At 58.1% G+C, this 55,921-nt stretch carries 57 protein-coding genes and 1 tRNA gene (2 of these 58 running past the window's edge); 35 read left to right on the top strand and 23 right to left on the bottom strand.

What is annotated here, in order from left to right; genetic code table 11:
- From G6N80_RS09200 to olsB, 5 genes are all read left to right on the top strand, one after another.
- Window positions 1-17 carry the 3' end of a class I SAM-dependent methyltransferase gene (locus G6N80_RS09200; RefSeq protein WP_165133216.1) on the top strand. It extends 1,120 nt beyond the left edge of the window, so only the last 17 of its 1,137 coding nucleotides appear in the window; its start codon lies beyond the left edge, outside the window; it ends in the stop codon at window positions 15-17.
- Window positions 14-871: a TrmH family RNA methyltransferase gene (locus tag G6N80_RS09195; RefSeq protein ID WP_062555186.1), complete on the top strand. Its 858-nt coding sequence runs from the start codon at window positions 14-16 to the stop codon at window positions 869-871. The genes G6N80_RS09200 and G6N80_RS09195 overlap by 4 nt, the downstream gene beginning before the upstream one ends.
- Complete coding sequence (gene lspA, locus G6N80_RS09190; RefSeq protein ID WP_062555187.1) at window positions 868-1,368, top strand: signal peptidase II; 501 nt, start codon at window positions 868-870, stop codon at window positions 1,366-1,368. The genes G6N80_RS09195 and lspA overlap by 4 nt, the downstream gene beginning before the upstream one ends.
- A 60-nt stretch (window positions 1,369-1,428) precedes the next feature.
- Window positions 1,429-3,426 carry a hybrid sensor histidine kinase/response regulator gene (locus G6N80_RS09185; RefSeq protein ID WP_165133213.1) on the top strand — a complete coding sequence of 666 codons (1,998 nt, stop codon included), beginning with the start codon at window positions 1,429-1,431 and terminating at the stop codon, window positions 3,424-3,426.
- Between the two features lie 132 nt (window positions 3,427-3,558).
- On the top strand, window positions 3,559-4,431 hold the full coding sequence (gene olsB, locus G6N80_RS09180; RefSeq protein ID WP_062555189.1) for a l-ornithine N(alpha)-acyltransferase: 873 nt from the start codon (window positions 3,559-3,561) through the stop codon (window positions 4,429-4,431).
- A 57-nt stretch (window positions 4,432-4,488) separates the two neighbouring features.
- On the opposite strand, the gene G6N80_RS09175 is transcribed toward olsB, so the two are convergent.
- Window positions 4,489-6,789, bottom strand: coding sequence for an NADP-dependent malic enzyme (locus tag G6N80_RS09175; protein WP_165133210.1), 2,301 nt, complete (start codon window positions 6,787-6,789; stop codon window positions 4,489-4,491).
- A gap of 112 nt (window positions 6,790-6,901) precedes the next feature.
- Between G6N80_RS09175 and mutS the strand changes: the two genes are divergently transcribed.
- The 4 genes from mutS (at window position 6,902) to murJ (ending at window position 15,321) form a co-directional block, all read left to right on the top strand.
- Window positions 6,902-9,628: a DNA mismatch repair protein MutS gene (gene mutS, locus G6N80_RS09170; protein WP_165133207.1), complete on the top strand. Its 2,727-nt coding sequence runs from the start codon at window positions 6,902-6,904 to the stop codon at window positions 9,626-9,628.
- A gap of 74 nt (window positions 9,629-9,702) precedes the next feature.
- Entirely contained in the window at window positions 9,703-10,719 is a 1,017-nt protein-coding gene (locus G6N80_RS09165; RefSeq protein ID WP_165133204.1) for a helix-turn-helix domain-containing protein, read from the top strand.
- A 169-nt stretch (window positions 10,720-10,888) separates the two neighbouring features.
- Window positions 10,889-13,729, top strand: coding sequence for a [protein-PII] uridylyltransferase (locus tag G6N80_RS09160; protein WP_165133201.1), 2,841 nt, complete (start codon window positions 10,889-10,891; stop codon window positions 13,727-13,729).
- Window positions 13,726-15,321: a murein biosynthesis integral membrane protein MurJ gene (gene murJ / locus G6N80_RS09155; protein ID WP_062555194.1), complete on the top strand. Its 1,596-nt coding sequence runs from the start codon at window positions 13,726-13,728 to the stop codon at window positions 15,319-15,321. Before G6N80_RS09160 ends, murJ begins: the two co-directional genes overlap by 4 nt.
- On the opposite strand, the gene G6N80_RS09150 is transcribed toward murJ, so the two are convergent.
- The gene (locus tag G6N80_RS09150; RefSeq protein ID WP_165133198.1) at window positions 15,312-15,746 is read right to left on the bottom strand and encodes a YcbK family protein; all 435 of its coding nucleotides are present in this window, start codon (window positions 15,744-15,746) and stop codon (window positions 15,312-15,314) included. The two genes, murJ and G6N80_RS09150, sit on opposite strands and share 10 nt — an antisense overlap.
- Window positions 15,747-16,118: 372 nt before the next feature.
- On the opposite strand from G6N80_RS09150, the gene trpS reads away from it, so the two are divergent.
- The 15 genes from trpS (at window position 16,119) to trmB (ending at window position 29,559) form a co-directional block, all read left to right on the top strand.
- Entirely contained in the window at window positions 16,119-17,183 is a 1,065-nt protein-coding gene (gene trpS / locus G6N80_RS09145) for a tryptophan--tRNA ligase (RefSeq protein ID WP_062555474.1), read from the top strand.
- A gap of 118 nt (window positions 17,184-17,301) precedes the next feature.
- Complete coding sequence (locus G6N80_RS09140; protein WP_062555196.1) at window positions 17,302-17,793, top strand: universal stress protein; 492 nt, start codon at window positions 17,302-17,304, stop codon at window positions 17,791-17,793.
- A 112-nt stretch (window positions 17,794-17,905) separates the two neighbouring features.
- Window positions 17,906-18,472, top strand: coding sequence for a NifU family protein (locus tag G6N80_RS09135; RefSeq protein WP_062555197.1), 567 nt, complete (start codon window positions 17,906-17,908; stop codon window positions 18,470-18,472).
- A 6-nt stretch (window positions 18,473-18,478) separates the two neighbouring features.
- Window positions 18,479-19,138 (top strand): tRNA (adenosine(37)-N6)-threonylcarbamoyltransferase complex dimerization subunit type 1 TsaB, encoded by a 660-nt coding sequence (gene tsaB / locus G6N80_RS09130; RefSeq protein WP_165133195.1) that lies wholly within the window; start codon window positions 18,479-18,481, stop codon window positions 19,136-19,138.
- 9 nt (window positions 19,139-19,147) lie between these two features.
- The gene (locus G6N80_RS09125; protein ID WP_062555199.1) at window positions 19,148-19,642 is read left to right on the top strand and encodes a GNAT family N-acetyltransferase; all 495 of its coding nucleotides are present in this window, start codon (window positions 19,148-19,150) and stop codon (window positions 19,640-19,642) included.
- A gap of 39 nt (window positions 19,643-19,681) precedes the next feature.
- On the top strand, window positions 19,682-20,110 hold the full coding sequence (locus G6N80_RS09120) for a Fur family transcriptional regulator (protein WP_062555200.1): 429 nt from the start codon (window positions 19,682-19,684) through the stop codon (window positions 20,108-20,110).
- Window positions 20,107-20,901, top strand: coding sequence for a lyso-ornithine lipid O-acyltransferase (gene olsA / locus G6N80_RS09115; protein WP_165133192.1), 795 nt, complete (start codon window positions 20,107-20,109; stop codon window positions 20,899-20,901). Before G6N80_RS09120 ends, olsA begins: the two co-directional genes overlap by 4 nt.
- Window positions 20,902-20,945: 44 nt before the next feature.
- Entirely contained in the window at window positions 20,946-22,349 is a 1,404-nt protein-coding gene (miaB, locus tag G6N80_RS09110) for a tRNA (N6-isopentenyl adenosine(37)-C2)-methylthiotransferase MiaB (RefSeq protein WP_062555202.1), read from the top strand.
- Window positions 22,350-22,384: 35 nt separating this feature from the next.
- A complete protein-coding gene (locus G6N80_RS09105; protein WP_062555203.1) occupies window positions 22,385-23,443 on the top strand; it encodes a PhoH family protein in 1,059 nt (352 codons plus the stop codon).
- 14 nt (window positions 23,444-23,457) lie between these two features.
- Window positions 23,458-23,967, top strand: a complete 510-nt coding sequence (ybeY, locus tag G6N80_RS09100) for an rRNA maturation RNase YbeY (RefSeq protein ID WP_165133189.1) — start codon at window positions 23,458-23,460, stop codon at window positions 23,965-23,967.
- 10 nt (window positions 23,968-23,977) lie between these two features.
- A complete protein-coding gene (locus G6N80_RS09095) occupies window positions 23,978-25,141 on the top strand; it encodes a hemolysin family protein (RefSeq protein WP_062555205.1) in 1,164 nt (387 codons plus the stop codon).
- A gap of 100 nt (window positions 25,142-25,241) precedes the next feature.
- Window positions 25,242-26,843, top strand: a complete 1,602-nt coding sequence (gene lnt, locus G6N80_RS09090; RefSeq protein ID WP_165133169.1) for an apolipoprotein N-acyltransferase — start codon at window positions 25,242-25,244, stop codon at window positions 26,841-26,843.
- A gap of 147 nt (window positions 26,844-26,990) precedes the next feature.
- The gene (locus tag G6N80_RS09085; protein ID WP_062555207.1) at window positions 26,991-27,410 is read left to right on the top strand and encodes a helix-turn-helix domain-containing protein; all 420 of its coding nucleotides are present in this window, start codon (window positions 26,991-26,993) and stop codon (window positions 27,408-27,410) included.
- 191 nt (window positions 27,411-27,601) lie between these two features.
- Window positions 27,602-28,840: a methionine adenosyltransferase gene (metK, locus tag G6N80_RS09080; protein ID WP_062555208.1), complete on the top strand. Its 1,239-nt coding sequence runs from the start codon at window positions 27,602-27,604 to the stop codon at window positions 28,838-28,840.
- 11 nt (window positions 28,841-28,851) lie between these two features.
- Window positions 28,852-29,559: a tRNA (guanosine(46)-N7)-methyltransferase TrmB gene (trmB, locus tag G6N80_RS09075; protein WP_165133166.1), complete on the top strand. Its 708-nt coding sequence runs from the start codon at window positions 28,852-28,854 to the stop codon at window positions 29,557-29,559.
- A gap of 193 nt (window positions 29,560-29,752) precedes the next feature.
- Here trmB and G6N80_RS09070 read toward each other — a convergent pair whose 3' ends face one another.
- From G6N80_RS09070 to G6N80_RS09055, 4 genes are all read right to left on the bottom strand, one after another.
- A complete protein-coding gene (locus G6N80_RS09070; protein ID WP_062555210.1) occupies window positions 29,753-30,010 on the bottom strand; it encodes a BQ00720 family protein in 258 nt (85 codons plus the stop codon).
- A gap of 43 nt (window positions 30,011-30,053) precedes the next feature.
- The gene (locus tag G6N80_RS09065; RefSeq protein WP_062555211.1) at window positions 30,054-30,482 is read right to left on the bottom strand and encodes an Hsp20 family protein; all 429 of its coding nucleotides are present in this window, start codon (window positions 30,480-30,482) and stop codon (window positions 30,054-30,056) included.
- A gap of 156 nt (window positions 30,483-30,638) precedes the next feature.
- Window positions 30,639-31,538, bottom strand: coding sequence for a ribokinase (locus G6N80_RS09060; RefSeq protein ID WP_165133163.1), 900 nt, complete (start codon window positions 31,536-31,538; stop codon window positions 30,639-30,641).
- 49 nt (window positions 31,539-31,587) lie between these two features.
- Window positions 31,588-32,775, bottom strand: coding sequence for a DNA recombination protein RmuC (locus G6N80_RS09055; RefSeq protein WP_165133160.1), 1,188 nt, complete (start codon window positions 32,773-32,775; stop codon window positions 31,588-31,590).
- Window positions 32,776-32,898: 123 nt separating this feature from the next.
- Here G6N80_RS09055 and def point away from each other — a divergent pair, with 123 nt between their 5' ends.
- From def to truA, 3 genes are read left to right on the top strand one after another with little or no spacing between them, the layout of a single operon-like run.
- The gene (def, locus tag G6N80_RS09050) at window positions 32,899-33,411 is read left to right on the top strand and encodes a peptide deformylase (protein ID WP_062555214.1); all 513 of its coding nucleotides are present in this window, start codon (window positions 32,899-32,901) and stop codon (window positions 33,409-33,411) included.
- A 50-nt stretch (window positions 33,412-33,461) separates the two neighbouring features.
- Window positions 33,462-34,397, top strand: a complete 936-nt coding sequence (gene fmt, locus G6N80_RS09045; protein WP_165133157.1) for a methionyl-tRNA formyltransferase — start codon at window positions 33,462-33,464, stop codon at window positions 34,395-34,397.
- A complete protein-coding gene (gene truA / locus G6N80_RS09040; protein ID WP_165133154.1) occupies window positions 34,397-35,155 on the top strand; it encodes a tRNA pseudouridine(38-40) synthase TruA in 759 nt (252 codons plus the stop codon). Before fmt ends, truA begins: the two co-directional genes overlap by 1 nt.
- Here truA and G6N80_RS09035 read toward each other — a convergent pair.
- From G6N80_RS09035 to dapD, 4 genes are read right to left on the bottom strand one after another with little or no spacing between them, the layout of a single operon-like run.
- Window positions 35,143-35,739 (bottom strand): hypothetical protein, encoded by a 597-nt coding sequence (locus G6N80_RS09035; protein ID WP_062555217.1) that lies wholly within the window; start codon window positions 35,737-35,739, stop codon window positions 35,143-35,145. The genes truA and G6N80_RS09035 overlap by 13 nt on opposite strands.
- 28 nt (window positions 35,740-35,767) lie before the next feature.
- On the bottom strand, window positions 35,768-36,385 hold the full coding sequence (locus tag G6N80_RS09030) for a hypothetical protein (RefSeq protein ID WP_062555218.1): 618 nt from the start codon (window positions 36,383-36,385) through the stop codon (window positions 35,768-35,770).
- Entirely contained in the window at window positions 36,372-37,565 is a 1,194-nt protein-coding gene (dapE, locus tag G6N80_RS09025) for a succinyl-diaminopimelate desuccinylase (RefSeq protein ID WP_165133151.1), read from the bottom strand. The genes G6N80_RS09030 and dapE overlap by 14 nt, the downstream gene beginning before the upstream one ends.
- Window positions 37,566-37,592: 27 nt before the next feature.
- A complete protein-coding gene (gene dapD, locus G6N80_RS09020) occupies window positions 37,593-38,462 on the bottom strand; it encodes a 2,3,4,5-tetrahydropyridine-2,6-dicarboxylate N-succinyltransferase (RefSeq protein WP_062555219.1) in 870 nt (289 codons plus the stop codon).
- A 150-nt stretch (window positions 38,463-38,612) separates the two neighbouring features.
- Here dapD and G6N80_RS09015 point away from each other — a divergent pair, with 150 nt between their 5' ends.
- Window positions 38,613-39,491, top strand: coding sequence for an LOG family protein (locus G6N80_RS09015; RefSeq protein ID WP_062555220.1), 879 nt, complete (start codon window positions 38,613-38,615; stop codon window positions 39,489-39,491).
- Window positions 39,492-39,573: 82 nt separating this feature from the next.
- Here G6N80_RS09015 and G6N80_RS09010 read toward each other — a convergent pair whose 3' ends face one another.
- Window positions 39,574-40,284, bottom strand: a complete 711-nt coding sequence (locus G6N80_RS09010) for a hypothetical protein (protein WP_062555221.1) — start codon at window positions 40,282-40,284, stop codon at window positions 39,574-39,576.
- A gap of 123 nt (window positions 40,285-40,407) precedes the next feature.
- Window positions 40,408-41,118 carry a pyrimidine 5'-nucleotidase gene (locus G6N80_RS09005; protein ID WP_165133148.1) on the bottom strand — a complete coding sequence of 237 codons (711 nt, stop codon included), beginning with the start codon at window positions 41,116-41,118 and terminating at the stop codon, window positions 40,408-40,410.
- A 99-nt stretch (window positions 41,119-41,217) separates the two neighbouring features.
- On the opposite strand from G6N80_RS09005, the gene G6N80_RS09000 reads away from it, so the two are divergent.
- A complete protein-coding gene (locus tag G6N80_RS09000) occupies window positions 41,218-42,120 on the top strand; it encodes a DMT family transporter (protein WP_165136990.1) in 903 nt (300 codons plus the stop codon).
- A 6-nt stretch (window positions 42,121-42,126) separates the two neighbouring features.
- On the opposite strand, the gene argB is transcribed toward G6N80_RS09000, so the two are convergent.
- Complete coding sequence (gene argB, locus G6N80_RS08995; protein WP_062555223.1) at window positions 42,127-43,014, bottom strand: acetylglutamate kinase; 888 nt, start codon at window positions 43,012-43,014, stop codon at window positions 42,127-42,129.
- A 125-nt stretch (window positions 43,015-43,139) separates the two neighbouring features.
- Here argB and G6N80_RS08990 point away from each other — a divergent pair, with 125 nt between their 5' ends.
- The 3 genes from G6N80_RS08990 (at window position 43,140) to G6N80_RS08980 (ending at window position 45,103) form a co-directional block, all read left to right on the top strand.
- Window positions 43,140-43,682, top strand: a complete 543-nt coding sequence (locus tag G6N80_RS08990; RefSeq protein ID WP_062555224.1) for a sigma-70 family RNA polymerase sigma factor — start codon at window positions 43,140-43,142, stop codon at window positions 43,680-43,682.
- Window positions 43,679-44,410, top strand: coding sequence for an anti-sigma factor (locus G6N80_RS08985; RefSeq protein ID WP_165133145.1), 732 nt, complete (start codon window positions 43,679-43,681; stop codon window positions 44,408-44,410). The genes G6N80_RS08990 and G6N80_RS08985 overlap by 4 nt, the downstream gene beginning before the upstream one ends.
- 132 nt (window positions 44,411-44,542) lie before the next feature.
- A complete protein-coding gene (locus G6N80_RS08980; RefSeq protein WP_062555226.1) occupies window positions 44,543-45,103 on the top strand; it encodes a fasciclin domain-containing protein in 561 nt (186 codons plus the stop codon).
- 36 nt (window positions 45,104-45,139) lie between these two features.
- Here the strand turns inward: G6N80_RS08980 and yihA are convergent, their stop codons facing one another.
- From yihA to rpmH, 5 genes are all read right to left on the bottom strand, one after another.
- Window positions 45,140-45,796, bottom strand: coding sequence for a ribosome biogenesis GTP-binding protein YihA/YsxC (gene yihA, locus G6N80_RS08975; RefSeq protein WP_062555227.1), 657 nt, complete (start codon window positions 45,794-45,796; stop codon window positions 45,140-45,142).
- A gap of 51 nt (window positions 45,797-45,847) precedes the next feature.
- Complete coding sequence (locus tag G6N80_RS08970; protein ID WP_244484757.1) at window positions 45,848-46,768, bottom strand: DMT family transporter; 921 nt, start codon at window positions 46,766-46,768, stop codon at window positions 45,848-45,850.
- Between the two features lie 62 nt (window positions 46,769-46,830).
- Window positions 46,831-48,633 (bottom strand): membrane protein insertase YidC, encoded by a 1,803-nt coding sequence (gene yidC, locus G6N80_RS08965; protein ID WP_062555228.1) that lies wholly within the window; start codon window positions 48,631-48,633, stop codon window positions 46,831-46,833.
- Complete coding sequence (gene rnpA, locus G6N80_RS08960; RefSeq protein ID WP_376748540.1) at window positions 48,633-49,007, bottom strand: ribonuclease P protein component; 375 nt, start codon at window positions 49,005-49,007, stop codon at window positions 48,633-48,635. Before rnpA ends, yidC begins: the two co-directional genes overlap by 1 nt.
- 46 nt (window positions 49,008-49,053) lie before the next feature.
- The gene (gene rpmH, locus G6N80_RS08955; protein WP_062555230.1) at window positions 49,054-49,188 is read right to left on the bottom strand and encodes a 50S ribosomal protein L34; all 135 of its coding nucleotides are present in this window, start codon (window positions 49,186-49,188) and stop codon (window positions 49,054-49,056) included.
- Window positions 49,189-49,538: 350 nt separating this feature from the next.
- Between rpmH and G6N80_RS08950 the strand changes: the two genes are divergently transcribed.
- The 3 genes from G6N80_RS08950 to G6N80_RS08940 all read left to right on the top strand — a co-directional run bounded on the left by G6N80_RS08950 (window position 49,539) and on the right by G6N80_RS08940 (window position 53,444).
- Window positions 49,539-51,599 carry a methyl-accepting chemotaxis protein gene (locus G6N80_RS08950; protein ID WP_062555231.1) on the top strand — a complete coding sequence of 687 codons (2,061 nt, stop codon included), beginning with the start codon at window positions 49,539-49,541 and terminating at the stop codon, window positions 51,597-51,599.
- A 133-nt stretch (window positions 51,600-51,732) separates the two neighbouring features.
- On the top strand, window positions 51,733-53,235 hold the full coding sequence (locus tag G6N80_RS08945; protein WP_062555478.1) for a sensor histidine kinase: 1,503 nt from the start codon (window positions 51,733-51,735) through the stop codon (window positions 53,233-53,235).
- A 132-nt stretch (window positions 53,236-53,367) separates the two neighbouring features.
- Window positions 53,368-53,444: transfer RNA gene (locus G6N80_RS08940), tRNA-Arg, on the top strand.
- A gap of 36 nt (window positions 53,445-53,480) precedes the next feature.
- Here G6N80_RS08940 and G6N80_RS08935 read toward each other — a convergent pair.
- The 5 genes from G6N80_RS08935 to rutD form a co-directional block, all read right to left on the bottom strand.
- Window positions 53,481-53,897: a curlin gene (locus G6N80_RS08935; protein WP_062555232.1), complete on the bottom strand. Its 417-nt coding sequence runs from the start codon at window positions 53,895-53,897 to the stop codon at window positions 53,481-53,483.
- Between the two features lie 204 nt (window positions 53,898-54,101).
- Window positions 54,102-54,494, bottom strand: coding sequence for a curli-like amyloid fiber formation chaperone CsgH (gene csgH / locus G6N80_RS08930; RefSeq protein WP_165133142.1), 393 nt, complete (start codon window positions 54,492-54,494; stop codon window positions 54,102-54,104).
- 51 nt (window positions 54,495-54,545) lie between these two features.
- A complete protein-coding gene (locus G6N80_RS08925) occupies window positions 54,546-54,977 on the bottom strand; it encodes a curlin (RefSeq protein ID WP_062555234.1) in 432 nt (143 codons plus the stop codon).
- A gap of 111 nt (window positions 54,978-55,088) precedes the next feature.
- Window positions 55,089-55,598, bottom strand: a complete 510-nt coding sequence (locus tag G6N80_RS08920; RefSeq protein ID WP_062555235.1) for a flavin reductase — start codon at window positions 55,596-55,598, stop codon at window positions 55,089-55,091.
- 93 nt (window positions 55,599-55,691) lie between these two features.
- A protein-coding gene (gene rutD, locus G6N80_RS08915; protein ID WP_062555236.1) for a pyrimidine utilization protein D crosses the window boundary here: on the bottom strand, window positions 55,692-55,921 show its final stretch. 544 nt of this gene lie beyond the right edge of the window; the window shows 230 of its 774 coding nt (coding positions 545-774); its start codon lies off the right edge, out of view; its stop codon occupies window positions 55,692-55,694.

Raw genomic sequence — 55,921 nt, 5'->3', positions numbered from 1 at the left:
GGTGGGTGCGTCAATGAGTGATGAATATCGTAAGCCCGGCGCGCGGCGTGTCGGTCAGGTCAAGGAAGTCACCAGCCTGACCAACCCGATTGTCAAGGATATCAAGGGACTGACCTCCAAAAAGGAGCGCGAAGAAAGCGGGACTTTCCTTGCTGAAGGCCTCAAGCTGATCATTGATGCGGTCGAGCTGGGATGGGAAATCCGCACCCTGGTTTATGCGAAGGCTGCGAAGGGAAAACCGCTGGTCGAACAGGTCGCAGCCAGAACAGTTGCGCGCGGCGGTCTGGTTCTGGAGGTCAGCGAGAAAGTTCTGTCCAGCATTACGCGACGCGACAATCCGCAAATGGTCGTTGGCGTCTTCGAGCAGCAGTGGAAAAACCTTGGTCATCTTTCGCTTGAAAAAGGGCAGACCTTTGTTGCGCTTGATCGTGTCCGCGATCCTGGCAATCTGGGGACCATCATTCGCACCGCCGATGCGGCCGGTGCATCTGGCGTAATCCTCGTCGGTGACTGCACGGATCCCTTCTCGCTGGAAACGGTCCGTGCCACGATGGGGTCTGTCTTTGCAATGCCGGTCTATCGCGCAAGTGCGGACGAGTTCGTGGGCTGGGCGAAACAGTCAGGTGGTCAGATCGTGGCCACTCACCTGGCAGGCTCTGTCGACTACCGCACCATCGATTATGCGAAAAAGCCGACAATTCTGTTGATGGGGAACGAGCAGAGCGGTCTTCCGGAACAGTTGGCTAAGGCAGCAGACCGGCTGGCGCGGATACCGCAGGCTGGACGAGCCGACAGTCTCAATCTTGCCGTTGCGACAGCGGTCATGCTGTACGAAGCGCGCCGAAACTTTCTGAGCCTGGAGGCACGATGACCGTAGCGGACCTGAAGCCAACCCTTTTCTCGCGTCCGGCACCGATCTTTGCCTTCATCGTTCTTGCAGTCCTGACAGACCAGATCATAAAGGTGGCCGTTGAAGCCTATCTGCCCTTGCAGCAGGCCGTGCACGTCATTCCTTATCTGGCTCTCTATCGCACCTACAATCTGGGTGTGGCGTTCTCGATGCTGGATCATCTCGATGGGTGGTTCATCGTCACCATGCGGCTTTGCATCGTCGCTTTCGTGATCTGGCTTTGGCGGCGAACACCAAGTGATCGATTTTTCGCCCATACCGGCTTTGCCTTGATCATTGCCGGCGCAATCGGGAACATTCTGGATCGTTTCATTTACGGCCATGTCATCGACTATATTCTGTTCTATACCGAAACATGGTCATTTGCGGTCTTCAATCTCGCAGACAGCTTCATTACAGTAGGGGCCGGTTGCGTGATCCTGGACGAGCTTTTGCATAGTCGCAAAAAGGCGAATTGAGCGGTTCGAGCCTCGTAATCGTAAATCTATCGGAAGTAATCGCGTGATAAGGTGCCGCCAATGCGCAACCTCGCCGACCTTCATGAGAGACTGCGATCGACCTTCAGTCGGGCAAAGCCGGCCGGGGAGGATGGCCTGTTTCTGCAGGTTGGGCAACCGAGCGATCATGATTTCGTAGACGCCGGTCCGCGCGCCTTCTTGGAAAGCCAGGAGCTTCTGTCCTCGCTGGCTGTCGTCCGAAGTATCGACGGTGTGGTGCTTGCAACGAACAGGACGTTCCTGAAGGTCCTCGGCACCGAAGCGCCGGAAGATCGTACGCTTGAAGATCTGGGTCTGCCACTGTCCAATCAGCCTCTGACCTCCCCGCGCGACATCGAGATATCCATACAGCACGAAGTGCGTGTTTTAAGCTGGCAGGATGTGCTTGTCCGCGATTCCGTCAGCGGGGAATATCTTGTGTTCGGAACTGCGCGGGATGTGACGGAAGACCGCCGCCTTGAACACGCCCGCGAAGAGGCGCGTCTTCATGCCGAAGAAGCGAGCCGTGCAAAAAATCGGCAACTGGCGACTGTTGTTCACGAATTGCGCACGCCCCTGAATGGCATTCTCGGTATGAGCCATCTGCTCCAGCAGACGGGGCTCACTCCGGAACAGAGAAACTATATCGCTGGCATTTCCCAGGCCGGTTCTGCCCTTGCGCAACTGGTGGACGATCTTCTCGACTTTTCCACGATAGAGGCCGGTCGGTTTCGTTTGAACAGCCGAGCTGAAAATATCCGGCAGCTTCTGGAAAGCGTTGTCGAGATGCTTGCCCCACGCGCGCATCAGAAAGGTATTGAGCTGGGCGCAACCGTCGCCTTCGATGTGCCGAATCTCATGGATTTTGATCCGGCGCGTCTGCGGCAGGTCCTGTTCAATGTCATCGGTAACGCGGTCAAGTTCACGAAGTTCGGCGGCGTTCTCGTCCGTGTCCGCCTGAATGGCCGTGCAATGGTCATCACTGTAGCAGACACTGGCCCCGGCATGTCTGCCGAAGCACGCGAGAGAATTTTTGAGGAATTCGAGCAGGTGGGAACCGCAGCCGAGCGAAGCGGCGGCACCGGTCTCGGCCTGTCCATCTCATCGCGAATTCTGCGCGAATTCGGCGGCCGGTTGTCGGTTGAGAGCGAAGAGGGCGTCGGCACCACGTTCACGATCGAGCTACCCGCCATTTCGGCGGACATGAATTCTGGTGGCAATGATCGTATGTTGCTGCTTCGGTCATCGCACGTGCTACTTCTGGCGCCGGACGGCCCAGCAGCTCAGGCAATCATTTCGACCATAGAGACGCTTGGTGGTCGGTGCCGACATGCGGCATCTGCTGAAGAGGCAGAATGGGCAATCGCCAATCTCACGCGCAAGAACCTCGCCTTTACCGATATGATCGTCGATCATCGCGTGCCGGGTGTTGATCTGCTCGGCCCCGTTGCCCAGAAAATCCGGCGTATCCTTCTCGTTAGTCCGGAGGAACGCAGTAGCCAGCGCTGGGATGCTTACGATGCCTGGCTTATCCGTCCGTTGCGCGAGCAGTCGCTGGTCGATGTCCTTCGCGGCCGCCTTGGCGGCATGGCCGGACGGATGACCGCTGAAGTGGTGCCATCTGCAGAAGGCAAGCGTTTGGAGACCGGACTTTCCGTGCTGCTGGCGGAGGATGACCCGGTGTCCGCGATGATGGTAGGGGCAATCCTGCGCAAGGCAGGCTGCACCGTTCACCATGTCACAGATCTGGAAGGTCTGCGGCAGGCCGCTCTTGCGGACAGGCATACCGACCTCATTATCTCCGATCTGCATATGCCGGGTGGGGATCTTGCCGATGTTCTGCCCCTCATCAGGAAACGAGCATTATCCAATGGCGAATACGCGCCTGTTCTCGTGCTTTCTGGCGAGACGGATCCACTGATCCGTGAGCGCGTGATCGCGAGTGGCGCAAGTTGTGTTTTGCAAAAGCCGATAGACCCGCGGCGACTGCTCGCGGAAATCGATACCGTACTGCGACGTACCGGACGCAAGCCGACCTGAAATTGCCAACAGTCAATGCCACTCTCTGGTGTAGATGCTTCATCATATCTACAATTAGTGATGTCACTTTCCTGTCGCAGAAGGGTGCTTTATGGAGTTCGGGATTTGCTCCAGCTGCTGGAACGGGGAAATATGAGTATCGATCTGCTCAATCGTGAAGTCGCACCTGCAACGGTTATGAAGCCTGCAGCATCGCTGTTGCCTGCCGATGTGTTTGGCCGCATTGGGAGCATGGAAACACGACTTGCGCGGAATTCTCAGGAAATCCAGGCGGCACAATCTATCCGCTACAGGGTCTTCGTCGAGGAAATGGGCGCAACCCTTTCTCCGGAAGCAATGGATCTCAAGCGTGATTTCGATATCTACGACGATTTTTGCGACCATCTTCTCGTCGTCGATACGGCCCTGACCGGCGAGCCGGAGGAGCAGATCGTTGGCACGTACCGCCTTCTGCGGCAGGAGGTAGCCCTTGCCAATGGCGGGTTCTATTCCGCGAGCGAATATGAGATCGCCCCGCTTCTCGCACGTCACCCGAGCAAGCAATTCATGGAACTTGGTCGCTCTTGCGTTTTGCCGCATTACCGCACCAAGCGTACAGTGGAACTTCTTTGGCAGGGCAATTGGGCCTACGCTCTGCGACACGGCATCCATGCGATGTTCGGCTGCGCATCCTTCCCCGGCACCAGCCCGGAAAGCCATGCATTGGCCCTGTCATTTCTGCATCATTCTGTTGGCGCCAAAGGTGAGTGGGCAGTGTCTGCCCGTGAAGAACTGTTCAACACCATGGATTTGATGCCGCAGGAAGCGATCAACGCCAAGCATGCGCTGATGTCCATGCCGCCCTTGATCAAGGGCTATCTGAGATTGGGTGCCATGGTCGGCAATGGCGCTGTTGTCGATCAGGCCTTCAACACGACGGATGTGCTGATCGTACTGCCGATCGAATCGATCTCCGGCCGCTATATCAATTACTATGGCGCTGACGCTGGCCGCTTCGGCGGCTGAACCATCTCCATTTGAGGTAAAAAGCCCGGCGGGAGCAACTCCGCCGGGCTTATTCTATCAGCTTCCCGCGTTATAAGCCGCGATGGCTGCCATGTTGACGATGTCGGCATCCTTTGCCCCCATGGACGTAATCTGCACCGATTTATCGAGACCGACCAGCAACGGACCAATCAGCGTCGAGCCGCCCAGTTCCTCCAGCATGCGTGTGGATATGGATGCCGAATGAATGGCTGGCATGACCAGAACGTTAGCGGTGCCGGATAGCCGGTTGAACGGATATTGCTCCATGCGGGCCGCGTTCAGTGCAACATCCGCAGCCATCTCGCCATCATACTCGAAATTGACACGCCGCTGATCAAGGATCGCAACAGCTTCGCGCACACGCTCGGAGCGTTCTCCGCGTGGCTGTCCGAAGGTGGAATAGGCAAGCATGGCTACGCGTGGCTCGTAACCCATGCGCCGTGCCAGACGAGCGGCCTCGCAGGCAATATCCGCGAGATCCTGTGCGCTTGGCATGTCGTGAACAGCGGTGTCGGCCACGAACACTGTTCGTCCGCGCGAGACCACGATCGACACGCCAATCACCTTATGACCCGGCTTCGGATCGATGCAGCGCCGAACATCGGAAAGGGCCGTCGCGTAGTTTCGCGTCGTTCCCGTCACCATCGCATCCGCATCACCGAGCGCCACCATGCAGGCTGCGAAGTGGTTGCGGTCGTTGTGGATCAGGCGCTGAACATCACGCTGCAGATAGCCTTCGCGCTGAAGGCGGGCGTAGAGGTAATCGATATAGGCTTCCACGCGGTTGGAGATACGAGCGTTGACGATTTCGATACCGGGGCGGTCAAGCTCAATGCCGGCCCGCTCCGCCGTCGACCGGATCACATCGTCGCGGCCCAGCAGAATTGCGGTGCCGAGGCCCTGATTGATGAAGGAGACGGCGGCACGCATGACCTGTTCTTCTTCCGCTTCCGCGAAGACAACCCGTTTGGGGCTGCGACGCACCTGCGCGTAGATGTTCTGGGTCGTCGCGGCAATCGGGTCGCGGCGGGCCGAAAGCTCGCGGCCATAGGCATCGAGATCCTCGATCACGCGCCGTGCGGCACCGCTCTCGATTGCTGCCTTGGCAACGGCCACCGGAATGGCCGAGATGAGGCGCGGATCGAAGGGAACCGGAATGATGTATTGCGGCCCGAAGCGCGGACGAATGCCCTGATAGGCGGCGGCAACGTCGTCCGGCACGTCTTCGCGGGCAAGGTTTGCAAGCGCTTCCGCCGCCGCGATCTTCATCGCATCATTGATCTGGCGGGCGCGAACATCCAGCGCACCGCGGAAGATGTAAGGGAAGCCGAGGACGTTGTTGACCTGGTTCGGATAATCGGAACGCCCCGTCGCCATAATGGCGTCGTCGCGAATACGCGCCACCTCTTCCGGCGTGATTTCCGGATCCGGGTTTGCCATGGCGAAAATGATGGGCCGCTCCGCCATGGAACGGATCATTTCTTCGGTGAAGGCACCCTTCTGGGACAGACCGAAGACGACGTCTGCGCCTTTCATGGCTTCTTCCAGCGTGCGCCGGTCGGTTTTCACCGCATGCGCACTCTTCCATTGGTTCATGCCCTCGGTGCGACCCTGATAGATCACCCCCTTGGTATCGCAGAGAATAATGTTCTCCGGATTGAAGCCCATGGATTTGATGAGTTCGATACAGGCGATTGCCGCTGCACCCGCGCCGTTGCAGACAAGCTTCGTGTTCTTCAGGTCGCGCCCTGTCAGTTCCAGCGCGTTGATCAGGCCAGCGGCGGCGATGATGGCCGTGCCGTGCTGATCGTCGTGGAAAACCGGAATATCCATGAGTTCGCGCAGTCGGCTCTCGATGATGAAGCATTCCGGCGCCTTGATATCCTCAAGATTGATGCCGCCGAACGAGGGGCCGAGATAGCGAACGCAGTTGATGAACTCATCGACATTTTCCGTGTCGACTTCCAGGTCGATGGAATCGACATCGGCGAAGCGCTTGAAGAGAACGGATTTGCCCTCCATCACCGGCTTCGAGGCCAATGCACCCAGATTGCCAAGGCCGAGGATTGCCGTGCCGTTGGAGATGACGGCCACCATGTTGCCGCGCGTGGTATAGTCGTAGGCCGCTGCCGGATCGGCAGCGATGGCCTTGACGGGAACCGCGACGCCCGGCGAGTAGGCCAGGGACAGATCCCGCTGCGTCGCCATCGGCTTTGTCGGAACGATCTCGAGCTTGCCAGGGCGCCCTTCCGAGTGAAAATCAAGCGCTTCCTTTTCGGTCACGCTCGGGCGAGAGCGTTTCCCACCATTCTTGGGATGATTTTCCTTGGGCGCCATGTTTCCTCCAGCATCCTGTGGGCATCCGTTCTGTTTCGGATGCGCGATATTGTGTTCCCGGGGTCATAATCGATAGAGTTACGGATTAGCCTGCGCAACAAAAAATGGCTGGATGATCTTGCTTAGCTTTACCTCAGACGTGTTGAACACAGCGGAACTGGTCTCGCCCGAGAGCCGTGCTTCGGCAACGCCGATGATGGAACAGTATATCGAGATCAAGGCGAACAACCCGGATTCGCTGCTGTTTTACCGCATGGGCGATTTCTACGAGCTGTTTTTCGAAGACGCCGTCGAGGCATCCCGCGCGCTTGGAATTACCCTGACGAAGCGCGGCCAGCATCTGGGGCAGGATATCCCCATGTGTGGCGTGCCCATCCATGCAGCAGACGATTACCTGCAGAAGCTGATCTCTCTTGGATTTCGTGTCGCTGTCTGCGAGCAGGTGGAAGACCCGGCAGAGGCAAAAAAGCGAGGCTCGAAGTCTGTCGTCAAGCGCGATGTCGTGCGTCTGGTCACTCCCGGTACTTTGACCGAGGACAAGCTGCTTTCGCCTTCTGAATCCAATTATCTGATGGCGCTCGCCCGCATCAAGGGTGGTTCTGAGCCGCAACTGGCGCTTGCCTGGATCGACATTTCCACCGGCGTCTTCCGGCTGGCGGAAACGACGCAACTCAGGCTTCTGGCAGACATTTTGCGCATTGAACCGCGCGAATTGATCGTTGCCGATAGCGTATTCCACGATGAGGAACTGAAGCCGACCTTCGACGTGTTGGGAAGGGTCGCCGTGCCTCAACCAGCTATTCTCTTCGATAGCGCCTCGGCGGAAGGGCGCATTACGCGCTATTTCGGTGTCGGCACGCTGGATGGTTTCGGCGCATTTTCGCGGGCTGAACTCGCTGCTGCTGCCGCCGCTGTGGCCTATGTGGAGAAAACGCAGATTGCGGAGCGTCCGCCGCTCAATCCGCCCGAGCGGGAAAGCGGCGCGTCCACGCTGTTCATCGATCCCGCCACGCGCGCCAATCTGGAGCTCACCCGCACCTTGGCGGGAGACCGCGACGGTTCGCTTCTGAAAGCCATAGACCGCACGGTAACCGGCGGCGGTGCACGGCTTCTGGCGGAGCGTTTGATGTCGCCGCTGACCGACCCGGACGAGATCAACCGGCGCCTCGATAGCGTCGCCTTTCTCATCGATGAGCCATCCCTCTGTGGCGATCTTCGCACCTCGCTCAAGCATGTTCCGGACATGCCCCGTGCTTTGTCCCGCCTTGCGCTGGATCGTGGCGGACCGCGAGATCTGGGTGCTATCCGGCAAGGGCTGGCAGCAGCCCGCCAAGTTGCGGATTTTCTCGGGCGAGCATTGTTGCCGGAGGAGCTGTCTGCTGCATTGAAGGATCTTTCAGCACTTCCTCGCTTCGTCGAGGACGAGATGGATCGTGTTCTTGGCGACGACCTGCCGCTTCTGAAGCGTGACGGTGGGTTTGTGCGCGACGGTGCGCATGGTGAGCTGGATGAGGTGAGGGCGCTGCGCGACCAGTCGCGTCGCGTCATTGCGGGGCTGCAACTGCATTACGCAGAAGAAACCGGCATCAAGTCGCTGAAGATCAAGCACAACAATGTGCTGGGCTATTTCATTGAAGTCACGGCGGGCAATGCTGGACCGATGACCGATACGCCGGAAGCCAAGGCTCGTTTCATTCATCGTCAGACCATGGCCAATGCCATGCGGTTTACCACGACGGAATTGGCCGATCTGGAAAGCCGCATCGCCAATGCGGCCGATCGGGCGCTGACCATAGAGCTGGAAGCCTTCGACCGCCTGACGAGTATGGTGCTTGCCCACGCCGAAGTCATCAAGGCAGGTGCCCGCGCACTCTCGGTGATCGATGTCGCGGCAGCTCTTGGGCTATTGGCCGAGGAATGGAATTATTGCAGGCCGGAGGTCGATGCTTCCCGTCAGTTCTGCATCGAAGGCGGGCGTCATCCGGTTGTGGAACAGGCTTTGCGCCGTCAGTCGTCCGGATCGTTCATCGCCAATGATTGCAATCTTTCGCCGCAGAAGGCGGGCGGCTTCGGTGCGCTCTGGTTGCTCACCGGACCGAACATGGGCGGCAAATCGACCTTCCTGCGCCAGAACGCTGTCATCGCCATTCTCGCACAGATGGGTTCGTTCGTTCCCGCCACCAAGGCTCAGATCGGTGTCGTGGACAGGCTGTTCTCTCGCGTCGGCGCGTCTGACGATCTGGCTCGCGGACGCTCCACCTTCATGGTGGAAATGGTGGAAACGGCTGCCATCCTCAATCAGGCAACCGATCGTTCGCTGGTTATTCTCGATGAGATCGGGCGCGGCACGGCCACGTTCGATGGTCTCTCCATCGCCTGGGCAGCGGTGGAACATCTACATGAGGCAAACCGCTGCCGCGGCCTGTTTGCGACGCATTTCCATGAGTTGACGGTGCTCTCGGAAAAGCTGAACCGCCTGTCCAATGCCACCATGAAGGTGAAGGAGTGGGATGGCCATGTCATCTTCCTGCACGAGGTGGGCCCGGGGGCAGCTGATCGCTCCTACGGGATCCAGGTGGCGAAACTCGCAGGCTTGCCGGATGCCGTGGTTGCCCGTGCCCGAGATGTCTTGAACAAGCTTGAGGATGCCGATCGCAAGAACCCGGCAAGCCAGTTGATCGATGATCTGCCGCTGTTTCAGGTGGCGGTGCGCAAGGAGCAGGAAAAGCGCGGTCCCTCAAAGGTGGAAGAAGCGTTGAAGGCCATCAACCCGGATGAGATGACACCGCGCGAGGCGCTGGATGCGCTTTATGCGCTGCGAAAACAGCTGGGAGCATGAAGCAGGTGCCGTGACGGCGGTTCGCAATTCATGATAAGGCCACCCCGGTTCAAAGAGATTGCCGAGGCGTTGCCGTGCTTTCCATTCCACTGCCATTCATCGTTGGATTGGTCTTTGCGCTCACGCTCTATCGAAATCTGAAAGGCGTCGAGACACCGGGTTCAAAGCGATACTTCACGGTCTTCCTGATCGCCTACGCCTTGCAAGGCATCATTATCGGCCTTCGTTTTGGTTACGGAGTAGGGTGGCTGCATCTGGTTCAGCCAGCCACCGCGGCTGCGATGCCGCCTCTTGCCTACCTTGCATTTCGTTCGCTGGCGGCGATCCGCTCGGAAAAACCGTGGCTGCACGTTCTGCCCTTTCTCGCCGTCGCAATGGCGGTCGCCTTTTTCCCGTTCCTGACCGACCTGCTGCTGATGACGACATTCATCGCCTACGGCGTCCTGCTTTATCGCTTCACCTATGATCATCCGGATGCGGTCGCGGAAACGCCTTTGCCTCGAATGCTACCAGCGCTCCGCGCTGCGCGGCTCTGTGCTGTGCTGCTGCTATTCTTTGGCCTGACGGATGCAGGTCTTGCGGCCTTCACTTTCCTCTATGGAAACGAAGCGGTGCCGGCGGTCGTAACGGCCATGAACATCGCCGTACTTGTGACGGTGGCCGTCTACGGTTTCGCGCCGCAGGCCTTTGGCCGGGATCGGCCGGCACTCGAACCGGAAAAGACGGTGCCTTCCGCTGACGATCAGGCTCTTCTGATCCGTATCCAGGAGGCGCTGGATGCCAAGGATCTCTACCGGCAGGAGGACTTAAGCCTTGCCAAGCTGGCGCGCCGGGTGGGTGCCCCTGCAAGGGATGTCTCTGCAGCAATCAACCGTGCAACGGGTCTCAACGTATCGCAATTCGTCAACAATCGCCGGATACGCGAAGTGTGCCGTTTGCTGGAAGAGACGGATCAGCCCTTGACGACGATGATGCTCGATGCCGGTTTCGCGACGAAGTCCAACTTCAATCGCGAGTTTCGCCGGGTAACGGGAATGAGCCCCAGCGAGTGGCGCTCGAAGCTTCGTGCTTCGTTAATCAGTAAGACATGAGAAACCAAGGATTGGAAAATCGGTCCGGATATGAAATCTATCCGCAGAACTGAAACGCTCTGGCAACACTGCGGCACCACTGTGCCGCAATGAGGCGTTACGTCTCAATGCGGTATCGACACGATGCGATTGAGGCTGTAGCGCAGGGTGCGGCACCCGGCGGGATAACATGGCAAGACACGAGATAGAATTTTCCGGACTTCTGGATGTGGCTCAACTGAGAAAGGACTGCGAGGCGGTTCTGGAACGAGGGGCCGACAAGATCCTGGAAATGCGAGCAGCCTTGCTGCCCATTTTTCGCAAGGCGAGCAATGAAAGCCGTGACCGGGCCAGAGAGCTTCTGGCCGAGGATGGCAGCGGCCTGAATTGCGCAGAGCGTATTTCCTACGTTCAGGATCAATTGATCACCATTATCTTCGAAACGGTAACCGCCAAGCTTTACCCGACAGCTGCGGCGCAGGTTTCAGTGACTGCCGTAGGGGGCTATGGCCGCGGCACGCTGGCGCCAGGGTCTGATATCGATCTGCTCTTTTTGTTGCCCGCCAAGAACACAGACGAAATGCGAAAGGCGATCGAGTTTCTTCTCTACGTTCTGTGGGATCTCGGTTTCAAGGTAGGCCACGCCACCCGCACCGTCGATGAATGCATCGCACTGTCCAAGCAGGACATGACGATCCGCACCGCAGTGCTGGAGATGCGGTTCATCTGCGGTCGCAAGCTTCTGTCGGATGAACTGCAGTATCGCTTCGATAGCGAAATCGTCAGTCACGGCGCTGAAGACTTCATCGCGGCAAAGCTTGGCGAGCGCGACCAGCGGCACCAGAAGGCTGGCGATACGCGCTATCTGGTCGAACCCAACGTCAAGGAAGGCAAGGGCGGACTTCGCGATATCCAGACCCTCTTCTGGATTACCAAGTATCATTACCGTGTTCGGGATACCGCCCAGCTTGTGAAGCTCGGTGTCCTGTCTCGCCGTGAATGGCGTCTCTTCCAGAAGGCGGAAGATTTTCTCTGGGCCGTACGCTGCCAGATGCATTTCGTAACCGGAAAGGCGGAGGAGCGGCTTTCCTTCGATATCCAGCGCGAGATCGCCGCTAATCTGGGCTATAACAATAGACCAAACCTCTCTGCCGTCGAACGCTTCATGAAGCACTACTTCCTTGTCACCAAGGATGTGGGGGATCTGACGCGAATCCTCTGTGCCGCGCTTGAGGAAGAGCAGGCAAAACCTGCTCCCGGCATTACGGGCGTGATCGGGCGTTTCCGCCGTCGCGTGCGCAGGCTCCCCGGAAGCTCGGAGTTCGTTGAAGATCGTGGACGCATCGCCCTGGCAGATCCCGAGGTCTTCAAGCGGGATCCGGTCAGCATCATCCGTCTGTTTCATGTGGCCGATCTCCATGGCCTTGAATATCATCCGGACGCGCTTCAGGCGATTACACGCAGCCTGCATCTCATAGACGACAAATTGCGTGAGGATGCCGAAGCCAACCGGCTGTTCCTCTCGATCCTCACATCACGGCTTGAACCGGCTTTGACGCTCAGGCGCATGAACGAAGCTGGTGTTCTGGGGCGCTTCATCCCGGAATTCGGCAAGATCGTCGCGATGATGCAGTTCAGCATGTATCACCACTACACGGTGGACGAGCACCTGATCCGCGCTGTCGAAGCCCTTTCCGATATCGACAAGGGTCGCTTTGCGGATGAGCATCCGCTCGCCAACAAGCTGATGCCCTCGATCGAGGAACGCGAAGCGCTTTATGTAGCCGTGCTTCTGCATGACATCGCCAAGGGGCGGCAGGAAGATCATTCGATTGCCGGTGCGCGTGTTGCCCGCAAACTGGGTCCCCGTTTCGGCTTGAAGCCGAAGCAGGTCGAACTGGTTGCCTGGCTCATCGACCAGCATCTTCTGATGTCCATGGTAGCCCAGACCCGGGACCTCCATGATCGCAAGACCGTGACGGACTTTGCCGACAAGGTGCAATCGCTTGACCGGCTGAAGGCGCTGCTGGTCCTGACGATCTGTGACATCCGCGCGGTCGGTCCGGGTGTTTGGAACGGCTGGAAAGGCCAGTTGCTGCGCACGCTGTATTACGAAACGGAGCTCCTCCTGTCCGGCGGCTTCTCCGAGGTCTCCCGCAAGGAACGCGCCAAGGCTGCCGAAGAAGCGCTGGCCAATGCACTGGATTCCTGGAGCCAGAAGGACCGCAAGACCTATTCCAAGCTCCATTACCAGCCCTACCTCCTGTCTGTCGCGCTCGAAGACCAGTTGCGGCATGCGCAGTTCATCCGCGATGCGGACAAGGGCGGGCAGGCGCTGGCAACCATGGTGCGCACCGATAGCTTCCGGGCCATCACGGAAATCACGGTCCTGGCGCCTGACCATCCACGCCTCTTGTCGATCATCGCAGGCGCCTGCGCCGCGGCGGGGTCCAACATTGCGGATGCGCAGATCTACACGACAACCGATGGCCGCGCCCTGGATACCATTCTCATCAACCGCGAATTCCCCGATGATGAGGACGAACTTCGCCGCGCCAAGACCGTCTGCCGGATGATTGAGGACGTTTTGTCTGGCAAGAAGCGCCTGCCGGAAGTGATTGCAACACGGGCCAAGGCCAAGAAGAAAAACAAGACGTTTACCGTTCATCCGTCTGTGACGATTTCCAACACGCTGTCGAACAAGTTTACGGTGATCGAAGTGGAGGGGCTGGATCGGACGGGTCTCCTTGCCGATATCACCGTCGTGCTTGCGGATCTGTCGCTCGACATCCATTCGGCGCGCATCACCACGTTCGGCGAGAAGGTCATCGATACCTTCTATGTAACCGATCTCGTTGGGTCGAAAATCACCAATGAAAATCGGCAGGGCACCATCGTCCAGCGCCTGAAGACGGTTCTGAGCGAGCAGGAAGACGAGCTTCGCCGCGGAATGCCCTCCGGCATCATTGCACCGGATCCGGTCGCGGTGCGTGCAGGCAACCCGCCGCGCAAGACGCGGGCAGACGCATGAGCCTCGTCAAGAAGTTCGCGACGGTCGGCGGCGCAACGCTCGGCAGCCGCCTGTTCGGCTTTGCCCGTGAGACGCTGATGGCTGCGGCCCTCGGCACGGGCCCGATGGCGGACATCTTCTATGCGGCCTTCCGTTTTCCGAACCTGTTCCGTCGTCTGTTCGCGGAAGGCGCATTCAACGCCGCCTTCGTGCCGCTGTTCTCCAAGGAGATCGAGGCAAATGGCGTCGAGGGTGCCAAGCGCTTTTCGGAAGAAGTCTTCGGGGTTCTCTTCACGGCACTTCTCGTCATCACCATTGGCATGCAGCTTTCCATGCCGCTGCTGGTGCGCTGGATCATAGCACCCGGTTTTGCCGATGATCCCGAGAAGACGGCGATCACGGTGCGCATGGCGATCGTCATGTTCCCCTATCTCATGTGCATGTCGCTGACGGCCATGATGAGCGGCATGCTGAATTCGCTGCATCATTTCTTCGCGGCAGCCATTGCGCCGGTCTTCCTGAACGTCATCATGATCAGCGCGCTCTTGTATGCGCTGTGGACCGGTGCCGATCCGCTGACGACAGGCTGGTACCTGTCCTGGAGCGTGCTCGCGGCGGGGATCGTCCAGCTTGCCATAGTCTATTTCGGCGTGCGCCATGCGGGCATCCGCATCGGTTTCCGCCGACCGAAAATGACGCCGAACGTCAAGCGCTTGCTGGTCCTGGCCGTCCCGGCGGCGGTGACAGGCGGCATTACCCAGATCAACCAGATCATCGGGCAGGCCATAGCGTCCGGCAAGGAAGGCGCTATCGCGGCGCTCCAGTATGCCGACCGCATCTACCAGCTGCCGCTGGGTGTAGTGGGCGTGGCTGTCGGTGTCGTGCTTCTGCCGGAACTCGCGCGTGCCTTGAAGGGTGGGCACATGAAGGAGGCATCGAACATCCAGAACCGCTCTCTGGAATTCGTGCTGTTTCTGACGCTCCCCGCCGCTGCAGGTATCTGGATCCTGTCCGAAGCCATCATTCGCGTTCTCTATGAGCGTGGAGCCTTCAGCGCTGACAATACCGCTGTCGTTGCGTCTATCCTCGCCATTTACGGTGTTGGCCTGCCGGGCTTTGTGATGATCAAGGCGCTGCAGCCAGGCTTTTACGCACGCGAAGATACCAAGACGCCGATGCGTTTCACCATCGTCTCGGTCGTGGTCAACTCCGCGCTCGCCATAAGCCTGTTTCCGTTGATCGCGGAAAGGGGCATTGCGACGGCGGAAGCTGCTGCTGGCTGGATCAACACCTGCCTCTTGTTCTTCACGCTATGGAAACGTGGCGACCTGACCTGGGAATGGTCGTTTGCGCGACGAGTGCTGATGTTACTGATTGCGACCGCGTTCATGAGCGCGGGATTGATCTATGCCATGCCCTATGCTGCGCCTTGGCTGACACCGGGAAGCGGACTTCTGCATCAGCTCGGCGCACTGTTCGGTCTGATCGGATTGGCGATGGTGACCTATTTCGGCATCGCCTTCCTGATCGGCGGCGCCGATCTCGGCATGATCCGGCGAAATCTGAAGCGTGGAAAGCGGGCGCCTGCTCCCACAGCAGACGATCAGCAATAGACCCAGCGACGCTTTGGCCCGACATCGACGTGGATGATGCCATTGCAATAGCGCCCGATGCCGCCAATTCCGGGGGCTGTGCTGGCCGCAGCCACCACTTTGCGATCAGACACACCCGGAACCCGGATGTCGGCGGCGAGGCAATGGCTGTGCTGTGAGGCCCCGGCGCGGGGACGATGGCCTGACGTCACTACGGGCTTGCGACCCGTCTGCTGCGCAATATGAGCGAGGATCGCCTCCAGCTTTTCGGGAAAGCATCCTGTCCGGACGCTGACTCTTTGTACCGTATAGGCCGCGCTATAATCGTGCTTGAATAGATTGGCGCGGCGCTTCTTGACACCGTTGCTCTCTGTGGAGGCCTCTCCGGCAATGGCGGATGTGGCCGCGATGGCGAGACTAAGCCCGACACATAGAAGTAAACGCATTTGAACTCCGTAACTGTGCGGCCCTCGGACAGCCGCAAAAGAATGTGCGGAGCATTTCGTTTCTCAAAGTGACGTCAATAAGGACAAATTTGCTCAAATTAGAGAAGTCGCTGCCTTAATTGCTAAGATCCATTAACCATTGCGGAATTTATGACGTGCAAAGTAGTTCGACTGTGGACCGCCTGTGGAAATGCGTTTTGAAGGATCTGATCCAGCACGCATCGTGATGCCCTCTTGATCGGTTGCGAGCGTCGTGCTTCAAGCGCGGCTTGAAAACCCTGGCCGTCAGGGGCGGGACGCGGAAAGACTTCACCCTTTCCGATGCCTCGTTTCCGAAAGCCTGTGGCCCTCCACCAGCCTATCGAGGACGATATGAACAGCTTCAAGCCGCTTGTCTTTTCCGGCGTACAACCGACCGGAAACCTGCATCTCGGGAATTATCTTGGCGCCATCCGCAAATTCGTGGCGCTTCAGGAGAACAACGACTGCATCTATTGCGTCGTTGACCTCCACGCGATCACGGCGCAACTCGTGCATGAGGATCTGAAAGGACAGATCCGCTCGATTGCTGCCGCCTTCATCGCGTCCGGTATCGATCCGGTCAAGCATATCGTCTTCAATCAGTCGGCTGTGCCGCAGCATGCGGAACTGGCCTGGATCTTCAACTGCGTTGCGCGCATCGGCTGGATGAACCGCATGACGCAGTTCAAGGACAAGGCCGGCAAGGATCGTGAAAACGCATCCCTCGGCCTTCTCGCTTATCCGAGCCTGATGGCTGCCGATATTCTTGTCTATCGCGCGACCCACGTGCCGGTCGGAGACGACCAGAAGCAGCATCTGGAACTGGCGCGTGATATTGCGCAGAAGTTCAACATCGATTTCCAGGAGCGCATCCGCACCACAGGTCAGGGCGTGGACATGGTGGTCGGCGAAGAGCCGATCCATGGCTATTTCCCGCTGGTCGAGCCTTTGATCGATGGTCCGGCACCCCGCGTCATGAGCTTGCGCGATGGCACCAAGAAGATGTCCAAGTCCGACCCGTCCGATCTGTCTCGCATCAACTTGATGGATGATGCTGACGAAATTCTCAAGAAGATCCGCAAGGCAAAGACAGATCCCGACGGTCTGCCGTCGGAAGTCGAAGGGCTGGCCGGGCGTCCGGAAGCGGACAATCTGATCGGTATCTATGCCGCTCTTGCCGATAGGACGAAGGCCGATGTTCTGAAGGAATTCGGCGGTCAGCAATTCTCCGTTTTCAAACCCGCGCTGGCCGATCTGGCCGTTCAGGTTCTGGCACCGATCAGCGCCGAAATGCGCCGTCTGCTCGGGGATACCTCGCATATCGACGCAATCCTGAAGGATGGCGGTGAGCGCGCCCGCGCCCGAGCCGAAGCGGTGATGAACGACGTTTATGACATCGTCGGCTTCCTGCGCTGATAGAAAAGATCAGTTTCATGTGAGCCCGCTGGTGTCATGACCGGCGGGTTTTCATTTGGCAGTTTTCGTATAGATTCCGCAATCTCGATGGGATTGGTCGAGGTGACGGAGGGGAAGCATGGTTTCAAAGCGACTGTCACGGCTGGAGGGGCACCGGCGCAAGTTCATGGCCGTGATCGACGGTACGCCGGAATGCGAGCGCGCCGTGCACTATGCAGGCCGCCGCGCCCAGAATACCAATGGCTCTCTGGTCATGCTCTATGTGATCCCCGAGGGGGATTTTCAGCAATGGCTGGGTGTTGAGCAGATCATGCGTGCGGAGGCGCGTGAGGAGGCCGAGGCAGTCATGGCAAAGGTGGCGCAGAAAGTGCGCGAGACCATTGGCATCGATCCGGAAATCGTGATTCGCGAAGGAAATGCTGCTGAAGAGATCAATGCCGCGATCGAAGAAGACCGGGACATTGCCATTCTGGTTCTGGCTGCCGGTTCCGCAAAGGAAGGGCCGGGCCCACTGGTCGCCTCGCTTGCCGGCCGCACCGCCGCTTTTCCCATTCCGGTCACCGTTCTGCCGGATACACTCAGCGACGACGAAATCGACGCACTCTGCTGATCGCTCTTGACCCTCGTTGAGCAAAGGCGCACTTGAACATAAAGCTGAATGCGACTATCTTCTTTTGAAGAATTCTAAACTGGCGCTGCGAGAGCCGCCAAGGAGATGCGACATGTTCATCCAGACCGAAGCCACCCCGAACCCTGCAACGCTAAAGTTTCTGCCGGGCAAGGTCGTGATGGAAAAGGGCACCGCCGATTTCCGCTCGTCCGATGAAGCCCAGGCGTCACCGCTTGCAGCACGTCTGTTCAATATTCCGGGCGTCACAGGCGTCTATTTCGGCTACGATTTCGTGACCGTCACGAAGGAAGCGCAGGAGTGGCAGCATCTGAAGCCAGCAATCCTCGGCTCCATCATGGAACACTTCATGTCCGGTCAGCCGGTTATGGGTGGTTCTGCAAGCTTTGCGGAAGCAACCGATGAGGAAGGCGAGTTCTTCGATGCGGGCGATGAAACCATTGTCGCGACCATCAAGGAATTGCTCGAAACGCGTGTCCGTCCGGCTGTTGCTCAGGATGGTGGCGACATCACGTTCAAGGGCTTCCGCGAAGGAACAGTCTACCTGAACATGAAGGGCGCTTGCTCGGGTTGCCCGTCCTCGACGGCAACGCTGAAGCACGGTGTACAGAACCTGCTGCGCCATTTTGTGCCTGAAGTACAAGCAGTCGAAGCGCTCTGATCCTCCATGAAGGTTCTGGCAATCGATACGGCGGGGGTGGATTGCTCCGCCGCGGTTCTTGACGCCGCGTCCGGCCAGATGTTGTCGGTCGTAAGCGAGCGGATCGGCAAAGGGCATGCAGAACGGCTGATGGCCATGGTTGAAGAAGCTGTGGGTACTGCCGGTATTTCGCTGGGTAGCATCGAGCGGATCGGCGTAACGATTGGCCCAGGCTCCTTCACCGGAATTCGTGTCGGTGTTGCCGCTGCCCGGGGTTTCGGTCTGGCTCTTGGCGTCGATACGGTCGGCGTGTCGACGCTGCACACGCTCGCGCGAATGCATCTCAATGCAGATTCATCACTTCCCGTCATAGCCGCCATGGATGCCAAACGCGACGAGATCTATGCACAGGTCTTTGCGGTGGATGGAAAGCCGCTTAATCCACCGCAAAGCATTGATGTTGAGCAACTCCGACGTTGGGTTGCACATTTCGGAGCTAAAGTGACCGGCACCGCTTGCGCCTTGCTCGACGATGCGGACAAGACAGTCGAACCCGATCGGTTCGACATCGCCGTGGTCGCCCGGCTTGCTGCCTTGGCGGACGTGACTGTGGATTTGCCAAAACCTCTTTACCTGCGCGGGCCGGATGCTAAACCGCAGGATGGTTTTGCCCTACTTCGTGCCTGACGAGACTTCATGTTTGAGGACTACCTGACCTGGAAGCCGTTTTTCGACATCGTACCGATGCGCGATGCGGACGCGGCTGCCGTTTCGGAGATGCACGGGCAGCGCTTTGCTCGCCAGTGGAGTGAGCAGGAGGTTTTGAACCTTCTCGAACAGTCGGGTGTCTTCGGCTTTTGCGCCATTCAAACGAATGCTTTCTTCAGCAGGCCGTTGGGTGGCTTCGTGCTTGCCCGTGAGGCGGGCGGCGAATCGGAAATTCTCACGATTGCTGTTGGCGAAAAAGTCGGTCGCTCCGGGCTCGGCTGGCGGCTGATGCAGGCAGCGCTTCGCGATGCGGTGGAGCGCGGCGCCGAAGAGATGTTCCTGGAAGTCGAGGAGACCAACGACCCGGCTGTCGGGCTTTATCGCAGGCTTGGCTTCAAGCAGGTTGCCCGCAGACCTGCCTATTATGCGAGCGCCGATGGAACGCGTTCCGCGGCGCTTGTCATGAAGCGTGATCTTCGCTAGTCCCTTGGCGATGACGGGAACGCGCAAGGCCGTGACACGATGACCGATTTGACCAAATCGCTGGAAGAGCTTTGTGCTCAAAAGGGCATGCGCATGACCGAGCAGCGCCGGGTGATTGCGCGGACCCTGCAGGAATCCGATGATCATCCGGACGTCGAGGAACTGTATCGGCGCTCCAGCAAGATCGATCCGCGCATTTCGATTTCGACTGTCTATCGCACGGTCAAGCTGTTCGAGGATGCCGGGATCATCGAAAAGCATGATTTTCGCGATGGCCGCTCGCGTTACGAAACGGTGCCGGAAGAGCATCATGATCATATGATCGATGTGAAAACCGGCACGGTGATCGAGTTTCATTCCGCCGAAATCGAGGCGCTGCAGGAGCGCATTGCACGCGAGCATGGCTTCCGGCTCGTGGGCCATCGTCTGGAGCTTTATGGTATCCCGCTCGACAAGGACGACACGTGATCGCCTGGTTGCGAATCGTCGCGATTGTTTTCATCCTTGCAGTCGTCACACTCTGTCTGTTGCCGGTTCAACTGCTGGGGCTGAAGTTCGACTGGCGGCTGCGACGAACCCTGCCACGTTTCTGGCATCGGGTGGCCTGTCGGCTGCTGGGTCTCCATGTTCGCACTCACGGGAACCTGGAAGCTCGTCGCCCGCTGATGATCGCTGCAAACCATGCATCCTGGAAGGATATCCTCGTCCTCGGCTCCGTCGCAGACGTGGTCTACGTCGCCAAGGCGGAAGTCGCCAACTGGCCGGTCTTCGGCGTTCTGGCCAAGCTTCAGAAGACGATCTTCGTCGAGCGCGAACAGAAGCGCAAAGCCGGAGACCAAGTGAACGAGATTGCATCGCGGCTTGGCGGTGGCGAGATCGTCGTTCTCTTCCCTGAGGGGACGACATCGGATGGCAACCGTCTGCTTGATGTGAAGTCATCGCTTTTCGGCGCCGCCAGCGCCGCCGTGGCCTCCTCACCAGAGGGTGTGGTCTATGTGCAGCCGGTTTCCATTGCCTATACGGGCATCTACGGAATGCCGATGGGGCGATATTATCGACCGATCGCAGCCTGGCCCGGTGATATAGAGCTTACGCCCCACCTGATGGGCGTTCTGAAGGCCGAAGCGCTGGAAGTCGACGTGGATTTTGGTGAGGCTGTCGAGTTTCGCGCAGACACGAACCGCAAGGTTGCCGGCGCATCGGTGGTCTCGCGCCTGCGCACCATGCTCAATCAGCGCCTTTACCCGCGTTCTGGCTGAAAGAACCCTTCATTTCCGGGCGATCTTGCAGTAAAGAACCCGCCATGACCGACCAGACAGCTCTCATCCCGAACCCGGTGGCTCAGGCCGCTGACCGCACCAATGCACGTAAGGTGTTCATCAAGACCTACGGGTGTCAGATGAATGTCTACGATTCCGTGCGTATGGGCGACGCGCTTGCCAGCGAAGGCTATGTCACGACCGATACGGCTGAGGACGCTGACCTCGTACTGTTGAACACCTGTCATATCCGCGAAAAAGCGGCCGATAAGGTCTATTCCGCTCTGGGCCGTTTGCGCGATATGAAGAAAGAGCGCAATGCCGAGGGCAGGGAGTTGATGATTGGCGTCACGGGCTGCGTTGCGCAGGCGGAAGGCGAGGAAATTCTGCGCCGCTCCTCCGCTGTCGATGTCGTCATCGGTCCGCAGACCTATCACCGCCTGCCGCAAGCTCTGAAACGCGCGCGTCAGGGCGAACGTGTTGTCGATACAGACTACGCGGTCGAAGACAAGTTCGAACACCTGCCGGTGCCGGACAAAAAGGTGATCCGCTCGCGCGGTGTAACCTCCTTCCTGACGGTGCAGGAAGGATGCGACAAGTTCTGCACCTTCTGCGTCGTTCCCTACACCCGCGGTTCCGAGGTGTCCCGTCCACTGGCGCAGATACTCGATGAGGCAAACAAGCTCGTCGATGCGGGGGTCCGTGAGATCACGCTGCTGGGGCAGAACGTCAATGCGTGGCACGGAACCGGACTGGACGGTTCAAGCTGGGGGCTTGGCGATCTTCTCTATCGACTGGCAGAAATTCCGGGCCTTGCGCGACTTCGCTACACGACAAGCCATCCCCGTGACATGGATGATCGGCTGATCGAGGCGCATCGCGACCTGCGTGCCCTCATGCCCTATCTCCATCTTCCGGTTCAGGCGGGATCTGATCGGGTCCTCAAGGCAATGAATCGGCGTCATACGGCGGAAGAGTATGTTCGCCTGATTGAACGTATTCGCGCGGCACGCCCGGATATCGCTCTCTCCGGCGACTTCATCGTTGGCTTCCCCGGCGAGACGGATGCCGAATTCGAGGATACGCTGAAGCTGGTGGAAACAGTTCGTTATGCGCAATCCTTCTCCTTCAAATATTCGACACGGCCTGGAACGCCGGGCGCGGAGCTTGGTTCTCAGGTAGCGGAAGAGGTCAAGGCGGAGCGGCTGGAAAGGCTGCAGGCATTGCTCTTGAAGCAGCAGCATGAATTCGCCGAATCATGCGTCGGCAAAGTCATCGATATCCTGCTTGAAAAGCCGGGTCGGATGCCTGAGCAGCTGATTGGTCGTTCCCCGTGGCTGCAATCTGTGAATGTTGATGCAAAATCATCGCAAATCGGTGACATTATTTCTGTACGAATCGTCGGCACCGGACCAAACAGCTTGTTTGCGGAGCGGATTGAGCGTTAAACTCTGACTATCGATCCTGTTGGGAGCATGCCTACTTGAACGGACGTGAACTGGTACAATCCTCATCATCGCGCAACACCCGCACCGCTGCGATAGACGCCAATCACTTCGTTTTGACGTTTGAGAATAACAGGCTGGCAAGCGAACTGTTCGGCCAGTTCGATCAGCATCTGAAGCTTCTCGAAGAACGTCTTCATATCGATGCCCGCGCCCGTGGCAATTCCGTCAGCATTACCGGTGAGCTTCAGGCGACCAATCAGGCGCGCCGCGCTCTCGATTTCCTGTATGAGCGTCTTCAAAAGGGCGGCTCCGTAGAAGTCTCGGACGTGGAAGGAGCCATTCGCATGGCAGTGGCAGCCGATGACCAGTTGACGCTCCCGACGCTCGAGCGGAAGGCGAAGCTTTCCATGGCGCAGATCTCCACGCGCAAGAAAACCATTTCGGCGCGCACTCCGACCCAGGACGCCTATATGCGCGCACTGGAACGCTCCGAACTCGTCTTCGGCGTCGGTCCGGCTGGCACTGGCAAAACCTATCTCGCTGTTGCACATGCCGCCCAACTTCTGGAACGCGGCGCAGTTGACAAGATCATCCTGTCGCGTCCGGCCGTGGAAGCGGGCGAACGCCTGGGCTTTTTGCCCGGTGATATGAAAGAGAAGGTCGATCCTTATCTTCGCCCGCTCTATGACGCGCTCTATGACATGATGCCCGGAGACAAGGTGGAGCGCGCCATTACTGCCGGCGTTATCGAGATCGCGCCGCTGGCCTTTATGCGCGGACGCACCCTTGCCAATGCGGCAGTCATTCTTGACGAAGCGCAGAACACGACATCCATGCAGATGAAGATGTTTCTGACCCGTCTTGGCGAAAATTCCCGCATGATCATCACCGGCGACCCGAGCCAGGTGGATCTGCCGCGCGGCGTGAAATCCGGCCTTGTGGAAGCATTGCAGATCCTGAAGGGCGTCGAGGGTATTTCCGTGATCCGCTTCAAGGATACCGATGTTGTTCGCCACCCATTGGTTGGCCGGATCGTTCAGGCCTATGATGCGCAATATGCCGTGCATGAGGAAAGCGAGGCTGCGGATTCGTAAGAATCCCATTTTCTATGCCTGAACTTGATATACAGATCAGCGTCGAAGACGAGCGCTGGGGTGACGAAGACGGATTGCTGGTAGCGGCAGACAAGGTGCTGGCATTGGCTGCCAGTTATCTTGCACGCCACGAAGAGCAGCCCTTTCCTCCTCACCCCGTGGAGCTTTCACTTGTCTTCACGGACGACGAAACGATCCGCGAAATCAACGCCGAATGGCGGGGTAAGGACAAGCCGACCAATGTGCTCTCCTTTCCTGCATTCCCCATCACGCCGGGCAAGAAACCAGGTCCGATGCTGGGCGATATCGTTATCGCCCGAGAGACCGTCGAGCGGGAAGCGCTTGACCTCGAGAAGCCTTTCGAGGACCATTTGACCCATCTGATGGTGCATGGATTTTTGCATCTGTTCGGCTACGACCATCTGAATGATGACGAAGCGGAACAAATGGAAGCGCTGGAGACTCGCATTTTGGCGGAGCTCGGCCTATCTGATCCCTATGCGGGACAGGACCCGATAGTGTAAACTTGGAACCATGAACGAGATTTCTACCAGCGCCGCGCAGAGCGGCACCGAAGCGGATCAGTCATCTTCTGATGAAGGTGGCAGTCCGTTAAAACGTGAGCCGAGCAGTCGCAACGGCAATTCCTTCTGGGCGAGAGCCATACGGCTTCTGCGCCCGGCGCAAGGCGAGCGGCTCCGCGAAGATCTTGCCGATGCCCTTTTGACCGATACTGCGGTGGGTGCGGCATTCTCGCCTGAAGAGCGCGACATGTTGCACAATATTCTTCGTTTCCGGGAGGTTCGGATCGAGGATGTCATGGTGCCGCGTGCCGATATCGAAGCAATCGATATTACGATGACACTGGGCGAGTTGCTGATCCACTTCGAGGAAACAGGTCGCTCCCGAATGCCGGTTTACAGCGAAACGCTGGATGATCCGCGTGGCTTTGTCCATATCCGTGATCTTCTATCCTATCTGGCCAAGCAGGCACGCAACAAGCGAAAGACCTCCACCGCCAAGACGGTGCAGGTGGATGTGGCGCCGGATGCGGTTTTGAAGGAAAAGCCTGCACGCGTGCCAAGACCGGCCTTCGATCTGGGACGCGTCGATCTCAGCAAGACCGTGGCGGAGGCAGGCCTCATTCGCAAAGTGTTGTTTGTTCCGCCATCCATGCTCGCGTCGGACCTGCTGCGAACCATGCAGGCAACCCGCACCCAGATGGCGCTGGTCATCGACGAATATGGCGGCACGGATGGACTGGTAAGCCACGAAGACATCGTCGAGATGGTCATTGGTGATGTCGATGATGAACATGACGATGAAGAAGTCATGTTCTCTCGCATCGGCGAGGATGTCTGGCTCGCCGATGCCCGTGTCGAACTGGAAGAGATCGCGGAAGCGATCGGGCCGGACTTCGACGTTGCCGAGCAATTGGAAGACGTTGACACACTGGGAGGATTGATCTTTTCGGCGCTCGGTCGCATTCCGGTGCGCGGAGAACTGGTTCAGGCGGTTCCCGGTTTCGAATTTCAGATTCTTGATGCCGATCCGCGGCGCATCAAGCGTGTCCGCATCGTTCGGCGCAAACAGATCGTCGCGCGCCGTCGCTCGCCCAAGGGAGAGCACGAAGCACCGATTTCCGAGCCTGAGGCAGTGGCCTCAACGCCACGCGCCGAAGAGCAGACATCCTCCTGATGATCTTTTGACCCTTTGAACCTTCCTGCTAAACAGTTGGCGGGAAGGCCGCACCTTATCGGCCGAATCGATTCGTTGAGCGGATCCGAAAGGGGTGGGAATGGAGCGTCTGGCGAGTAGGGTCATTCTGCTATGGGGCTTTCGTCGGGCTCTGCTTGCTGTTTTCGCCGGAGCGATCGGAGCTTTGGCCCTTCCTCCGTTCTCGTTTGTCGCAGCCCTGTTCATCTCCTTTACGCTTCTTGTCTGGCTGATGGACGGATGTGCCAGTGCGCCTGGAACCGGCATTCTGGGACGGTGCCGAGCGAGCTTTGCCCTCGGCTGGCTTTTTGGCTTCGGTTACTTCGTCGCCGGGCTCTGGTGGCTGGGCAACGCGCTGCTGGTGGACGGGGATGAATTCGCCTGGGCGCTGCCGTTGGCCATATTTGGTCTGCCTGCATTCCTTGCGCTTTACTATGGCTTCGCGACAATGCTGGCAGGTCTCCTGTGGTCGGAGGGCTTTGGCCGTCTAGCAGCGCTTGCCGTCAGCTTTACGCTTGCGGAATGGCTGCGTGGAATTCTGCTGACCGGCTTTCCGTGGAACGCCATCGGCTATGGCGTCATGCCGATCCCGATCATGATGCAATCCGCGCACGCCATAGGTGTTCTGGGCGTGACTGCCTGCGCAGTCTTTGTTTTATCGACACCCGCACTTTTCGGAACGCGTCGCGGATTGATAACGGGTGTCGTTCTGTCGCTTCTGTTGACCTGCGCCCATTTTGGTTATGGCTATTACCGCTTGAACCAGCCTCTCCTCAACGACCCAAAGGCCTCGAATACGCCTTTCACCATAAGGATCGTTCAACCCTCCATCGATCAGGCAAGAAAGATGGACAGCAGGGAGCGGCAGGCCGTTTTTGAAGAGCATCTTTCACTGTCATCGCAATCCCCGAAGCCGGGCCAGAGAAGGCCGGATATCATTGTCTGGCCGGAAACTTCCGTGCCGTTCCTTCTGACGGAAAATCGCGATGCGCTTTCACGTATTGCAGATGTGTTGAGCGATGGACAGGTATTGATTGCAGGTGTGGTGCGAGCCGAAGGGGGAGCAGCGGGCCAGCCGACCCGCTACTACAATTCGATTTACGCCATTGACAGCCAGGGGCAAATCATCGGTGCTGCCGATAAGGTTCACCTCACACCTTTTGGCGAATATCTTCCCTATGAGGCGCTTTGGAACTCGGTCGGAATCGGCAATATCGTCAATATGCCCGGTGGCTTTACTGCTGGTTCAACCCGCTCGCCCATTACGCTACCAGACGGAAAGTCCCTCTATCCGCTGATCTGCTACGAGGCGATTTTCCCGGATGAAATCACGTCCGATATCGCCAAGGCCTCTTTCGTCCTCAACCTGACGAATGACGCCTGGTTTGGAGATACGCCAGGCCCCTACCAGCACTTCCTGCAATCCCGCCTGCGTGCCGTTGAAACCGGTCTTCCCCTGATTCGTGCCGCGAACAGCGGTATCTCTGCAATCATAAATCCTCATGGTGAAATCTTGCAGGGTCTTGATTTTGGTCAGAAAGGGTTTCTCGATTCCACCATGAGTGGACTTTATGTCTCTGATTGGAACAGCTTTGTACGCAATACCAACTTTTGGTTGATTTTCATATCACTGTTCATGATTGCAGTTATTTCGCGCTTAGGTTACAAAATAAAGCTCAATTGACCGCAAACCCCTAAAATTGCATAGTGCCCGCGCACGTCGTGCCGCCTTATTGCAATCAGCCGTGTGGGCAGCGGATATTAGCAATAACGTATATTTGCACGTTCTGCGGGCTGTGGGGACAATTGAGAAAAAATTAGGACGCGTGAAATGATGGAAAATAAGAAGAAGCCGAATCCGATTGATATACACGTCGGAAGCCGCATCCGACTTCGGCGCACGATGCTGGGGATGAGTCAGGAGAAGCTGGGAGAAAGTCTCGGCATCACCTTTCAGCAAATCCAGAAGTACGAAAAGGGCACGAACCGCGTCGGGGCGAGCCGCTTGCAGAATATTTCGAGCATACTGAATGTACCTGTTTCATTCTTTTTCGAAGATGCGCCAGGTGAGCAATCTTCCGCTCCGGGCGGCATGGCAGAGGCATCGAGTTCAAATTACGTGGTCGATTTCCTTTCCTCGTCGGAAGGTCTTCAGCTCAATCGCGCTTTCGTCAAGATTTCCGATCCCAAGGTCCGTCGCAAGGTTGTGGACCTTGTGAAGGCCTTGGCCGCCGACGGTGATGTGGACTGACGTTGACCACATTGTTCGGGAAGAAGCGGTCGAAAGGCCGCTTTTTTCATTTGAGGCAGAAAAAATAGGGAAAGCTACCCTTCTTAAACCAGACTGTGCCATATAAAGATATATTTATGTGGTTCTGTCCTTGTCATGACGATTGGAAGTGACTAGGACAGTTGCGGTTTGTTCTTGAGGGGAATCCCAGCATGCGCGCCAATTACCTGTTCACCAGCGAGTCTGTCGCAGAAGGCCATCCTGACAAGGTTTGCGATCGTATCTCTGACGAAATCGTGGATCTCGTTTATCGTGAGGCGGCCAAGACGGGGGTCGATCCCTGGAAGGTGCGCATCGCCTGCGAGACGCTTGCGACGACGAACCGTGTGGTCATCGCCGGTGAAGTTCGCCTGCCGCCGAGCCTGATGAAGCAGGACAAGAACGGCAACGAGGTCATCAATCCCTCAAAGTTCAAAGCTGCAGCGCGCCGCGCGATCAAGGACATCGGCTACGAGCAGGATGGCTTCAACTGGCGCACCGCCAAGATCGACGTCCTGCTGCATTCCCAGTCCGCCGATATTGCCCAGGGCGTGGATAACGCCGCCGACCATCAGGGCAATGAAGGGGCTGGCGACCAAGGCATCATGTTCGGTTACGCCTGCAATGAAACGCCGGACCTGATGCCGGCGCCGATCTACTATTCGCACCGCATTTTGCAGTTGCTCGCAACCGCACGCAAGAAGGGCGAAGGCGATGTGGGTAAACTGGGACCTGATGCCAAGAGCCAGGTTACTGTGCGCTATGTCGACGGTAAGCCCACGGAAGCCGTATCCATCGTTCTTTCCACGCAACATCTGGACGAAAGCTGGGACTCGGCCAAGGTCCGCAAGGTTGTCGAACCCTATATTCGCGAAGCCCTTGGTGATCTGAAGATTGCCGACGATTGCAAGTGGTACATCAATCCAACCGGAAAATTCGTCATCGGTGGACCGGACGGAGACGCAGGCCTGACAGGCCGCAAGATCATCGTAGATACCTATGGCGGTGCAGCGCCCCACGGCGGCGGTGCCTTCTCGGGCAAGGATACGACGAAGGTCGACCGGTCGGCTGCCTATGCAGCACGCTACATCGCGAAGAATGTCGTGGCAGCGGGATTGTCCGAAAAGTGCACGATCCAGCTGTCCTACGCGATCGGTATCGCCCAGCCGCTGTCGATCTATGTTGACCTGCACGGCACTGGCAAGGTAACCGAAGACCAGGTCGAGGCGGCTATCCGCCAGGTGATCGATTTGTCGCCAACCGGCATTCGCCGTCATCTCGACCTCAACAAGCCGATCTATGCAAAGACGGCTTCCTATGGACATTTCGGGCGCAAGGCCGGCCGCGACGGTTCGTTCTCCTGGGAGAAACTGGATCTCGTAAAGCCGCTCAAGGAAGCTCTGAAAAACTGAGGATAAAAGCGATGGACTCCGAACGTCGGTCGCGCGCCACCGAGGCGTTTTTCGGCCGGCGCAAGGGTAAACCATTGCGGGAGCGGCAGGCCGACATGATGGCCACCAGACTCCCGGAACTGAAGGTGGACTTGTCCCAGCCCGCACCCGCGGCACTGGGGCAACTTTTTCCAGAGCCTGTTGAGCGTATTCGTCTGGAAATCGGCTTTGGCGGTGGAGAGCATCTCATCCACCGTGCCAAGGAGAACCCGGCAACCGGTTTCATCGGTGTCGAGCCATTCATCAATTCCATGGCTAAATTGCTGGCCCATGTCGAAGAAGCGGGCGTGAACAACATCCGTCTTTACGACGATGATGCGACGGTACTCCTGGACTGGCTTCCCGACGCATCACTGGATCAGATTGATCTGCTCTATCCGGATCCATGGCCCAAGAAAAAGCACTGGAAGCGTCGCTTCGTGTCGCAGGTCAATCTCAACCGCTTCCATCGTGTCCTGAAGCCCGGCGGCCTGTTTTGCTTTGCCTCCGACATTGACACTTACGTCAACTGGACATTGCAACATACCCATTCGCATGGCGGTTTCGCCTGGACAGCGCAAGAGCCAAGCGATTGGCTGACCCCGTTTGCGAACTGGCCCAGCACGCGCTACGAGGCGAAGGCTCGCCGCGAAGGTCGTTCATCCGCTTACTTGACCTTCGAGCGCGTTTCGATCGCTTGAAGTGCCAATCGGTTTGGCTTGGGAAGATCGCAGCGATAAATAACTCTTGGGCAGCCCGTCATCTAAAGCATGTCGCGCAAAAGTGCGCCGCGTTTTCGCGATAACGACATGCGTGAAAACAAAGAGTTAAAGCGTCAGGAGCGAATCTGAAAGATCGCGACGCGCTTTAATACCATGACGGGCCGTTTGCCTCTCAGTGGAGGCTGACGGTCTTCAAGTCGTCTTCCGCTGCCTTGAAAAACGTGCTGGAACGGTTATCCGTCAGAAGGATCGGTGTGCCATCGGCCCCGAAAAGCGCCCAGAGGTCAAGGCCGGGATCAATTTCCGGAGCTTCCGGAAAGCAGCGGCTGACATCTTCAAGGCGCATCTTACGAATGTAACCCACTTCGCCAGCGCCAAGATGCGCAAGTTCGTTGAGTGTCAACTGGGCTGAGGTGTTCTTCAGGAGCATGGACGCCTCCGTCTTACTGATTCTGGCAAAACTGCCACGAAGATCAGTCTGAGACGGAAATATTAATTTTTCGCACCATGCGCTCCGGTTCCGGCCGTACGAGATCGACCGAGAGCAACCCATTCTTCAACCCGGCGCCTGCGACCTGCATCCCATCTGCCAGAACAAACATTCGCTGGAACTGGCGCGCGGCAATACCACGATAGAGATATTCCCTCTCGCCCGGGTCAGCCTGGCGTCCGCGAATGATGAGCTGGTTTTCCTCCACGGTGACGTCCAGATCGTCTTCGGCGAAACCGGCAACAGCCAAGGTGATGCGCAGCTTTTCCGGTTCCCCTCCAATGCTCGGGCGCAGGCGCTCGATATTATAGGGAGGATATCCGTCATTGGCCTTGGTCAGGCGTTCGAGTGTCTTCTCCATTGTGTCGAAGCCCAGGAGAAGCGGGCTGGCAAACGGTGTCATCCGGCTCATCAAACAGTCCTTGAAACAAGCGACCTATTACGCACCCTTACGGCATGCGGCTGTGCGACAGCATATGGGAACTGGGATCGGCAAGTGCAAGCGCCTGTCTGGATCCTGTGATGCAGCAGCCTGCCGACCTTGCCTGCTACAGGAATCTCCCCGGTATCAGAGATGCCCTGCAACGCCGTCCGAAGCGGGAATCGATGGCTGTGCACCGGCTTTCAGGCATGCAAGGGAACCGGCGATGGCCGCGCGACGGAGTGCCGCGGCAAAGTCAAAACCCTGGTCAAGGCTTGCAGCAAGATAACCACAGAACGTATCTCCTGCTCCAACGGTATCGACGGGTGTTATCTTGAGGCCAGTTGCTCTCAGGATCTGCCCCTTGTGGATCGCTACCACGCCATCGGCACCGAGCGTTACCACCAGCGTCTGGCCGGTTCTTTCTGCCATCTGCTGCATCTCAGAAACGCGTTCATCAGCTGAGAGACCAGACCGACCAACGAGGAGTTCGAATTCGGTTTCGTTCGAAACGACGATATCCGCGAGGCCAGCCAGCCGGATGGCGTCATCCGTTAAAGGGGCCGTGTTGAAGATGGTGGTGGTTCCTTGCGTCTTGGCAAGACCAAACGCAGTTTCGATCGCGCCTGCGGGCACTTCCATCTGCATCATCAGGATGTCCCGTTCCGACAGCAGGCAAACACTTTTCTCTGCGTCCTCCGCAGAAACGACCCCATTGGCGCCGGGCACGACCGCAATCATGTTCTCGCCATCACCGCCCACGAGAATGATGGCGGTTCCCGTTGGGTCAGAAACCGGGCGCACCGTATCCAGTAGCACGCCTGCTTCCTTCAGCAAGGCGAGCGCGGGTTCCGCAAAGCCGTCCTCACCCACGGCACCCGCCATGCGAACAGTGCTGCCTGCACGCCGCGCCGCCAGTGCCTGGTTCGCGCCCTTGCCGCCAGCAGCTGTTGTGAAGCTTTGTCCCGCAACGGTCTCGCCCGGTTTCGGCAAACGAGTGGTGGTGGCGATGAGATCCATGTTGATGGAGCCGAAAACGGTAATCATGATATGAGCCTGTCGTGTCGAACTGTTTTGGAGACACTGCCCGACAGCATCAATCCTCGTCAACCACCCTGAGCTTCAGCATTCCCGTTCTGCTTTCGATGCTTTTCGGTTCCACCGTCGTTGCTTCGGCTGGAGTTGATTCGCGCGCCAGGTCGAGAGAGGCAATGCGATCTCCGCGGCGGACAAGCTTGTCCGAGGATGTCAGGATCTGCTCCACGTCCTTCTGCGCCGCCGCGAAGTGGGATTGCAGTTTTCGCGTCCGCTCATCCAGACGACCGAGATCGTCCATCAGGCTTGCGACTTCGCCCTGGATGAGATGGGCCTGCTCGCGCATACGCTGATCCTTCAGCACAGCCTGAATGACCTGAATGGACAACATCAGCAAGGAGGGCGATACGATCACGATGCGCGAGCGTTGCGCCTTGGTCACGCACGCCTCGAAGTGCTCGTGAATTTCGGCGAAGATCGACTCGGAAGGCACGAAGAGAAAGGCCGTCTCCTGTGTTTCACCTTTGAGGAGATATTTTTCCGCGACATCGCTGATGTGCTTTTCTAGATCACGCCGGAATTGTTGTGCCGCGACCTTGCGCAGGTCCGGCTGTGTGGCGTCCCGGAATGCATGCCAGGCTTCCAGTGGAAACTTGGCGTCGATCACCAGCGGCGGAGTGTCGTTTGGCATGTCGATCAGGCAGTCGGGCCGCATTCCATTCGAAAGGGTCGCCTGGAATTGATAGCTGCCCTTCGGCAAGGCATCGGCGATGATGGCTTCCATCCGGCCCTGCCCAAAGGCACCGCGGGTCTGCTTGTTGGAAAGAATGGCCTGCAGGCCAACGACGTCCTTTGCCAATGTCTGGATATTGTTCTGCGCCGCGTCGATGACTGCCAGACGTTCCTGCAATTGCCGAAGGTTGTCGTGCGTAGACTTGGTCTGTTCGACGATGCTGCTGCCAAGCCGATGGGCCATGCCATCCAGACGCTGGTTGACGGCGCGATTGAGCTCCGCCTGCCGCAAGCCGATGGCTTCTGTCATCGCGGAAACGCGTCCCTGCATCTCCATTTGCGCCCGCATCAGTTCCGCAAAACGCTGATCCAATGCCTCTTCGCCTCCGGACCGACGGGCTTGTAAGAGCCAGAACAGCAGCGCGAGCACAGCCACTCCCAGCACGATGAGGAGAGTGCTGTTGCTTTCAACGAGCTGCATGAAACGGTCTGTATTCGAAAAGTCTTGGCTTTGCATGACCGGAAGCTAGCCCAACCGTGTCCAGATAGGAAGATCAAAACAAGAACAAATTGCATTTGCGTTCCTTTTGACGCGTGCAGGGATGTTCCATCTTGCAAAAAGATCGGCTATGGGAGGCGCATGACGATCAAGCCGCTTATCATTCTTCCCGATCCTCTTCTGCGTCAGGTTTCCCAGCCGATCGAGCAGGTGGATTCCGACGTTCTCAAGCTTGCTGATGACATGCTGGAGACCATGTATGACGCGCCGGGCATCGGCCTGGCCGGGATCCAGATTGGCGTTGCGCGCCGCATTCTCGTGGTCGACGTCTCGCGCGAGGATGAGGAAAAGAAGCCGATCGTCATCATCAATCCCGAGATCGTCAGAAGCTCGGACGAGCGCTCCGTTTACGAAGAAGGTTGCTTGTCGATCCCTGAATACTATGCGGAAGTCGAGCGTCCTGCGGCAGTGACGGTCAAGCATGTCGGTCGGGACGGCAAGGAGCACCTGCTTGAGGCTGATGGCCTGCTGGCAACGTGCCTTCAGCATGAGATCGACCATCTGAACGGTGTGCTCTTCATCGATCATATCTCGCGGTTGAAGCGTGAAATGGTCATCAAGAAGTTCACCAAGGCTGCCAAAGCCAAGGTTTGAGCGCGCACGGCGCTGATCTTCAATACGTACCGGTCAGGATGGAGGTCTGAATGGCTCTTCGCATCATCTTCATGGGGACGCCGGATTTTTCCGTGCCGACTTTGAAGGCTCTGGCCAAGGCGGGTCATGAGATCGTTGCCGTCTACAGCCAGCCGCCTCGTCCGGGTGGCCGGCGTGGCTTGGATCTTCGAAAATCCCCCGTCCATCAGGCTGCGGAAGAACTGGGCATACCGGTCTTCAACCCGGTCAACTTCAAGGATCCTGAAGATCGGCAGATATTCCGGGCCTTGAATGCCGATGTGGCTGTCGTTGTCGCCTACGGGCTTCTGCTGCCGGTCGAGATCCTCGAGGGTGCGAGGCTTGGCGCATATAATGGCCACGCGTCGCTTCTTCCGCGCTGGCGTGGTGCAGCGCCCATTCAGCGCGCAATCATGGCCGGGGACGCAAAGACCGGCATGATGGTGATGAAGATGGAAAAGGGGCTGGATACGGGCCCTGTCGCGCTGACGCGCGAGGTCGCAATTGGCGCGACCATGACCGCAGGCGAATTACACGACATCCTTATGGAGCAAGGCGCAGAGGCCATGGTAGAAGCCATGGCTAAGCTGGAAGATGGGAATCTGCCGCTGGTTGCCCAGTCGGAGGATGGCGTTCTCTACGCCTCCAAGATCGACAAGAGCGAAACTCGCATCGATTTCACGCGCCCAGCCATTGAGGTGCACAACCACATCCGTGGTCTTTCGCCGTTTCCTGGCGCATGGTTCGAGGTTGAACTGGGCGGCAGGCCGGAACGTATCAAAGTTCTGTCGAGTGAATTGGCAGACGGAAATGGCCAGCCGGGCGAGGTTCTGGATGATCGCCTGTCCATTGCCTGCGGCTCTGGTGCGGTCCGGTTGAAGCGACTGCAAAAAGCCGGTGGCAAGCCCCTCGACGCACAGGAATTTCTGCGCGGTACCCAGTTGCCGCCCGGTCTGAGGATTGGTTGATGCCACGCTACAAGATGGTCGTGGAGTATGATGGCACGCCCTATGTAGGCTGGCAGCGACAGGAAAACGGTCATTCCGTTCAGGCTGCAGTTGAAGCGGCCATTCTGTCGCTGACCTCGGAAACCGTTGTCATTCGCGGAGCGGGCAGAACGGATTCCGGCGTTCATGCGCTGGGTCAGGTCATTCATGCCGATCTTTCGCGCGAATGGGCGCCTTTCAAACTGCGCAATGCGCTGAATGCACACCTGATGATGGCGAGCGAAAAGGTGTCGATCATCGATATCAATCGGGTGTCTGATGATTTTGATGCCCGTTTCTCGGCGCTACGCCGCCACTATCTCTACCGCATCATCAGCCGTCGCGCGCCGCTGGCGATCGAAGCGAAGCGTGCCTGGTGGGTGTCCAAGGATCTCGATCACGAAGCCATGCATGCGGCCGCGCAGATGCTTGTCGGTCACCACGATTTCACCACCTTCCGTTCGGCGCACTGTCAGGCGGCAAGCCCGATCAGGACACTCGACAGGCTGGATGTGACGCGGCAGGGAGAGTTGATCGAGATCCGCGCTTCTGCCCAGAGCTTTCTGCACAACCAGATCCGCTCTTTCGCAGGAACGCTGAAGCTGGCGGGTGAGGGCAAGATGAGCCCGCAGGATGTTCGCGCCGCGCTGGAGGCCAGAAGTCGTGCGGCCTGCGGGCCGGTCGCTCCGCCGGAAGGACTTTACTTCATGCAGGTCGATTATCCGGATCAGCCGGGATAGACGCCGAGAAAGCGTTCCAGGACGTCGGACAGCAGCAGCGACGGCACGATCAGCACCATTGTCAGCGTCGCAATCGTCAATCCCTGCGGACCAATGATCATGCGAAAGATGCGCGACAGGCAGACGACCAGCGCCACGATCGCACCAAGCCAGATGAGAGCGATCAGGCCGGTCAGTCCGGGCATGAGCACCAGCAAGATGCTGAGCAATCCGTAGAGATAGGAAAATGGCACGGACAGCCAGTTAGCCGTGAAAACAATGGCCGGGAATTGTCGGGCAAGCCCCATTGTGAGAGCCATCAGACCGGCAAGAACGAGCGGCACCAGCCAGTTCGAGGCCTCCAGCAGGGCCATGCGGAAAAAGAATATCCCGCCAAGCCGGAAGCCGGGGGGCATGGTTTCCAGAAAGGCAAGCCGCCACCAGATCCAGGAAAAGCCGATGGCCGGAATGCACCAGACGATGGCCCAAAAGGAGCGCATCATTCCACGGTCGGTAAAATCGACCAGTGCCAATCCTGCCCGGTCGCCTTTGACCAGAAGCCAGAGACCAAGCACGTAAAGCTTCACTTCGGAGAAAGAGGGCAAGAATCACGCCTCGCGATGGAACAGGATTTCACGGATAGGGAATATTGAGTCCCAGAGATATTTCAAGTGTGCGGATGGCCCAGAGCGACGCAGCCAGAACCAGAAGCAGGAAACCGCCACGCTTCCACGCTGGGCCGCCCACGAGTGTCAGAAGAATACGCCAGATGAGATAGAGCGGGATTGCGATTGCTACAATCCAGAATGACATATTCAGCATCCAGGACAGGAGGCCGGTTCCGCGTGTCAAATGTAGGATCGGCTGAACTAGTCCGGCGATGGCGTAAAGCACGGGAACGCTGCCCCAGTTCGCCATGACCACCATCGGCCTCAGTAGTGGACGATAACCAAATGCCAGCCCGAACAGGATGGTGCAGATCAGGACGAAGGCCCAGCTCGCCAGTTGCAGCACCATGGCCTGAAACACAAAGATCACATGTCCGCGTGCAGGATCGGCGAGAACCTCGATATAGGCGGCACGAAGCAGGATTGCGTTGAGCAGGAAGATGGGCAGGCAGTAGGCGATGGCCCAGAAGGAGCGTGTCAGACCCTCATCGGAAATGTCGAATAGAGACAGTCCACGGGCATCTCCACGGGCAATCTGCCACAGTCCTCCCCAAAGGGAGCGGACCTCTTCAAGCCTTGGCATTCTCGAACCATTGCTCGATGAAGTGAGCGTAGATATCTGTCAGCTTTTCCAGATCTGCCACGGCCACCCGCTCATCCACCATGTGCATGGTCTGTCCCACGAGGCCGAACTCCACCACCGGGCAGTAGTCCTTGATGAACCGTGCGTCCGATGTGCCGCCTGTCGTGGAAAGGGCAGGGTGCCTGCCTGTCTTCGCCTCGATCGCCTTGGATAGCGACGAGATCAACGCGTCGTCACGGGTCAGGAACACGTGGCTTGGTCGCTCCGACCAGGTGATGTCATAGCGAATGGCGGGGCGGCCTGCGCGCAGTTCCTGATCAGTGGCAGCTTCGTTCAGCCGCCGGATCAGTTCGGCTTGAATGCTGTCAGCCGACCATGTGTCGTTGAAGCGTACATTGAAGGCAAAGCTTGCCTTGGCGGGAATGACGTTGGTTGCGGAATTGCCTGTGTCGATTGCCGTGACTTCGAGATTGGTGGGCGGGAATTCGGCAGTCCCTGCATCGAGTGGCGGGCTCATCAATGCCTTGGTCATGGCCGTGACAGCGCGAATGGGATTATCTGCCAGATGCGGATAGGCCACATGGCCTTGCACCCCATGCACGGTTACGAAACCTGAGATCGAACCGCGACGGCCGATCTTGATCATATCGCCCAGTTGATCCGGGTTTGTCGGCTCGCCGACAAGGCAGGCATCCCAGCGCTCACCCTTCGCCGCCGCCCATTCCAGCAGCTTGACGGTGCCGTTGATGGCAGGGCCTTCCTCGTCACCGGTGATCAGGAACGAAATGGAGCCTTTCGGTGCGCCATGTGTTTCGATGTGGCGAGCGACAGCGGCGACAAAGCAGGCAATACCGCCTTTCATGTCAACCGCGCCGCGCCCAAACATCTCACCATTGGCAATATCGGCAGAGAAGGGCGGATGCGTCCAAGAGGCTTCATCGCCAACCGGAACCACATCCGTATGACCGGCAAACATCAGGTGCGGCCCGGAGGAACCCAGGCGCGCGTAGAGGTTCTCGATGTCAGGCGTGCCCGGCTCGGTAGCCGTGACACGCTCGACGGAAAAACCCAGTGGTTCGAGCATGGCCGTAAGAGCTGAAAGCGCCCCGCCTTCCTTCGGTGTGACCGAAGGGCAGCGGATCAGCGTCTGCAGGTTCTGGACAGGATCTGTAACAGCCATGATCTCGACAATGCTCACTATGCTCAATCAGTCGCGCAGCAACTCGTTGATGCCGGTCTTGGAGCGGGTCTTTTCGTCGACGCGCTTGACGATGACCGCGCAATAGAGATGCGGCGCAGGCTGGCCATTGCCCATGGTGGCGTTGCCGGAGGGCATGGAGCCCGCAACGACAACGGAATAGGGAGGAACTTCGCCATAGGTGACTTCGCCGGTTGCGCGGTCCACGATCTTGGTGGACTTGCCGATGTAGACGCCCATGCCGAGCACGGAGCCTTCGCGAATGATGCAGCCTTCCACCACTTCAGAACGTGCGCCGATGAAGCAGTTGTCTTCGATGATGGTCGGGCCTGCCTGCATGGGCTCCAGAACGCCGCCAATGCCGACACCGCCAGAGAGATGGACATGCTTGCCGATCTGGGCGCATGAGCCAACGGTCGCCCATGTATCGACCATGGTGCCTTCGCCCACATAGGCGCCGAGGTTTACGAAGGAGGGCATCAGCACGACGCTTGGCGCGATATAGGCGGAGCGGCGAACGACGGCATTGGGCACCGCACGGAAGCCGGCCGAACGAAATTCCGTTTCGCCCCAGTTTTCGAACTTGGAAGGAACCTTGTCCCACCAGGTGGAAGCGCCGGGACCACCCTTCACGACTTCCATGTCGTTCAGGCGGAACGACAGAAGCACGGCCTTCTTCAGCCACTGGTGAACAGTCCAGTTACCGTCTTCGCCGCGTGTTGCGACGCGCAGCTTGCCGCTATCGAGCAGGTTCAGCGCCTCTTCCACGCTGTCGCGCACTTCGCCGCGCGTGCTGATTGAAATGCTGTCGCGCTCGTCGAAAGCCTTTTCGATCAGGGCTTCAAGGGAGGCGTAGTCCTGGCTTGCTGTGCTGGTCATCGGGAAATCCTGCGGCTGTCGCTCGTAACGTGATGGGGTAGGCTCTCTTGCCGACTGGCAAATTGGTGCCTTTTGCTCTAAGCGAGCGCCATCCGGGCGTCAATGCGAATTGGCGCCCTCCGTGATTCGTATCTTGAGGGATTGTGCGCAATGGCGAAAGCAGGCGATGAGAAGAAGATGCGGCGCAAGGATGGTGTATGGGATCCGTTGAAGGCGAGTTCCGTCGACAAGCTGCGCGCCCGTCAGGTTCCCAAGACGCCGCAGTCTGAGTCGCCGTCCTATCGCCTTGCCTATGTGGATGAGGATTTCCTGTGCCGCCCGGAGCTGCGCCCCGTCCGCCTGCAATTGGAACTGCTCAAGCCTGAAATGATGCTGACCGAGATGGGCATCAAATCCACAGTCGTACTGTTCGGCGGTGCGCGCATTCCCGCACCCGGCGCGGAACCCTGGGCTGCCAAGAACGATGTTCAGCGGGACAATCTTAAGAAGGCTTCCGTTTTCTACGAGGAGGCTGAGAAGTTCGCGGCACTGTGCGCCCGCCATTCGGCACTCTCGAATCACCAGGAATTCGTTGTCGTCACCGGGGGCGGCCCCGGGGTGATGGAAGCGGGTAACAAGGGCGCATCGGAAGCCGGTGCCCCCACCATCGGCTTGAACATTCTTCTGCCGCATGAACAGGCGCCAAACCAGTATGTGACGCCGGAGTTGAGCTTCAACTTCCACTATTTCGCCATCCGCAAGATGCACTTCTTGATGCGTGCACGCGCTGTCGTAGTGTTTCCGGGTGGTTTCGGAACTCTGGATGAGCTGTTCGAGGCGCTGACGCTGATCCAGACACGCCGCATGGAACGCGTTCCGTTGATCCTGTTTGCCCCGGAATTCTGGAACCGCATCATCGATTTCGAAGCGCTTGCCAATTTCGGCACCATCGCTCCGGACGATATGGATCTCATCAATTTCGTGGAGACAGCAGATCAGGCCTGGAAAGTCATCGCCGACTTCTACGACCTGAACGGCAAGAAAGAGTAGAGACTGAAAAGGTCCGCTCCCGGCGGCAGGAGCGGACCTCGCAATGCAGCGGCTGGATAGCGCGCTGCGCTACCGGTCGCGATTAAAGCGGCTGGCTCGGGATATCGTCGATGGAAATGACGCCATCCTTGTTGCGGTCCATGCGCTCAAACAGCTTCGTTGCGGCATTGGCAGCTTCATCCTTGCTGATCTGCCCATTTTCGTCCGTATCGACAAAGCGGATGAGGGCAGCTGCCGGCATCATGCCCGGTCCCTTGCGTGGACCATCCCAATCGTCTCTGCCCCCATGATCGCGGCCATGGTCGCGTCCGTGGCGACCTTCCGCCATGTCGTGATGGCCGCCATGCTTTGGTCCATGGCCTGGCTTGCCGTCGGGCTTGCCGTCGGGGCCTGGTGGCGGTGGCGGCGGAGCGTCGGCACCCTTGGCCTGCTCTTCCGGCTTTGCCTGGTCATTTGCAGCCCGTTCAGCCTTGCGCTGCTCCCGGAATTCTTCCATGCGCGCCTTGTGGTACTGGCGAATTTCACCGGGCGTCAGGTTGCCGTCCTTGTTGGCGTCAGCGGCATCGAACAGCTTGGTCTCCCAGGCGGCAACTTCTTCCTTGGTAATCTTGCCGTCCTTGTTCGTGTCGGCGTCTTTCAACAGCCGTACGAATACCAGTTCCTGCATCATCCCGCCACGGGGGCCATGCCCTTCTCTGTCCGGGCGACCGGGCGCGGCGAAGCTTGCAGGCGCCAGCGCGCCCACCAGAAACGTTGCGCCAAGCGCGGCGAGTGCAACTCTCTTGAGTGTCATGTGGGTTGCTTCCTTTCCCTTTGTCTTATGACAACGAAGGTAGGAGCAGAGCCGTTCCGACACCACTTAAAGAACCGTAAGGCTGGATGAAACTTTGGTAATCTCGGTTGTGGCGAGATCAGTTCAACCGCGGTTCAACGTTTGCAGAAATGTCGCAAGGTCGTCGGTAACGTAATCGATGTTCTCGTCGTCTTCGCGCACCTCTTCCCAGCGCTCGATAACGAATTCGCCCAGATTTCTGGGTGCAAGAAGAACCGTCTTCATGCCAAGCGCCCGTGGAGCAATGAGGTTGCGCGGCAGGTCTTCGAACATGGCCGCGTGGGCTGTGTCGATCCGCTTCAACTGCGTGAACTTGTCGTAGGTTTCACCCGCAGGCTTCGGAACGTAATCGGCAGCGACAATATCGAAAATATCGTCGAAATGATCGAGGATGCCAAGCGCGCGGGCCGCAGCCTCCGCATGCGATACGGTGCCATTGGTGAAGATGAACTTGCGTCCGGAGAGAGCCTTGATTGCTTCGCCCAGCTCGGGATGTGGCAGGAGCGCCGAGTAATCGATGGCATGCGCCTTTTCGAGGAAGGCATTCGGATCGATCTTATGATGGATCATCAAACCGCGCAGCGTCGTCCCATGCTCATGATAGTACTGTTTCTGCAGTTTCCTTGCCTCTTCCGGCTCCAGCTGCAGAAGGGTCGCGACGAAATCCGTCATGTTGCGATCGATCTGCGCAAACAGATTGATGTGATGCGGATAGAGCGTGTTGTCGAGGTCGAAGACCCAGTCACGGACATGCGAGAAATCGGCGGGGTCAGGTATGTTCGTCATCTTTGCCATGCGCGCTTTATGCCTTGAGCCGAGGAGAATTGAAAGGGGAGAACGCTTACGCATCCGAGCGGACTTGGCGGCTCATGACCTGCATGTTAGCCCAGCATGATGGAACTCTGGATCCCCATCACCATTGCGGCTGCATTCCTGCAGAATCTGCGCTCTGCCCTGCAGCGTCATCTGCGTTCCAGCCTCGGCACCCGGGGCGCCAGTTTCGTGCGCTTCGGCTACGGTTTTCCGGTTGCCGTTCTCTACGTCGCTGCCCTGCATTTTGTTGGAGGCTATTTTCTGCCGCAGATGAACTGGCCCTTCGTTGGCTGGGCAATCCTCGGTGGTCTGGCACAGATCTACGCGACGATCATGCTGGTCTATCTGTTTTCCTTGCGGAACTTCGCGGTTGGAACTGCCTACTCGAAAACAGAGCCCGTGCAGGCGGCGCTGTTCGGTCTGGTGCTGCTCGGCGAAAGACTTCAGCCGGGAACCGTCCTTGCCATCATCATCGGCGTTATCGGTGTCATGCTGATCTCGGTTGCACGCACGCCACTCAATGCACGCAGTCTATTGGCCGCGCTTTTCAGCCGCACAGCCCTCATCGGCATTGCGTCGGGCGGTGTCTTCGGAATCTCGGCCGTCGCCTATCGCAGCGCGTCTCTGTCCCTGGACGGACCCAATGCCGTGGTGCAGGCAGCCTTCACGCTGGCCTTTGTCACCGGGTTCCAGACGCTCTACATGCTGGTCTGGATGGTGTTTACCGACCGTGCCGAAATCGGCAAGGTCATCCGGTCCTGGCGGTCGTCGGCGCTGGTCGGGCTGGCCGGTGTTCTGGGATCTGCGGGATGGTTTACGGCCATGACGCTGCAGCAGGTGGCCTATGTGAGGGCGCTGGGCCAGATCGAACTCGTCTTCACCTTCGCAGCCTCGGTCTTCCTGTTCAAGGAGCGCATCAACCGGCTGGAAGTCTTGGGATGCCTGCTCATTCTGACAGGCATCCTTGGTCTCATTTTCGTCTGAGCGATATCAGGGAACGATGAGTGTTCCTGCGCCACCTTCTGTGTAGATTTCCAGAAGAACCGAATGCGAGGTCTTCCCGTTGAGGATGACAACGCCCTGGACGCCCGCCTTGATGGCGTCGATGCAAGTCTCGACCTTCGGAATCATGCCGCCGGAAATCGTACCGTCCTTGATGAGCGCCTGCGCCTGCGCAACAGAAAGCTCCTTGATCAGGTTCTTGTCCTTGTCGAGCACGCCTGGCACATCGGTGAGGAACAGCAGACGGTCGGCGCGCAGCGCGCCTGCAATCGCGCCGGCAAACGTGTCGGCGTTGATGTTGTAGGTCGCGCCATCACGGCCCGGAGCAACAGGCGCGATGACGGGGATCATTTCCGACTTCGCCAGAAGGTCGAGCAGCGTACGGTCGACTTCCACCACTTCACCGACGAAGCCAAGGTCCAGAACGCGCTCGATATTCGATTCCGGATCGATCACGGTCTTCTTCGCCTTTTCGGCAAACACCATGTTGCCGTCCTTGCCGCAAAGCCCGATCGCCCATTCGCCCGTCTGGTTGATGAGCGCGACGATTTCCTTGTTGATCGAACCGGCCAGCACCATTTCGACGATCTCGACCGTCTTCTGGTCGGTCACGCGCAATCCGCCCTCGAACTTGGATTCGATCCCCATCTTGGAGAGCATTGCGCCGATTTGCGGACCGCCACCATGCACGACAATCGGATTGACGCCCGCCTGCTTGAGAAGTGCGATGTCTTCGGCGAAAGCGCGACCGAGCGCCGCGTCACCCATCGCATGGCCGCCATATTTCACGACGATGGTCTTGTTCTCGTAACGCTGCATGAAGGGCAGGGCCTGCGCCAGCAACTGGGCCTGCATCTCGCTTTCGGAAGGGGACATGAAAACACCTCTGGAACCTTGGTGCGGCCTTTTAACCCATGTTTTTGACGGAGGAAATAATCCGTTTGAAACAAATGACCGTAAGCGGCTTGAGACTGCCAAATGTGCCGTGGGAGATGAGTGCAATGGGTGAGACCGATCTCCCGGATCTGCTGGCCCGGGTAGCCTTGCAGGATCGTGCCGCTTTCCACGCACTTTATCTTGCCGCATCCCCGAAACTTTTCGGTATTTGTCTTCGTCTCCTCAAGGTGCGGTCGGATGCGGAAGATGCGTTACAGGAAATCTTCGTCAAGATCTGGTATCGCGCCGACCGTTTTGTCGGAGGACAGACCAGCGCAATGCCCTGGCTCTGCGCGATTGCGCGGAACCATTCGCTGGATGTGCTGCGAAGCCGCAAGCAAGAGACGGAAAATCTGGACGATGAAGCGGACAGCCTTGTTGATGATGCTCCGGATCCGGAGGCGCAAACTGTGATCAGTGGCGAAGGAAGGCGCATTGACAGGTGCATGCAAGAGTTGGATCCTGATCGGGCACAGGCGGTTCGCGCGGCTTATGTCGATGGCATGAGTTACCAGGAACTGGCGGAACGATACGATGTGCCGCTGAATACGATGCGGACGTGGCTGAGGCGCAGTCTTTTGAAACTGAGAGAGTGCATGGACCGATGACTAGGCCGGACCAGAGCGAAGGGGATCGCGCAAGAGACGAAGTTCTTGCTGGCGAGTATGTTCTGGGCGTGCTGCCCGCCGAAAAGCGTCAGCAGGTCGAACAGCGAATTCGGCGCGACCGCGCCTTTGCGGCTATGGTCGCACGCTGGCAGGAAAATCTGTCGTCCATGGATGATGAATACACTCCTCAACTGCCACCGGACTCTGTGTTTCCGCAAGTGCAACAGCGCCTGTTCACGAGGGGCTCGCAACAGGCGCAGCTTTCGGGACTTGGGCAGCGTCTGTGGTCATCGGCCCCTGTTTGGCGAACCTTGGCCCTTGCCTCGTTCCTGATGCTGATTGGTGTCGCCATCTTTGGTCTGCAGCCTCCGTCTTCCCTGAAGACAGGCGGACAGATGCAGGCGCAACTGAAAGGGCAGGAAGGGACCAATATGAGCCTGCTCGCAAGTTACGAGCCGCGCAGTGGAAGGCTCGTCATGACACCTGTCGCCAATACCCAGGCGGAGCCGAAGTCTCTGCAACTGTGGATGATTGACGGAAACGCCCCGCCGGTTTCACTCGGTCTGATGCCGGAGGGCGCAAACGGCGATGTCATTGTTCCAGACACGATGCGACGCCGTATTACAAATGGTGTCACGCTGGCCGTAAGCCTGGAACCGAAGGGTGGCTCGCCATCCGGCGGTCCTACCGGTCCCGTGCTGATGTCTGGCCAGATGGCTGCTCGCTGATCAGTTCATTTATTTTAGATTAGCTGAAACTTTCTCTTCGCAGCCTTCGTCCTTCTGTATGACCCGACCATTCCGGGCCACCCAACGGGCAAGAGTCCCGTCGGCGTTTGAACGAAGGAAGAGGAAATATCCATGTTCAAATTCGCGATGCACACATTGGCAGCTGTCGCCCTGGTAGCGGGTACCGCCGCTCCCGTCTTCGCTGCAAATCCGAAGGTCGGCGGCGCGCCGATGTATGAAACAAAGACCATCGTCGAGAATGCCGTCAACTCCAAGGATCACACGACGCTGGTTGCTGCTGTGAAGGCTGCCGGTCTTGTCGATACATTGTCCGGCAAGGGCCCCTTCACCGTGTTTGCGCCGACGAATGCCGCATTCAAAAAGCTGCCGAAGGGTGCGGTCGATAACCTCCTGAAGCCGGAAAACAAGGCGCAGTTGCAGAAGGTGCTGACCTGCCATGTTGTCGCGGCTGATGCCATGTCCGGCATGATCGCCAAGATGATCAAGGACGATGGCGGTACGCACGACGTGAAGACGGTTGGCGGATGCATCCTGAAAGCGAAGATGAACAAGGGCCGCATAACGCTGACCGATGAAAATGGAAGCGTTGCTCGTGTCACGATTGCCGATGTGAAGCAGTCGAACGGCGTGATCCACGTGATCGACCGCGTTATGCTGCCGAAGACCATGTAAGAGTCAGACCAAGGTCCGGCCTGGCTCACCGATGCGTCAGGCCGGACGCCCGATCGTCTTCAGGATTTCCGCGCGCAGAGCATCGAGACCTTCGGACTTTTCCGACGATGTCGCCAGAACCTCCGGATAGGCGGCGGGTCGCTTTCGGATCTTCTCCAGCGTTTCGTCGACCAGTTTCGGTACGGCAGGTGCCTTGATCTTGTCGGTCTTTGTCAGGACGATCTGGTAGGAGACGGCCGCCTTGTCGAGTAGCGACAGAACCTCATCATCGTTCTTCTTCAGGCCATGGCGACTGTCTATCAGAACATAGACACGCTTCAGTGTCGCGCGGCCGCGAAGATAATCGAAGACCAGTTTCGTCCAGGCATCCACCTGTTCCTTCGGGGCCTGCGCATAACCGTAACCGGGCATATCCACCAAGGCCATCGGCGGCAGATCGTCGCCTTCACCGGAATAGCCATCGGGGACGAAGTAGTTGAGTTCCTGGGTGCGGCCGGGCGTATTGGACGTGCGTGCCAGACCCTTCTGCCCCACAAGTGCATTGATCAGCGAAGACTTGCCCACATTCGAGCGTCCTGCAAAAGCAACCTCGAGCGGTCCTTCCGGTGGCAGGAATTTCATGGCGGGAACCCCGCGAATGAAAATCCAGGGGTGCCCGAAGATCGGCTTTGTGCTTTTGGTGTCGCTTGTCATGAATAGTGCCTTTGTTTCAGCTCCCGTGCATTCAGGGTTTCGATGCCCGAGTCAAGCAGAACGCGTCAGGTTTTGTGTTTCCTTTGGTCCCGGCCTGTTCAGCAGGTAGGTGAAGAGAGCCCCGAAGACAATCGCTCCGCCGATCAAGGTTCGCTGTGAGGGGATTTCGCCATGCAACAGAACCATCCACATCGGAGCAAGGATCATTTCCAGGGTGCCGAGCAGGGCAGCGAGCGCGGACGGGATCATGCGGGCGCCAGTCACATAAAGCGCCATGCCTAGGCCGAGGTTCAAGGCTCCGAACGCGAAGAGCAGCGCCATATCCTGAGCCGGCGCAAGGAATGAACCGGCCTGAGTTGCTGCGGCAAGCGTTGCAATCAGAGAGCCAAGACAGGCGGCAGGCGTCATCCTGATGCCTGGGTGGCGCCGCGTGATGACCGTCATGCCCGCAAAGATAAGGGCTATGGATGCGGCGAGCGTAAGCCCGATGACGGAAAGGCCTTCACCCAGCGAAGACGAGACCATAATCCCGACACCGCACATTACAGCAATGATGGCCAGCCATGTGACGGGTGTTATCTGCTCCTTGAGGAAGATGCGAGCAAACAGGGCTGCAAAAAGCGGGATGGAGGCCATGAAGAGCACAACGTTCGCAACAGGTGTCATGCTGACGGCCAGAACAAAACAAGTTGAAATGACAGCAAAGCCAGTGGCAATCACCAGCCCTGGCGTTCCCATGGATGAAAACAGCCGCGCTGTTCCTCGAGGCCCATCTCTCAGTATCATGAAGCCAAGCAGGAAGAGTGCAGCAAAGAAGCAGCGCCAGAACACAATCGTCCAGGTGTCATCGATCCGGATGAAGCGCTGGATTGCGCCGCCATAGCTCCAGACGAAAGCAGACGCTGCCACAAGGAGAATACCCATGAAGCGAGACGAAAAACGGTTGGGTATCGGTGTTTCGCCTTTCAGCAACGGGCAACCTCCTGAAACAAAAAAGCCCCGGCTCTGTTGAAGCCGGGGCTGGATGAACCGCGCTATTTCGTTCCTGCCGGTTTTCGCTGGAACATACTCTTGAGATTGCCGAACAGTTCGATCTTGGCACCATGACGCTTCATGATCAGAGCCTGCTGCGTGATGGAGAGGGTGTTGTTCCACGCCCAGTAGATGACGAGACCGGCTGGGAACGACGCCAGCATGAAGGTGAAGACCAGCGGCATCCACGTAAAGATCATGGCCTGCGTCGGATCCGGCGGGGTCGGGTTCATGCGCATCTGCAGGAACATCGTGACACCCATGATGATGGGCCAGATGCCGATCATCAATGCATGCGGCACGTCGTAGGGCAGCAGGCCGAAGAGGTTGAACAGCGATGTCGGATCGGGCGCAGACAGATCCTGGATCCAGCCGAAGAACGGTGCGTGGCGCATTTCGATCGTGACGTAGATGACCTTGTAGAGAGCGAAGAACACCGGGATCTGAAGCAGGACCGGCCAGCAGCCTGCAATCGGGTTGATCTTCTCTTCCTTGTAGAGCTGCATCATCGCCTGTTGCATGGCCATGCGGTCATCGCCATGCTTTGCCTTCAATTCCTCCATCTTTGGCTGAACGCGCTTCATCGCGGCCATGGAAGCGTATTGCTTGCTGGCAAGCGGGAAGAACAATGCCTTGACCACGATGGTGGTGCAGAGGATTGCAACGCCGAAGTTGCCGAAGAAGCGGAAGAAGAAATCCATCAGCTTGAACATCGGCTTGGTGATGAAATAGAACCAACCCCAATCGATGAGCAGATCGAACTTCGGAATTGAGTAGCTCGCTTCATAGCCGTCGACGAGCGGTACTTCCTTGGCGCCTGCAAAGACGAGATTTTTGATCTCGGTCGGCTGGCCCGGCTGGACGGTGAAGCTGTCGGACTTGAAGTCCGCCTGATAGCGCGTCTGACCGTCCGCGAGATAGCGGAACTGGGATTCGTAAGCGAGCGTCTGCGGCGGAATGAGTGTTGCGGCCCAATACTTGTCTGTTATGCCAAGCCAGCCGCCGGTCGCCTTGGGATTGACCGTGGCTTCCTTCTCGACATTGCTATAGCTGTGTTCGGAAAGACCAGCCTCGGAGCCGATGACGCCGAGAAAGCCTTCATGAATCACATAAACGGATGGATGGTTCGGCTTGTTATAGCGTGTGACGCGTCCATAGGTCGAAAGATTTACGGGTGCGCCGGTCGGGTTCTCGATCTTGTCGGTCACCGTCAGCATGTAATGCTCATCGATGGCGACCGTACGGTTGAACACAAGGCCTTTGTCGTTGGTGAACGTCAGCGTCACCGGTGTCTGCACGGTCAGCTTGGCACCTGCAGGAGCCGTCCATACGGTGGACGGACCGGGAACCGTTCCGGTTTCCTGGCTGCCGATGTAGCCAAGTTCGGTGAAATAGCCGTCCTTCGTGTCGGCCGGAGAGAAGAGCACGATGGTCGGGCTCTTCGGATCGACCGTCTCATGGTATTCGCGAAGGCTCAGATCGTCGAAGCGAGCGCCCGTGAGGTTGATGGAGCCGGAGAGTGCAGGCGTGTCGATCACGACGCGTGCGGACTTCGCAAGAGATTCTTCGCGCGTGACCTGGGCCTGAGCCTGTGCGCTGGCAGGCAGGGTGCCGTTCGGCTGTACGCCGGATTGAGCGCCAGGGCTCTCCGGCTGGATGATTTGGCTTTGCCCCTGGCTCGCGAGCCGGGCTTCCTCGGCGCGACGCTGGGCTTCCAACCTCGGATTCATATAGAGGAATTGCCAGGCAAGAACGATCACCACTGAAAGGGCGATCGCGATGAAGTAATTGCGATTCTTTTCCATCATGCTTTCCTGGAACGGGTCTCCTCGGACCGCTTGTGTTTCGGTCTGCTTCCGATCCGCTCGGAAAGCGCTTTCGTCACGTCGGCGAAAGGCGCGCTGAGTAATTCGCGCCGCGCGACAATGACGTAGTCATGACCGTCTTTCATTGCAAACTGGGCGCTTTGACGAACTGCTTCGCGCAGCCGTCGCTTCATCCGGTTTCGCTCAACAGCATTGCCCTGCTTCTTCGTGACCGTGAAGCCGACGCGGGGCTCGCTTGCGGGATCCTTGCGGTCGAGAACCTCCAGAAGGAAGAGGGGTCCACGCCGCTTCTCACCGTCCCTCACGGCAAGAAACTGCGGCCGACTTTTCAGCCGCCCGACAGTTCGCTGCATAATGTCTTTCGACTTCATTGCCCGGTCAATCTCGGGCTATCGACACTTAGGCCGACAGACGCTTGCGGCCACGTGCGCGACGGGCAGCAAGAACCTTGCGACCGCCAGGCGTAGCCATGCGGGCACGAAAGCCGTGACGACGCTTGCGAACAAGCTTGGATGGTTGGTAGGTACGCTTCATTTTTTTAACACCGCGGTGTGCGGCCCTTCTTGAAGTTGCTCCGTGAGGAGCAAGAGCGTTGTTTGAAAACGTTTCGGCCACAGGTGCGCTGTTGCGCTACAGCCTGATATGCCGGACGTGCGCGGCTTATAAGGGCATCAGCCGCGCAAAGTCAATCATTGCCGCCTTCACATCACGGTAACTCTGAATCCAAGTTTGGTTCGTTCACCTATGCGAGTGTACCATTTACGATACAAGCTCTGATTTATGTTCAGGTTTCCTTAATTACTAGATGGCAAAATTTTGGGCAATTGAAGCTGTCCGGGAGCGGGGGCTCAGTAACCGGCGACACGGAAGACAGGAAGGGCGCAATGAGAATTCGAGGCAAAATTAATTTACTTGTTGGTATACTGAGTCTGGTTGCATTGGTTGTCGGCGGACTGTCGCTGTTTGCAATTCTTGAGTACAGCAATCGTATGGCAGCATTTGATAACGCTGCCACGCGTGCCTACAAGGGCGAAACCCTGAACCGCGCGGTTACGGCCGTGGTCATGGAAGCGCGTGGCATCTACGCTGCGAAGGACGCAGCAGACGCCGAGAAGTTTGGCCCCGGCCTCATGAAGAGCCTGGATCAGATTGATCTGGTTCTGGCTTCCTGGCAGCCGCTGGTTCCCAAGGAGCAGCGTGCTGTTTTCGACGCCATGGTCTCGCGCGCAAAGGAATTCCGTGCGTTCCGTTCTGAAACGGTGCGGCTGGCGAAGGAGGAAGGTCCTGTCGCGGCCAACAAGCAGGGTAACAACGAAGCGAACCGTAACAACCGAAAGGCATTTCAGGCCGAAATCGACGCTGTCGTTGCTGCCGACCTTGCCGAACTGGACAGCGTCCAGAAGAGCACGGAAAGCTTCGGTCAGACACTGTTCGTCATGATCGCCACGATTACTGCCATCGGCGTTATCGCAGGCGCTGCTGTCGGCATGTTCATTGGCACTCGTTCGCTGAGCAACCCGATCCTGGGCTTGACTGAAGCGATGAAGCGCCTTGCCAACGGCGACTATTCCACCGACATCCCGTCCATGGGTCGTCAGGATGAGATTGGCGACATGGCTGCTGCCGTCGAGGTATTCAAATCGAACGGTGTCGAAGTCAATCGCATGAACGCGCAGGAAAGCGCAAACCGTGCCAAGAGCGATGCACTCCAAAACCGCATGGCCAGCGTTCTGGCGGCGGCTGCGAGCGGTGATTTCTCATCGCGCATCAATAAGGAATTCGGTGATCCGGCACTCGATCGCTTTGCTCGCAACGTCGATGAACTGCTCGAAGCGGTTGACTCCGGCCTGACCCAGACTGGTGCAATCCTGAAGCGCCTCGCCGTCGGCGATCTGACGGAGACGATGCGCGGAGAATTCCGTGGCGCCTTTGCCGAACTGCAAACCAATGTCAACGAGGCCATCACTGGTCTGCGCAAGACTATGGAAGAGATCCGCAACGCCACGAGCTCGATCAACAGCAACTCTGAAGAGCTCCGTATCGCGGCAGACGATCTTTCCCGCCGGACAGAACAGCAGGCCGCCGCGCTTGAACAGACTTCGGCAGCCCTTGATGAAATCACGGCCGTTGTGAAGACCTCTACGACTCGCGCACAGGAAGCCAGTGAAATGGTGACCGAAGCCAAGCAGAGCGCTGCCCAATCCGCAACTGTTGTTCGTGACGCCATCACAGCAATGGGCCGCATCGAGCAGGCTTCTCACGAAATTTCTCAGATCATCAATGTGATCGATGAAATCGCCTTCCAGACGAACCTGCTGGCTCTGAATGCAGGTGTCGAAGCGGCTCGTGCCGGTGAGGCAGGCAAAGGCTTTGCCGTCGTTGCCCAGGAGGTTCGTGAACTGGCTCAGCGGTCTGCGAACGCCGCCAAGGACATCAAGACGCTTATCACGAAGTCCGGCGATGAGGTTGCTGGCGGCGTGAAGCTTGTGCAGAAGACGGGCGCTTCGCTCCACGAAATCGAGACGCAGGTTCTCAGCATCAACGATCACATCCACTCGATCGCGGTTGCTGCCCGGGAACAGGCAACTGGCCTGCACGAGATCAATACCGCCATCAACCAGATGGACCAGGTCACGCAGAAGAACGCTGCCATGGTGGAAGAGACGTCCGCCGCGACACACAAGCTTTCCAGCGAAACGGCAACACTCTTCTCGCTGCTGTCACACTTCAAGATTGGTGATATGGTCGTCGCTGCGCCTTCGAATTACGCATCCGAAGCAACTGCGCGCCCGGTCGTCTCTCGTGTGCCCCGTGCTGCCGATACGGCATCTGCACCCAAGGCCTCGCCAGCCCGCAAGATGATGGGCAATCTCGCCCGTGCTCTTTCGGTACCAAGCGCTGCCGTGGCGGTTGCCGCCAGTGGCGAGAACTGGGAAGAGTTCTGAGAACTGCCGAATTAACGAACTGTAATGAAGGTTTGGCGTCCGAGGGCTGGAAAAAGCCCTCGGGCGCCATTATCATTTCGTCTTGAGCTAGGTAGGCCCGAAGGCTTGCTGTCAAATGGGAACGGAGTTCCGCATGAGCAGAGTGGCGGATCTATCCGCCCGACAGACACTGGCAGGAGACGATGCGGACGCGGCGATACAGCGGATGCCGCGGCGCCTCCACGGCCTGTCAGGGCGCCTCCTTTGGCTGACAGTCGCCTTCGTCATGTTTGCCGAAGTTCTGATATTCATACCGTCCATCTCCGTGATGCGCACGACCTGGCTGCGCGACAGGCTCGATACGGCCGCTGCGGCTGGCATCGTCATCGACGGCCTGCAGCCAGCTGAATTGCCCCGCGAGGTCCAGGACGACACGCTGCTTGCGACCGGGACGAAGGTTCTAGCGCTGCGCAAGGATGGAACGTCTCGACTTCTGGCGGCCATTGATGTGCCTCCACAGGTTGATGACCAGTACGATCTCGCCAATGAAGGCGCCGTGAACGCCATGCAAAATGCGCTGGATACGCTGCTTCTGGGCGGCGGGAAGGTGATGCGCGTCTTCGGTCCGATCGGTGAGACCGACATGATCATTGAGCTCGTCATGACGGACGATGCCCTTCGCAAGGCGATGATCAGCTTTTCTAAGCTTATGTTCGGTATTTCACTTTTGATCTCAATGGTGACAGCCGGACTGATCTACGTATCGATCAACCGCATGATGATCAGTCCGATCCGCCGTTTGACGCATGGCATGCAGCGCTTTTCCGATCGTCCCGAAGATCCGGACCGAATTTTTCAGCCGGGCAGGGCCAAGGGTGAGCTTGAAGTGGCCGGTCAGCATCTGGCTGCCATGCAGATGGAATTGCAGCGCACACTCAAGCAACAAAAGAATCTTGCCGATCTTGGTCTCGCGGTTTCCAAGATCAATCACGACATGCGCAACATCCTCGCCTCGGCCCAGCTGATGTCCGACCGGCTCGTGGACGTGGAAGATCCCATGGTGCGAAGCTTTGCCCCCAAGCTTCTGCGCACGATTGATCGGGCAGTCGGCTACACCAACGAGGTTCTTGCCTACGGTCAGGCCTCGGAGGCGGCGCCGCGCCGCAGGCTGCTGAAGCTCGCCGACCTCTGTCAGGACGTTCGAGAGATGCTGGCCATTGATCCGGAAGGAACCATTGGATTCGTCGAGCAGATTGCGGAGGATCTGGAGGTTGACGCCGATGGTGAGCAGCTGTTCCGCGTGATCCACAATCTGTGTCGAAACGCCGTTCAGGCACTCAGCCAGGCTGAGCCGGGCGAAGACGGGCAGGCTCACCGTATTTCGCTCAGTGCGCAGCGTGTGGGATCGGTTGTCAGCATCATCATCGACGACAATGGACCCGGCATGCCGCAGAAGGCCCGTGAAAACCTCTTCACGGCGTTTCGGGGCGCTGCCCGCTCTGGTGGAACGGGCTTAGGCCTAGCCATAGCGCGTGAGCTCGTGCTCGCGCACGGGGGTACAATTGCGCTTGTTGAGAAGCCGGGACGGGGCACGCAATTTCGCATAGAGATTCCTGATCGACCAGTCTCACTGGAGAGCTATCGCGCGAGGGCATGAAAATAACCGATATTTATCAATAGCTTGACCATATATTTCAAGAAAATGACGTCTGATTTTTCAAAAGCGCTTGCAATCCTAAACGTAACGCTTTAGAGGATCGCCAACGCCGACGGACAGTCGGTGAGGCAAGCACCCGTAGCTCAGCTGGATAGAGCACCAGACTACGAATCTGGGGGTCAGGAGTTCGAATCTCTTCGGGTGCGCCATTCCTCTTCCAACGACATTGATAGAACGTGAGCGGATCACCGCCATCCGTAGCTGAACGTCAGGCCGCTTTCGTGGCCATGTTGCTCTACGTCGGTCGCCGCACCGCGACCGTACTGAAATATGCCGTAGGCATTGTCGTCGCCGTTCTGGCGCAGTGTCGCGGAGTGGTCGCTGCCGCGCTGCCGGATGAATCCCACATTGTCTCTCCCGTTCTGCGCGACGCCAGCTTCATTGTGTGAACCGTCCTGCCGGATCTCTCCTTGCTTCAATCCCCGATACATGGAGTAGAGCCTTATGCCGGTCGAAAGCAGGTCTCCACCCTGATCCCGCGAAGGGTTGAGCGTGAAGGAGACCGACCCTCCTGCATAAGCGGGCGTTTGCGTGCCAAGCGACAGGGAAAGGGCTGTCAAAGCAAGAGCGGCTACGGGTGTCTTCAGCAGGCGGTTCATCATCGGTCTCCTCTTGATCTGAGCCTAAAGAGACCTTGCCATGCCGTGGCTGAATGGCTGCGGAATCAGGTGTTTAACTCTCGTTTAACTTCTTTGGTCGGACATGCCATGCGGCATGGCGGGCCGCAGATCGGCACGATCTTTCAAAAGAAAATCCGGCTCACGGGAGCCGGATTATCAAATCGTATTGCTGGTGTGTGGTGGGACTCAAATCTTTGCGGCAACGGTTTCCGTGCAGTTCGCGCTGGTCCCGCCGGCTTTTACCTCCAGCTTCGCGTCATAGCTCGATCCTGAACCAAGTGATACCATTCCCAGCGAATTCGGCTTGGCAGGATCCGCATTGAACGGTCCACCTTGCTGGATCACGCTGTTGCCGCCTTGTCCTGATCCATCGACCATAAGTCGGTAGGTGCCCTCTACGCTTTTCTCCGCGAACGCGAGAGCTTCCAGTGTGACGTTGCCGCCAGATTTCGTGACGCGAAGCTCGCAGCGTAGCGGACCCTTGCTTGAGCCCGCGATGGCAAGCCCTGCCGTTCCGCCCACTGCTGCGAGCAGGAGGGCGACGATGACGGTGCTCTTGGCATTGGTATTGATGAACATGGCCATTCTCCAAACAAACTGGCATGCGTGGGCGGATGTCGTGGCTTGAAATTAATCGCAGGACTGGACGAAGGCCGCGATATTACCGCTGCCGGCCTGCGCTACATTCGCGCTACAGCCACGGCCCACCTGAACACCGGCAGCGATATTGCCATTGCCGTCCTGGGTGAGGATAGTCTGATGATCGGAGCCGAACTGGCCGACACCTGCGCTGTTGCGGCTTCCGGTCTGATAGGTGCTGGCGGAATTGCGGTTGCCGTCCTGGCCCGTGACGGAGAGGTTGTCGTAACCGCGCTGATGAGAGGCCGCTGAGTTGCCGTAGCCGTTCTGGTAGGATCTTATGCGGTTCCAGGATCCATGCTGCGCGCCGCCAGCGGAATTGGACCATCCGTATTGATCGATCCGGACATCGTTGGCCAAGGCCGGCACAGCAGCAGTGAGGCTGGTCAGGGCTGCAAGAGCGATGAGAGTTTTGCGGATCATGAAAGCGTCTCCTTGTGCGGATCGTTCCGCCATTGAACGCTTTCTTTTTAAGTTGCCGATGCGGAATGGCGTCTGAAGACGCCATTTAGCTGCCGTTCATGCCGTGATTGATCACACTGTTCTGTATTCGCGGTCGAAATAGATCAGGCCTTGGCCCTCGCTCCGGATATCGATCGTCTCGACAGAGCAGAAAAGGACGTCATGAGTTCCGCCATCGGCGACGGAGGAGATCGTGCAGTCGAAACTCGCAAGGGCTCCCTCCAGACGCAGGCAGCCGGTCTCCGTCCGGGACCAGGTCGCTGCCGCGAACCGTTCGTCTACCGGTGTCTTGCCGCCAAAAAGGCGGCTGAGGCTTTCATGTTCGCTGGCCAGAATGTTGACGCAGATTGCGCGATTGGCCGCAACCGCCGGATAAGCGGAAGAGCCCTTGTTGAGGCAGACGAGAAGCATCGGAGGAGAATCCGACACAGAACATACGGCGGTTGCCGCAAAGCCCGCCCGGCCACCATCCCCATCCGTGGTCACGATGGTGACCGCAGCAGCCAGACGCGCCATGGCATCTCGGAAAATCTGGCGCATGTCAGTCTCGGTGGCGGAGAGAAGTTGAGGCGAAGCGGGCATTTTAGATGTCTCCAGAGGGGCAATCGTCTTGGACGTTACGGAGGAAGCAGCGTTAAGGTTCAACGGCGTGGCTCTCAAACTGTCATAGCTTGTTTAAGATGAAAGAAATTCCTCAACCTCGGCGTTGAAGCGATCCGGCAGGGTAATGTTCATGGCGTGACCTCCCTGGTCCCAGACAGACAGGGTTGAATGGGTCAGTCCCTGGTCAAGCCGCACGGACCGGGTGAACGGTACCAGCAGGTCGTCTTTCGTCGCCATGAGCAAGGTCTTGCAGGAGATGCGATCAAGCGCTGCATCCACATCGAAGGCTCGAAGTGCAGCGA

It is taken from the genome of Rhizobium rhizoryzae, from assembly GCF_011046895.1.
In the GTDB taxonomy this organism is placed as follows: Bacteria; Pseudomonadota; Alphaproteobacteria; order Rhizobiales; family Rhizobiaceae; genus Neorhizobium; species Neorhizobium rhizoryzae.
The sequence above is the reverse complement of the archived record's forward strand: the minus strand, read 5'-3'. Positions and strand labels throughout refer to the sequence as shown.

Excerpts from the sequence above, each read along its gene's own strand:
- truA (WP_165133154.1), top strand. The coding sequence starts at position 34,397 with ATGCCACGCTACAAGATGGTCGTGGAGTATGATGGCACGCCCTATGTA.
- G6N80_RS09030 (WP_062555218.1), bottom strand. The coding sequence starts at position 36,385 with ATGCCAAGGCTTGAAGAGGTCCGCTCCCTTTGGGGAGGACTGTGGCAG.
- tsaB (WP_165133195.1), top strand. The coding sequence starts at position 18,479 with ATGAAGGTTCTGGCAATCGATACGGCGGGGGTGGATTGCTCCGCCGCG.
- dapD (WP_062555219.1), bottom strand. The coding sequence starts at position 38,462 with ATGACCAGCACAGCAAGCCAGGACTACGCCTCCCTTGAAGCCCTGATC.
- metK (WP_062555208.1), top strand. The coding sequence starts at position 27,602 with ATGCGCGCCAATTACCTGTTCACCAGCGAGTCTGTCGCAGAAGGCCAT.
- yihA (WP_062555227.1), bottom strand. The coding sequence starts at position 45,796 with ATGACAAGCGACACCAAAAGCACAAAGCCGATCTTCGGGCACCCCTGG.
- ybeY (WP_165133189.1), top strand. The coding sequence starts at position 23,458 with ATGCCTGAACTTGATATACAGATCAGCGTCGAAGACGAGCGCTGGGGT.
- G6N80_RS08945 (WP_062555478.1), top strand. The coding sequence starts at position 51,733 with ATGAGCAGAGTGGCGGATCTATCCGCCCGACAGACACTGGCAGGAGAC.
- mutS (WP_165133207.1), top strand. The coding sequence starts at position 6,902 with ATGATCTTGCTTAGCTTTACCTCAGACGTGTTGAACACAGCGGAACTG.
- G6N80_RS08950 (WP_062555231.1), top strand. The coding sequence starts at position 49,539 with ATGAGAATTCGAGGCAAAATTAATTTACTTGTTGGTATACTGAGTCTG.
- G6N80_RS09175 (WP_165133210.1), bottom strand. The coding sequence starts at position 6,789 with ATGGCGCCCAAGGAAAATCATCCCAAGAATGGTGGGAAACGCTCTCGC.
- def (WP_062555214.1), top strand. The coding sequence starts at position 32,899 with ATGACGATCAAGCCGCTTATCATTCTTCCCGATCCTCTTCTGCGTCAG.
- G6N80_RS09120 (WP_062555200.1), top strand. The coding sequence starts at position 19,682 with ATGACCGATTTGACCAAATCGCTGGAAGAGCTTTGTGCTCAAAAGGGC.
- G6N80_RS09055 (WP_165133160.1), bottom strand. The coding sequence starts at position 32,775 with ATGCAAAGCCAAGACTTTTCGAATACAGACCGTTTCATGCAGCTCGTT.
- G6N80_RS09150 (WP_165133198.1), bottom strand. The coding sequence starts at position 15,746 with ATGCGTTTACTTCTATGTGTCGGGCTTAGTCTCGCCATCGCGGCCACA.
- lspA (WP_062555187.1), top strand. The coding sequence starts at position 868 with ATGACCGTAGCGGACCTGAAGCCAACCCTTTTCTCGCGTCCGGCACCG.
- G6N80_RS09000 (WP_165136990.1), top strand. The coding sequence starts at position 41,218 with ATGGAACTCTGGATCCCCATCACCATTGCGGCTGCATTCCTGCAGAAT.
- rnpA (WP_376748540.1), bottom strand. The coding sequence starts at position 49,007 with ATGCAGCGAACTGTCGGGCGGCTGAAAAGTCGGCCGCAGTTTCTTGCC.
- rpmH (WP_062555230.1), bottom strand. The coding sequence starts at position 49,188 with ATGAAGCGTACCTACCAACCATCCAAGCTTGTTCGCAAGCGTCGTCAC.
- G6N80_RS09135 (WP_062555197.1), top strand. The coding sequence starts at position 17,906 with ATGTTCATCCAGACCGAAGCCACCCCGAACCCTGCAACGCTAAAGTTT.
- G6N80_RS09125 (WP_062555199.1), top strand. The coding sequence starts at position 19,148 with ATGTTTGAGGACTACCTGACCTGGAAGCCGTTTTTCGACATCGTACCG.
- csgH (WP_165133142.1), bottom strand. The coding sequence starts at position 54,494 with ATGTTCATCAATACCAATGCCAAGAGCACCGTCATCGTCGCCCTCCTG.
- G6N80_RS08920 (WP_062555235.1), bottom strand. The coding sequence starts at position 55,598 with ATGCCCGCTTCGCCTCAACTTCTCTCCGCCACCGAGACTGACATGCGC.
- G6N80_RS09015 (WP_062555220.1), top strand. The coding sequence starts at position 38,613 with ATGGCGAAAGCAGGCGATGAGAAGAAGATGCGGCGCAAGGATGGTGTA.
- trmB (WP_165133166.1), top strand. The coding sequence starts at position 28,852 with ATGGACTCCGAACGTCGGTCGCGCGCCACCGAGGCGTTTTTCGGCCGG.
- G6N80_RS08925 (WP_062555234.1), bottom strand. The coding sequence starts at position 54,977 with ATGATCCGCAAAACTCTCATCGCTCTTGCAGCCCTGACCAGCCTCACT.
- dapE (WP_165133151.1), bottom strand. The coding sequence starts at position 37,565 with ATGGCTGTTACAGATCCTGTCCAGAACCTGCAGACGCTGATCCGCTGC.
- fmt (WP_165133157.1), top strand. The coding sequence starts at position 33,462 with ATGGCTCTTCGCATCATCTTCATGGGGACGCCGGATTTTTCCGTGCCG.
- G6N80_RS09060 (WP_165133163.1), bottom strand. The coding sequence starts at position 31,538 with ATGATTACCGTTTTCGGCTCCATCAACATGGATCTCATCGCCACCACC.
- G6N80_RS09140 (WP_062555196.1), top strand. The coding sequence starts at position 17,302 with ATGGTTTCAAAGCGACTGTCACGGCTGGAGGGGCACCGGCGCAAGTTC.
- miaB (WP_062555202.1), top strand. The coding sequence starts at position 20,946 with ATGACCGACCAGACAGCTCTCATCCCGAACCCGGTGGCTCAGGCCGCT.
- murJ (WP_062555194.1), top strand. The coding sequence starts at position 13,726 with ATGAGCCTCGTCAAGAAGTTCGCGACGGTCGGCGGCGCAACGCTCGGC.
- G6N80_RS09010 (WP_062555221.1), bottom strand. The coding sequence starts at position 40,284 with ATGACACTCAAGAGAGTTGCACTCGCCGCGCTTGGCGCAACGTTTCTG.
- G6N80_RS09185 (WP_165133213.1), top strand. The coding sequence starts at position 1,429 with ATGCGCAACCTCGCCGACCTTCATGAGAGACTGCGATCGACCTTCAGT.
- G6N80_RS09160 (WP_165133201.1), top strand. The coding sequence starts at position 10,889 with ATGGCAAGACACGAGATAGAATTTTCCGGACTTCTGGATGTGGCTCAA.
- olsB (WP_062555189.1), top strand. The coding sequence starts at position 3,559 with ATGAGTATCGATCTGCTCAATCGTGAAGTCGCACCTGCAACGGTTATG.
- G6N80_RS09085 (WP_062555207.1), top strand. The coding sequence starts at position 26,991 with ATGATGGAAAATAAGAAGAAGCCGAATCCGATTGATATACACGTCGGA.
- G6N80_RS08980 (WP_062555226.1), top strand. The coding sequence starts at position 44,543 with ATGTTCAAATTCGCGATGCACACATTGGCAGCTGTCGCCCTGGTAGCG.
- G6N80_RS09065 (WP_062555211.1), bottom strand. The coding sequence starts at position 30,482 with ATGAGCCGGATGACACCGTTTGCCAGCCCGCTTCTCCTGGGCTTCGAC.
- G6N80_RS09070 (WP_062555210.1), bottom strand. The coding sequence starts at position 30,010 with ATGCTCCTGAAGAACACCTCAGCCCAGTTGACACTCAACGAACTTGCG.
- G6N80_RS09195 (WP_062555186.1), top strand. The coding sequence starts at position 14 with ATGAGTGATGAATATCGTAAGCCCGGCGCGCGGCGTGTCGGTCAGGTC.
- lnt (WP_165133169.1), top strand. The coding sequence starts at position 25,242 with ATGGAGCGTCTGGCGAGTAGGGTCATTCTGCTATGGGGCTTTCGTCGG.
- G6N80_RS09095 (WP_062555205.1), top strand. The coding sequence starts at position 23,978 with ATGAACGAGATTTCTACCAGCGCCGCGCAGAGCGGCACCGAAGCGGAT.
- G6N80_RS08990 (WP_062555224.1), top strand. The coding sequence starts at position 43,140 with ATGGGTGAGACCGATCTCCCGGATCTGCTGGCCCGGGTAGCCTTGCAG.
- G6N80_RS08985 (WP_165133145.1), top strand. The coding sequence starts at position 43,679 with ATGACTAGGCCGGACCAGAGCGAAGGGGATCGCGCAAGAGACGAAGTT.
- G6N80_RS08935 (WP_062555232.1), bottom strand. The coding sequence starts at position 53,897 with ATGATGAACCGCCTGCTGAAGACACCCGTAGCCGCTCTTGCTTTGACA.
- trpS (WP_062555474.1), top strand. The coding sequence starts at position 16,119 with ATGAACAGCTTCAAGCCGCTTGTCTTTTCCGGCGTACAACCGACCGGA.
- G6N80_RS09005 (WP_165133148.1), bottom strand. The coding sequence starts at position 41,118 with ATGGCAAAGATGACGAACATACCTGACCCCGCCGATTTCTCGCATGTC.
- yidC (WP_062555228.1), bottom strand. The coding sequence starts at position 48,633 with ATGGAAAAGAATCGCAATTACTTCATCGCGATCGCCCTTTCAGTGGTG.
- argB (WP_062555223.1), bottom strand. The coding sequence starts at position 43,014 with ATGTCCCCTTCCGAAAGCGAGATGCAGGCCCAGTTGCTGGCGCAGGCC.